Raw genomic sequence first — 55,556 nt, 5'->3', positions numbered from 1 at the left:
CCGGAACGATATCGTTCAAGTAGGAGGCGGTAGCCGCACCATCTCGGTGGAGGACGTCGGAAAGCTCGATACCAGTCCTGTTGAGCCACAATCTCGATATTTGGGTCGGGCTTTGTTACCGAAGGTCGGCGTGGTCCAAATAAAAACGGGGCCAAAGGGCCCCGCAAAAGTCGTTCAGCGTTCCGCGACTTGATCTTCTTACTTGATCTTGGCTTCGCGGAATTCGACGTGCTTGCGCGCCACGGGATCGTACTTCTTCTTGACCAGCTTGTCGGTCATGGTGCGCGAATTCTTCTTGGCGACGTAGTAGAAGCCGGTGTCAGCCGAGGACACGAGCTTGACCTTGATGGTGACCGCTTTGGCCATGTTCTGAACCTCAGAAAATTGGGGAATCTGGAGCCGGCCAAACGGCCCGCGTTGGCCGGCAACCTAGCCAGAAACCGCCTGATGTCAAGGTTTTACACCCCGAAAACCACTCAAATCGGGCCTTTCATCCCTCGAAGAACCGGTTTTTCGGCCGCGGCAGGCCCAGATTCTCTCTCAAAGTGGCCCCTTCATACTCTTTCCTGAAAATCCCGCGCTTTTGCAGTTCCGGGACGACCTTGTCGACGAAATCGTCGAGACCGGCGGGCAGGAACGGGAACATGATGTTGAAGCCGTCGGAGCCGCGCCCGACCAGCCATTCCTCCATCTGGTCGGCGATGGTTTTGGCCGTGCCGACGAAGGCGAGCCCGCCATAGCCGCCGACGCGCTGGGCGAGCTGGCGCACGGTGAGTTTTTCGCGCTTGGCGAGATCGACCATGCGCTGGCGGCCGCTCTTGCTGGCGTTGGTTTCGGGGATCTCCGGCAGCTGTCCATCCGGATCGAAGCCGGAGGCGTCGGTGCCGAGGATGACCGAGAGCGAGGCGATGGCGCTGTCGTAATGCACGCGGCTGTCGAGCAGCGCGCGCTTTTCCTTGGCCTCGTCGACGCTGTCGCCGACCACGACGAAGGCGCCGGGCAGGATCTTCAGGTGTTCGGGATCGCGGCCGATCTTTTCCATGCGGCCCTTGATGTCGGCATAGAGCTTCTGCCCGTCGGCGAGGCTGCCGCCGCCGGTGAACACGGCTTCCGCCGTCTCGGCCGCGAGCTGCTTGCCGTCTTCGGAGGCGCCAGCCTGCACGATGACAGGCCAGCCCTGCACCGGGCGGGCGATGTTGAGGGGGCCGCGCACCTTCAGATATTTGCCGTTGTGGTCGAGCGTGTGCATCTTCGCGGGATCGAAGAACAGCCCGCTTTCGACATCGCGCACGAAGGCGTCGTCGGCGAAGGAATCCCACAAGCCCGTGACGACGTCGTAGAACTCTCTCGCGCGCTTGTAGCGCTCGGCATGCTCCATGTGGTCGTCGAGGCCGAAATTTAGTGCGGCATCCGGGTTCGAGGTGGTGACGATGTTCCAGCCGGCACGGCCGCCGCTGAGATGGTCGAGCGAAGCGAAGCGGCGGGCGACGTGATAGGGCTCGTCGAACGTGGTCGATCCCGTCGCGATCAGGCCTATGCGTTCGGTCACCGCCGACAGCGCCGAGAGCAGCGTGAACGGCTCGAACGAGGTCACGGTGTGACTGCGCTTGAGTGCGTTGATCGGCATGTTCAACACGGCGAGGTGATCGGCCATGAAGAAGGCGTCGAACTTGCCGGCCTCGAGCTTTTTGATCAGAGTCTTGATGTGCGAGAAGTTGAAATTGGCGTCGGGCCAGGCCCCGGGATAGCGCCAGGCGCCGGTGTGGATGCTGATCGGGCGCATGAATGCGCCAAGCTTGAGTTGCCGTTGTGCCATCGCCGCGCCCCGTGTCTGTTGTGGGTGTCGTTGGGGAAAGACATAGGGACGCTGGGGAACTCTGCCATTGGGGGAGGCGGGAAGATTCTTTTGTTTTTCGATCAACTCTCAGCACGTCATTCCGGGGCGCGCCTAGCGCGAGCCCGGAATCCATTCCTCGGCAGTCTCTGCGGCCCGATGGATTCCGGGCTCGCCGCTGCGGCGCCCCGGAACGACCGCGGAGGGGCCATCGAACCAATCCGGCACTCGCGCCGACCAAGCCAAGACCCCGTGAGGAGAGTTTTGATGGCAAGCGTGACAGTGGATGGCGGCATGGTTCGCATCAACAGGCCCATGCCCTGGGTCGGTCGGCTGCTGTCGCTGCCGCTGCTGGCGGCGAGCGGATATCTCTTGTGGAATGTCGGGCTCGGCCTGCGCCAGGATTTTTCCGGTTTTGGGCGGCTCGCCGATGATCTCGTGCCGGTCCTGGTGTTCACCGCGCTCGGGCTGCTGGTCGGCATCCCCGGCCTGATCCTGCTGACGTTCCGCACCTTCGTCGTGCTCAACGAAACGCTGCGCCAGATCGTCATCACCAGGCAGTTCGGCCCGCTGAACTTTCGCAGGCATCGCAATCTCGGCGACTACCACTTCATCAGCATCACCGAGGATTATGATCCGGAGCTGACGGCCTACGACGTCAATCTTTGCGGCAGCAAGGGCACCGAGCCGATCACGCTGATGAGCTTTACGAAGCGCGAGGAGGCGGACAAGCTCGCGAGCGAGATCGGACGTGTCTTGAAACTGCCAGCGCGCGACTATGTCGGCACCGAGCCGGACGCGGATTGAGATTCTTGTTTTGACGCGTTTTCTTACGCGAACCGGTCCCCACTTCGCTTGAAAACGCTACGTCAAAATATCCTTCTGCATCTTGCCACCGTAGAAATGGAAGAACGGCACCGGCGCGTCGTGACGCAGCGGGCCGCTGGCAAGGCGGGTGTCGAGCTCGTTGAGCACGTTGCGCGTCATCGGATGCAGATCGGCGAGCGGCTTCGAGCCGAGCTCGACCCAGACCAGTTCGACCAGCTCGGCATCGGCATGGATCACGCCCTCGACGCGGTGGGTGATCGCGGAAGCGTCCGCCGTGAAGAAGCGCGTGTCGAAGCGCTTGACGCGGCCGGGCGGGGTGATCGCGCGCGCGATCAGGAACAGGCTGGACGGATCGGGCAAGAGGCCCGCATCCGCGAACGGTTTCCAGGGGCCCTCGAGCTTTGCCTTGCCATCACTCTTGCGGCCGAGGCAGAGGCCGGTCTCCTCGCAGGCCTCGCGGATCGCGGCGATCGCCAGTGATTTTGCGCGTGAGGCCGGCGTCTTCGGGCTGCCCTTGGCGAGGTTGGCTTCAAGCTCAGGGGTGATGGGTGCGGCACACGGCACGCGATAATCGTCCTTGTCGACGCGGCCGCCGGGGAAGACGAATTTTCCGGGCATGAACACCACCTTGTCGTGGCGCTTGCCGACCAGCACCTTTGGAATGCTGCCGCTGCGATCGACCAGGATCAGCGTCGCGGCGTCCTTGGGCCGAAAATAAGGATGGTGGTCGGCCTCCTTGCCCTCGTGGATTTTTGCCTTCTCTTCCGCCCGCGAAATGTCCGTCATGTCCTCACCCGAACCGCTTTTTGCTTATTTGCTTAGACCGGGGGAATACCATCCGGCGGGTTCTCGTCAAACCCGTGCATGCGCAGAGCCCATTGCAAGCCGACCACGGCGCCCTTGACCGGCTGCAGCAGCGCCAGCGACGCGACGAAGGTGAACGGCAGATAGGCCGCGAAGCTGATCCAGACCGGCGTGGTGTAATTGGTCTCGATCCAGAGAACCGCGGGCACCACGATGTGGCCGACGATGACGATCACGAGATAGGCGGGCAGATCGTCGGCGCGATGCGGCGTGAAGTCGAGGCCGCAGACGGAGCAATTGTCCGCAGTCTTGAGGAAGGCGCGGAACAGCTTTCCCTGGCCGCAGCGCGGGCAGCGGCCGCGAAAGCCGCGCCTCATCGCCGTCCAGACGTCGCGCTTCTCGACGAGGCCGGTCTCGCGCGTCCAGATTTTTGGTGCGGTGCCCATGGTCACCATGCCTTGCCCTTGTTCCCCTTGCCTTTGCCCTTGTTCTTGCCCTTGCCTTTCTTCTTGCTGGACTTTGGCTTGTCCGGCTTGCGTTTTCTATCCGGGCTGCGGCCGGGATGCGCCTTGATCGAGGGACGGCGTTGCGGGCCGGGGCGCCTGCGATCGCGCGGCGCCGTCTCGCTGGAGGATGACAGCAACTCGAAGCGCAGCGCGCCTGCGATGGGAGCAGCCTCGATCAGGCGGACGTCGACGACGTCGCCGAGCTGGTACATAGTGCCGCTGCGCGTGCCGATCAGGGCGTGGCGACCCTCGTCATAGTTGAAATATTCCGTGCCGAGGGATCGGATCGGAATCAGGCCGTCGGCGCCGGTGTCAGTGAGCTTGACGAACAGCCCGGCGCGAGTGACGCCGGAGACGCGGCCCTGAAAACTCGCGCCGATGCGATCAGCGAGGTGATGTGCGATCAGGCGGTCGACGGTCTCGCGCTCCGCCTTCATCGCGCGCCGTTCGGTCACCGAGATGTGGGCCGCGACCTCGCCGAGTGTTTCAGGTGTTTCGCTGTCGGGCAGGGCACCTTCGCCAAGCCCGAGTGCGCGGACCAGCGCGCGGTGCACGACGAGGTCGGCATAGCGGCGGATCGGCGAGGTGAAATGCGCGTAGCGGCGCAGATTCAGGCCGAAATGTCCGTAATTCTCGGAAGAGTATTCGGCCTGCGCCTGAGCCCGCAGCACGACCTCGCTCACCAGCGGGTAATAGTCGTGGCCTTCGAGCTGGGCCAGCACGCGGTTGAAGGTGGTCGGGCGCAGCGCGCCTGACTTGGCGAAGGGGACGTCGAGCGTCTCGAGGAATTCGGCGAGCGCGTGGACTTTCTCCAGCGTCGGCTCGTCATGCACGCGGTAGATCAGCGGGAGCGATTTCTTCTCCAGCATCTCGGCGGCGGCCACGTTGGCGAGGATCATGAACTCCTCGATCAGCTTGTGTGCGTCGAGACGCTCAGGGACGACGACGCGGTCGACCGTGCCGTCGCTCTTCAGGAGGATTTTCCGCTCGGGCAGGTCGAGATTGAGCGGATCGCGCTCGTCGCGTGCGCGCTTGGCGCAGGCGTAAGCCGCATAAAGCGGCCTCAATATCGGATCGAGCAGGGGACCGGTCGTGTCATCGGGCCGGCCGTCGATCGCGGCCTGCGCCTGCGCGTAGCTGAGCTTGGCCGCCGAGCGCATCAGGATGCGATGGAAACTATGCGAGCGCTTGCGGCCGTCGGGGCCGAGCACCATGCGCACCGCGAGCGCACCGCGCGGCTCGCCCGGCACCAGCGAGCAGAGATTGTTGGAGATGCGCTCCGGCAGCATCGGCACGACGCGGTCGGGGAAGTAGACCGAGTTGCCGCGGTCGAGCGCGTCGCGGTCGAGCGCCGAGCCCGGCCGGACGTAGAAGCTGACATCGGCAATCGCGACGTTGACGATGAAGCCGCCCTTGTTGTTGGGATCATCATCAGGCTGCGCATGCACCGCGTCGTCGTGATCCTTGGCGTCCGGCGGATCGATGGTGACGAGCGGAACGTCGCGCCAGTCCTCGCGGCCCTTCAAATTGGCGGGCTCTGCAGCTTCCGCCTCGCGCTCGGCGGCGGAGGAGAATTGCAGCGGGATGTCGTGGGCGTAGATCGCGATCAGGCTGATCGCCTTCTCCGACTTCACCGAGCCGAGCTTCTCTTTCACGCGGCCGGAGGCGAGGCCATAGCTGCGCGTGCGGACGATGTCGACGCTGACGAGGTCGCCGTCCTTCGCGCCGTGCGTGTCGGCCGCGGCGATGTTCAGCTCGCGGTCGGCGGCCTTCTTGTCGACCGGGACGAGCCGTCCGCCGCCTTCGGGCAGCGCGCGGAACACGCCGAGGATGCGGCTCTTGGTCTTGTCGAAGACCTTGATGACGTGGCCGCGATAGGCAGGTCCCTCGGCCTCGTTGCTCGGCTCGACGCGCAGCAGCACGCGGTCGCGCACGCCGGCGACGGTGCCGGGCTTCGGCCGGCGCGGCATCAGGATGCGGATCTTCGGCGGCTCGCCGCTCTCGACCTCGTCCCATTCGGTGGGAGAGGCGATCAATTCGCCGTCGGAATCGCGCCCGGTGATGTCGGCGACCAGCGTCGGCGGCAGCGCGTCCGGTTCGGAGACCTTGTGGCGTTTCTTCTTGATGGTGCCGTCGTCGGCAAGCTCGCGCAACATGCGCTTCAGCTCGATGCGATCGGCGTTCTTCAGGCCGAACTCGCGCGCAATTTCGCGGGTGCCGACGTTGCCTTGATTTGCCTTGATGAAGGCGACGATGGCTTGCCGGTCGGGAAAGCCACGGTCTTTCTTTGGTTTCACTTAACCTCTAATTCTTGATCTCAAGTTTTTCCGGCACTTTTCTTGGCCGGAGCCTTGCTGGCGGCGGCCTTGGTCGGCGACGTCTTTGCGGTTGACGACACTGCGGCGCGCGCCTTGCTGGTGGATTCAGTTTTCGGTTTGGCCGCTTTCTTCGCGGCCGGCTTCTTCTTCGGCGCGGCATCGTCGCCGTCGGCCGCGGCCTTTTTGCCCTTGGCCGGCTTTGCCGCCTTCGTGGCCTTCGCCTTGCCGCCGCCCTTGGCGGCGCGCTCGTCGATCAGCGCGATCGCCTGCGGCAGCGTGATGGCGTCCTTCTCGATGTCGCTCGGGATCGTTGCGTTGACGCCGCCCGCCGTGACGTAAGCGCCGTAACGGCCGCTCTTCACGGCGATGGTGCCGAGCGTCGGATGGTCGCCGATCGCCTTGCCGGGGTCGGCGCCGAAGCGGCGGCTCGGGCCCTTGGCGACCTTCTCGGCGATCAGCGTGACCGCGCGGTTGAGACCGATGTCGAAGACCTCGTCGCCGGCTTCCAGGCTGGCATAGGTCTTCTCATGCTTCACGAACGGTCCGAAGCGGCCGAGGCCCGCCGTGATCGGCTGGCCGGTCTCCGGATGTTTGCCGATCTCGCGCGGCAGCGACAGCAGCTTCAGCGCCAGCTCTAAATCGACATCGGCGGGCGAGGTGCCCTTCGGAATGCCCGCGCGCTTCGGCTTCTCGCCTTCCTCGTAATCCTTCTGCTCGCCGAGCTGGATGTAGGGGCCGAAGCGGCCGGCCTTGACCCAGACATCGCGGCCCGTCTCGGGATCCTGTCCGAGCGAACGATCGGCGGTCTGCTCGCTGTCGGCGGCGAGCTGACGGGTATAGCGGCACTCCGGATAGTTCGAGCAGCCGACGAAGGCGCCGAACTTGCCGGCTTTCAGATTGAGCCGGCCGGTGCCGCAGCTCGGGCACTGCCTGATGTCGCCGCCATCGGCGCGCGGCGGATAGATGTGCTGACCGAGCATGTCGTCGAGCACGTCGAGCACCTGGGCGACGCGCAGCTCCTTGATGTCGTCCACGGCACCGATGAAGCCGGTCCAAAAGTCCTTCAGGACCTGTTGCCAGGAGATCTCGTTGTTGGAGATGCGGTCGAGCTGCTCCTCCAGATTGGCCGTGAAATCGTACTCGACGTAGCGGTTGAAGAAGCTCTCGAGGAAGGCGACCACGACGCGGCCCTTGTCCTCGCCGTGCAGGCGCTTCTTCTCCAGCTTGACGTAGCCGCGGTCCTTCAGCACCTGGAGGATCGAGGCATAGGTCGAGGGCCGGCCGATGCCGAGCTCTTCCATGCGCTTGACAAGCGAGGCCTCCGAGAAGCGCGGCGGCGGCTCGGTGAAATGCTGGGTGACGGAGAGCGACTGCCGCTTCAAGGCGTCGTTCGGGCTCATCGCCGGCAGGCGGCGGGAATCCTCGTCCTCCTCGTCGTCGCGGCCTTCCTGGTACAGCGCGAGGAAGCCGTCGAACTTGACGACCTGGCCGGTGGCGCGCAGCTCCAGCGTCCGGGCGCCGGCCTTCGCGGTGATATCGACCGTGGTGCGCTCCAGCTCGGCAGATTCCATCTGGCTCGCGATGGTGCGCTTCCAGATCAGCTCATAGAGCCGCGCCTGGTCGGAATCGAGCTTGCGGCTCATGGCGTCGGGGCGGCGGGACAGGTCGGTCGGGCGGATCGCTTCGTGCGCTTCCTGGGCGTTCTTGGCCTTGGCCTGGTACTGGCGCGGGGTATCAGGCACATAGGCGTTGCCGTAATCCTCGCCGATCACCTTGCGCGCCTGGGTGATCGCCTCGGGGGCGATCTGCACGCCGTCGGTCCGCATATAAGTAATGAGTCCGGTGGTCTCGCCGCCGATGTCGATGCCTTCGTACAGGCGCTGGGCGATGCGCATCGTGTGCGCCGGCGCGAAGCCGTATTTGCGGCTGGCTTCCTGCTGCAGCGTCGAGGTGGTGAAGGGCGCCTGCGGATTGCGCCGAGCCGGCTTGGCATCGACCGCGGTGACGGCGTAGGTCGCCATCTCCAGCGCCTTCTTGAAGTCTTCCGCTTCGGCGCCGCTGCCGACGTCGAGCCGCTGGATCTTCTTGCCGTCGGCGCCGACGAGACGGGCCTCGAAGGCATCGCCGCGCGGGGTCAGCAGGGTCGCGATCAGCGACCAATATTCGCGTGGCACGAACTTTTCGATCTCGAGCTCGCGGTCGCAGACGAGGCGCAGCGCCACCGACTGCACGCGGCCGGCCGAGCGGGCGCCCGGCAGCTTGCGCCACAGCACGGGGGAGAGGGTGAAGCCGACGAGATAATCGAGCGCACGGCGCGCCATATAGGCGTCGACCAGCGCACCGTCGATCTGGCGCGGGTTCTTCATCGCCTCCGAGACGGCCTGCTTGGTGATGGCGTTGAACACCACGCGCTCGATCTTCTGATCCTTCAGCGCGCGCTTCTCCTTCATCACCTCCAGCACATGCCAGGAGATGGCCTCGCCCTCGCGATCAGGGTCGGTCGCCAGAATCAGACGGTCGGCGCCCTTCAGCGACTTGGCGATATCGTTGAGCCTCGAGGCCGCCTTCGGGTCGACCTCCCAGATCATCTTGAAATTGGCGTCGGGATCGACGGAACCGTTCTTCGCCGGCAGGTCGCGGACATGGCCAAACGAGGCCAGAACCTCATAGGACGAGCCCAAATACTTGTTGATCGTCTTGGCTTTCGCCGGCGACTCCACAATGACGATATTCATGTAGTTCCAGTAACTTACGGGGAAATTTGGGGCCGAATTCGATGAGATTCGGGCCGGCCCTTTCGACCCGAACATGGGTGGTGAGGCGGTCCCTGTCAAATCGAAGGGTGTTGAAAGCCTCCCGAATGGGAAAAGTTTCATATCGAGAAAGTTGCGAAATACCACCTTGGAGTTGTGGCTGGTGTCAGCGTAGAGTTCCCCCGGGGCATGGATTCGGGTGGGGTCTGGTGACTAAGCCAGGAAAGAAACGAGCGCGCGCCGCGTCAGGCGCGCGGGGAGGCTCGCGCAACGAAGAACCGGGGGAGGGCGGCGCCGATGAGGCGGTCGCCTTCATCGCCGAGCAGGTCGGCGCCTTGCGCAAGCTCGCCGAGCGCCACAAGCTCGATGTGCTGCATTATTTATTGGGCATGACCAAGCTGGAAGCCGACGAGCATCTGCGCCTGCGGAGCAAGCGCAAGCTGTCGTGAGGGTGTTGCCGCTACGCGCACTGCCGTCCAATCTTTCATTTTGAGGCGTGAGGCTTGAGATGCAAACGCATCGCAAGCCGAGTCTCGAAGGATGAACGGCCGAGATGCAGCTGGGCCGTCGCCCTTCGAGGCTCGCCGAAGAGGCGAGCACCTCAGGATGACGGTGTAAGATTGGAGCGCGCTGCCAATCCGGCCAGTCGCCCGCCGAGATATTCGGCCGTGCTGACGTCGCTTTGCGGCAACGCGCCGCCGACCGGATGTGTCGCCAGGCCAAGCTGGCTGCCCAATCGATTGCGGCCGGCTGGATCCTCGCCACCTGGAATATCCAACCCGCACCAGAGCATGCCGTGCTGAGCGGCCAGAATGGAAAAGTAGGTCAACGTGTGCAGTTGATCGCCGGCTGCGCACGCGCCCGTGGTGAAGCCGCCTGCGATCTTGTTGGCCCATCGTTGCTCGCTCCATCGCTCACTTGAAGCATCCGCAAAGGCTTTGAATTGCGCGGCCGGTCCGCCCATGTAGGTCGGGCTGCCGAATGCGACCGCGCTGGCGCGGTCGATCGTTTCCAATAGTCCGTCATTCCGGAAGCGGCCCGACACGATGTCGTCGCCGGTGATCCGACAAAGTGCGATCTCCGCCATTCCAGCCGCTCCGCGCGCCACTGCATGCGCCAGCGTCTCGGTGGTGCCGGAGATCGAGAAATAGATGATGGCGAGCAGGGGCATGGTGATGCCGCGTTAATGGACTTCGCCATTCTCGACGGCGTCGATGTATTGCACAAGTCTCTCCACGCGTCATTGCGAGCACGGCGCAGCAATCCAGTTCTTTTCGCGGAAGCAGTCTGGATTGCTTCCGCCTTCGCCAGAGGCTTCGGCGGACAAGTCGTCGCAAGGGCTCCTCGCAATGACGCTGTGGCGGCGGTGGCGGGCGATCAGGCTGAGCGCCGTCTTGGCGCTGGCCTCGGCTTCAGCGTGGTGTCGGCCGGAGTCAGCAGGCGTCCGTCCTCGGCGTGCATTTCGAGCTTCTTGATCGGGCGGCCTTTCTCGCGATCGACCAGGATCGTTGCGATCTCCTCAGGATGGTCGTCGAACTCCTCGCTCCATTGGCGCAGCGCCACGAGGATCGGGAAGGTGCCGCGGCCTTTCGGCGTCAGCACGTATTCCTGATAGGCGCTGCCATCGGAGGCGGGGGCGGTTGCCAGGATGCCGTGATCCACGAGCGAGCGCAGCCGCGCCGCCAAAATGTTCTTGGCCATGCCGAGCTTGCTCTGAAACTCGCCGAAGCGGCGCCGCCCAAACAGCGCCTCGCGGATGATTAGCAGCGACCACCAGTCGCCGAGCGCATCCAGCGAGCGCGCGATCGGACAGGCATCGCCCTCGAAGCTGGTTCGTTTCACCATCGTCTTCGTCCTTGCGCTTTCGCCCGATCGCGGTGGCGATCACACGCTTGTGTGGTTGCATTATAAAACCATATGCCCTAGATCGCAACTCAGTTTCATCATGAAACCAGTGGAGGCGAGCATGAGACTTCAAGGCAAGACGGCACTCATTACGGGCGGTAACAGCGGCATCGGGTTTGCGACGGCAAAGCTGTTCGTGGCCGAGGGCGCGAAGGTGGTGATCACCGGGCGCAACAAGGAAACGCTGGCAACCGCCGCCAGGGAACTCGGCCCGAACGCGCTGGCGCTCGTCGCCGACGTGACCGACATCGCAGCGACGGAAGCCGCGATCAGGCAGGGCGCCGAAAAATTCGGCAAGTACGACATCGTGTTCGCCAATGCCGGTATTGCCGGCGCCGGCGGCACGCCGCTCGGAGCTGCGAAGCTGGAGGTGTTCGAGAAGGTCATCAGCATCAACCTCACCGGCGTGTTCTTCACGGTGCAGTCGGCGCTGCCTTATCTCAACGACAATGCCTCGATCATCCTCAACGGTTCGGTGATCTCGGTGCTCGGCATTCCCGGCTACTCCGCCTACGGCGCGGCGAAGGCCGGCGTGCGCGCGATGGCGCGGATCATGGCCTCGGAGCTGTCGCCGCGCGGCATCCGCGTCAACGTCGTCGCGCCCGGCGCGATCCGTACGCCGATCTGGGGCGCGGCGATCGCAACACCGGAAGCGGAGAAGGCGTTCGAGAAGCGCATCGGGCTGATGACGCCGCTCGGCCGCCTTGGTGAACCCGATCACATTTCGAAGACGGTGCTGTTCCTCGCCTCCGACGATGCCGCGCATATCCAGGGACAGGAGATCTTCGTCGACGGCGGGGCAGTGGCCTCGCCGAGCGGCGCGCCGATCTATCGCGGTTGATCGGATGAAGTGAAAGTTGAGTCGGTCGGCGCAGCGAAAGCGGTTGCGCCGGCCGGTTCCCTCGTCCTTCGGGACGTATTTTCGCAAGCTTGCGCGATGCGTTGAACCTTCGCGCGCGCTGCCAAGACCTTTCTACGGGCAGAGGGTCACAAGACTCATTTCAAGGGAGCCCGTGATGCCAAAGGCAGCTCGCATTTTTTCCCCGATTTCAGCACCGCGTATTTACACTGAAAAATCCGCTGTCCCGGCCAAGCGCTCCGACATCTCGGAGTTTGTCGGGGTCGCCATTTTCTCCGGCATCGGCCTGTTCGTCGCGCTTATCGCCGTGATCCTGGGAATCCAAGGCGCCTGGTTCTAGCTCGCGTGAACTGTCAGCCGCCGCCGGGGTCCGGCAGCGGCTGCTGTCGAGGTGAGCCTTACGCCGCCTGCAGGCTGGTCGCGGCCTGGAGCGCGCCCGCAATCGCCTTCTCGCGATGCTCGGGGCCGACCTGGATTCCGTCGGCCGGGATGAATTCGACGCTGGTGATCCCCATGAAGCCAAACACCCAGCGCAGATAGGTTTCGAGATGTTCGCCGGCCGCGTACGGCGTCTCCGCGCCGTAGAAGCCGCCGCGCGAGATCGCCACGATGACGCGCTTGCCGCCGGCAAGGCCTTGCGGGCCGTTCTCGCCATATTGGAACGTCTTCCCCGGCACCAGGATGCGATCGATCCAGGCCTTGAGCTGGCTCGGAATGGTGAAATTGTACATGGGCGCGCCGATCACGACGATGTCGGCATCGAGGAACTCGTTCAGTGCGGAGGCGCTGGCGGCAAGGTCCGGTCCGAGCTCCGCCGGTGCGGGCGCGCCTTGGGCTGCCGCCAGATGGGAGCCGGAGAGGTGGGCGAGCGGGGTCTCGGTCAGATCGCGATAGACCACCTGAAGCGAGGGCGTCGCCTGCTTGAGGCGGTCGACGATGGCGGCGGAAACCTGCCGGGACACCGAGTGGGGCCCGAGCACGCTGGAGTCGATATGGAGGAGTTTCATTTGGGGTCACCCTGGTATAAGTTTGTAACCAGCGCTACATGAGTGACTGTTGAAATCTCCGCAAGAACGCACTTTTTTGATCCGAGGGCACATTCTTGGAACCTGCACACACCGATTTGCCTGCCTCGCCGGGGCTGGCTCAAGGGCCCGGCTCAGGACCTGCTCAGAGGCCCGATCCCAACCACGCGGACTGCCGCGGGGTCGCCTCGATACTTGCCCGCGTCGGCGACAAATGGAGCGTGTTCGTCATCATGATGCTGAGCGACGGACCAAAACGCTTCAACGAGCTGAAGCGGATGATCAACGGCATCTCGCAGCGGATGCTGACCCTGACGTTGCGCGGTCTGGAACGCGACGGCCTCGTCACGCGCACGATCTTCCCGACCATTCCGCCACGCGTGGACTATGAGCTGACCGATCTTGGCCGCGGCCTGCAGCAGCCGGTCAAGGCGCTCGGCGAGTGGGCGATCGCGCACCAGGAGCAGATCGCCGCGGCGCGCACGCGCTTCGACGCGCGGAACACGAGCTAAGGGGGTATTGGGTTTAGCCCGCGGTCGGTGTGAGTCACCTCTCCCCAGCGGGGAGAGGTCGGATTGCGGAGCAATCCGGGTGAGGGGCCGCAGCATCCGGTGGGACCGTAAGCCCTCACCCGGATCGCATCTTTCGAATGCGATCCGACCTCTCCCTACGGGAGAGGTGATCTTGCCCAGCCGAACCAACTTGGATTCATCATTTACAGCAGCGACACCAGTCCGCCGCCATGGCGTTCGAGCTTGCCGGCGAGCTCCAGCTCCAGCAGCACGGTGCGCACGATCGCGGGCGAGGCGCCGGACATCCGCACGAGATCGTCGATCGAGATGGGAGTGGGGCCGAGCAGGCCGGTGATCTGGTCGCGGTCGTGGCCTTGCGGATCGTGCTCGAACGGCTCGCTGTCCGGCTCGCCTGCGGGATGCATCAGTGGCCGCTCCATGATCGGCTGAACCGCGTTGATGATGTCGGCAGCTTCCGTGACCAGCGTTGCGCCCTGCTTGATCAGATCGTTGGTACCGGCGGCGCGCGGATCGAGCGGCGAGCCCGGCACGGCGAACACCTCGCGGCCCTGTTCGGCCGCCGTGCGCGCGGTGATGAGCGAGCCCGAACGGTGTGCGGCTTCCACCACGACGACGCCGAGCGATGCCCCGGAGATGAGCCGGTTGCGGCGAGGGAAGTCGCGGGCGCGCGGCTCATGGCCGAGCGGCATCTCGGAGATCGCAGCGCCCTTGTGGTCGAGGATCGCGGCGAGCAGATCGCCATGCTCCGGCGGATAGATGCAATCATGTCCGCCGGCGAGCACCGCGATCGTGCCGGTCGCGACACTGGTGCGATGCGCGGCCTGGTCGACGCCGCGGGCGAGCCCTGAGATGACGATGAAGCCGGCCTCGCCCAGCTCGCGCGCGAGCTGGCCTGCGAATTTCAGGCCCGCACCGGACGCATTCCGCGAGCCAACGATCGCAATCATCGGCCGCATCAGGGTTTTGGCGTCGCCGCGCACAGCGAGCAGGGGCGGCGCATCGTCGATCATCGCCAGCCGTGCCGGATAACCGTCCTCGCCGGGCGCCAGCCAGGTGATGCCGAGTTTGCGGCTGGCGGCAAGCTCGGCCTTCGCCTCGTCCACGCTGCAGATGCGTCCCGATCGCTGCGCTCCACCGCGACGTGCCAGATCCGGCAGGCGCTCCAGCGCCGCGCGCGCCGTGCCAAAATGATCGACCAGCGAGCGGAAGGTGCGCGGCCCGACATTGTCGGAGCGGATCAGCCGCAGCCGGTCGATCCGCTCGGTCTCGGTCAGCTCCACGCCTCTGTTGATCGCGTCCACGGCGTCTCCTTGCAGGGACAGCATGGAACAACCTGAGGGCGTTGCGCAACAGGGACGTGCGCTTGCGCACTCTCGTCCCGATGCTAAAAGCGATGGCAATAAGAAGGGTATTGCCATGATCTCACTTGCCGACCTCCAGCGCCGCATCGCCAGCGGCGAACTTTCGCCTGAGGACGCCATCGCCCAGTCGCATGCGGCGATCGAGGCCAAGGACAAGGACGTTCGAGCCTTCGTCCGCCACGACAAGGCCGCAAGAGCGCAAGCCTCCGGGCCGCTGCGAGGCATCGCGGTCGGCGTCAAGGACATCATCGACACCGCCAACATGCCGACCGAGATGGGCTCGGAGATCTATCGCGGCTGGCAGCCGCGCGCCGATGCGCCTATCGTGATGATGCTGAAGCGGGCGGGCGCCACCATCATCGGCAAGACCACGACGACCGCATTCGCCTCGCGCGATCCGACGCAGACGCTCAATCCGCACAATCTCGGCCATACGCCGGGTGGTTCGTCCTCGGGCTCGGCGGCAGCCGTCGGTGCCGGCATGATCCCGCTGGCGCTGGGCACCCAGACCGGCGGCTCGGTGATCCGGCCCGCCGCCTATTGCGGCGCGGCTGCGATCAAACCGTCGTTCCGGATGCTGCCGACCATCGGCGTGAAGTGCTATTCGTGGGCGCTCGACACGGTCGGCCTGTTCGGCAGCCGCGCGGAAGATCTCGCGCGCGGACTTTTGGCGATCACCGGCCGCACTGAGTTCGACGGCATCGCGCCGGCCAAGGCGCCGCGTATCGGCGTGGTCAGGCAGGAGTTTGCGGAAGCGGTGGAGCCGGCGGCGGAGGAGGGCTTGCAGGCCGCGATCAAGGCGGCCGAGAAGGCGGGCGCCAGCGTGAAGGTGATCGATTTGCCCGGCTCGGTGCAGGAAGCCTGGCGCATCCACCCGATCATCCAGGATTTCGAGGCGCACCGCGCGCTCGCCTGGGAGTTTTCGGAGCATCACGACGAGATCGCGCCAATGCTGCGCGCCAGCCTCGATGAGACGGTCGGACTGACGCCTCGGGAATACGACGATGCACGCCGGATCGCCCGTCGTGGCCGCCGCGAGCTCAGTGAGCTGTTCGAAGGTTTTGACGTGCTCCTGACCTATTCGGCGCCCGGCACCGCGCCGGCCAAGGAGCTCGCCTCGACCGGTTCGCCCCGCTACAACCGACTGTGGACGCTGATGGGCAACCCTTGCGTCGCCGTGCCGGTGATGAAGGTCGGCGGCCTGCCGATCGGCGTGCAGGTGATCGCGCGCTTCGGGAACGATCCCGTCGCGCTTGCGGCGGCATGGTTCCTGGAGAACGCGCTGGCGAAATCAGGCTAGCACGGGCTCGTCAGCGCGCAGTGTGCGGCGGGCTTCGGGGCCGACCGCGCCTTGCCCCAGCCAGCGCTCGGCGGCTTCGCGGCCGCTCCGGTGCAGCAGGCGGATGAAGCCGCGGCCGAGATCGGTCGACGAGCGCTGCGCCAGCCCGTCGACGGAGTCCTCCGCTGCGATCCTGGAGAGCCGCAGCGACGGTGCTGCGTGCGAGCGCGCCCATTCGATCGCCGCGATTTCGGCATTGAGCGCGGCGTTGGCGGCGATCTGGTCGAGCCTTCGGTCGATCGCGGCGAGCGTGATCGGGACGTAGCTGTCGCGCGCGGGCGTCACCTGGACCAGCAGCACATCGGCGGCCGTGGATTCCTGCGCCAGCTTCACCAGCGGCGGATTGCCGCCAAAGCCGCCGTCCCAATAGGCCTCGCCCTCGATTTCGACGGCGCAGTGAACCAGTGGCGGACAGGTCGAGGCCAGCGCGACATCGGCCGTGATGGCGTCGTTGCGGAAGATCTGCTGCTGGCCGTCGCGAATGCGCGTCGCCGCGATCAGCAGCTTTGGCGCTCGTGCATCGCGCAAGGTCGCAAAATTGATGTCGCGCGACAGCGCCTGCCGCAGCGGATCGAGATCGAACGGATCGAACTGGCCGGAGCGCAGCGTCGGGCCGAACGCGACCGAGCTTCCCGCCGGCGAGAAGCCGCCGACCAGCATCAGCGAGCGGAACGAGGCTTCGTGCATCAGCCGGATCCAGAACCGGTTCAGCCGCGCGCGCGCCGCTTCCCGGCCGCCTTCGGCGAGGCCGCAAGCCAGCAACAGCGCGTTGATCGCGCCGGCGCTGGCGCCGCTGATGGTGTCGATCTCGATATCGGGCTGTTCCAGCAGCCGCTCCAGCACGCCCCAGGTGAAGGCTGCAAACGTGCCGCCGCCCTGAAGTGCCAGCGAAAGCTTTCGCGGTGGCCATTGTCTTGCGGGCGTCTGCGCCGGCGCGACGGGTGCAGCGGTAGTTAGAACCTCAACGCGGGGTGAAGGCGGGGCGACGACAACAGGGGGCGGTACGGGTGGTGAAACGGGAGCTGGCGTTGGTGTTGCAGAGTGTTGCTGCTGCGGCGCGGCTTGGTCCCCCGGGGGCGACGTCGGAGGCCCGGACCAGATGTCCGTTGCAAAGAGCAGGCGGCTTGCCGCGGTGCGTGCTGCACCTTGCGAACCGCCGTCAATATGCCCGCCGACAAACTTCTCGCTCATTCTGAGCAACCGCGTAGCGCCATTTCCGCCGTCAGGATGACAGGCGTGGAACCCGTTCGCTACATCCTGCCGTGAGTCGGAGGAAAGTTGCGAACAGGATTTGGCATATAATGCGGAGAGGGGGAGGCGGTATCCGTACTTTTTCCGGTTTTAGGAAACGCCTCAGGCCTTCTCGCCAATCCGGCTTTCTTTTCTCGCTTGCAATCGCTTGATGTTCTCGCGGTGCGCGTAGAACAGCAGCAGCGTCATCACCGCAAACAGCGCGGACAGCGCGAGGTGGCCGAACCACCACAGGAACAGCGGCGTGATGAAGGAGGCCACCAGCGCCGAGAGCGAGGAATAGCGGGTGGTGAAGGCGGTAGCTAACCAGAGCAGGCAGAACACCACCATGGCCGGCCAGAACAGGCCGAGCAGGACGCCGATATACACCGCGACGCCCTTGCCGCCCTTGAACTTGAGCCAGACCGGGAAGAGATGGCCGAGGAAGGCGCCGAGCCCTGCCACCATCGCGGCATTGGGACCTGCGATATAGCCCGATATCACCACCGCCGCGGTGCCCTTGAGCGCATCGAGCAGCAGCGTGCCGGCGGCAAGGCTCTTGCGGCCGGTGCGCAGCACGTTCGTGGCGCCGATGCTGCCGGAGCCGATCGAGCGGATATCCTGCGTGCCGGCGAGTTTTGTCAGGACCAGCCCGAATGGAATCGAGCCGAGCAGATAGCCAATGACGAACGCCACCGGCAGGAAGGCTTCAAGCCCCATGGCGGTGTCTCCATGGCTGACATAACCGGCGCCCATCAGACATGCTCGTAAACCGTCCGTCCGCCGACAATGGTGCGCACCACGCGGCCTGTAAAGCGGGCCTCGTCGAACGGGGTGTTCTTGCAGGGCGATTTGAGGTCGGCGGGATCGACCACCCAGGGCACATCGGGGTCGATCACGATCACGTCCGCCGGGCTGCCCGTGCGCAACGTTCCACCCGGCAGGCCCAGAAGTTCCGCGGGCCGGGTCGACATCGCCCGGATCAGCGTTTTCAACTCCAGTTCGCCATTGTGCACGAGCCTTAAGCCCGCGGGCAGCATGGTCTCGAGCCCGACGGCGCCGGGCGCGGCCTCCGCAAACGGCAGGCGCTTGACCTCGACGTCCTGCGGGTTGTGGTCGGACATGATGACGTCGAGAAGGCCGGAGGCGACGGCGGCGACCAGCGCGCGGCGGTCGTCCTCGGTGCGCAGCGGCGGCGACAGTTTCAGGAACGACCGGTAGGGGCCGATGTCGTTCTCGTTCAGCGCGAGATGGTTGATCGAGACCGAGGCGCTGACGGCAAGCCCGGCATCGCGGGCGCGCTTCAAGATGTCGAGCGAGTCGATGCAGGACAGCGATGCGGCGTGATAACGGCCGCCGGTCAGCGCGACGAGGCGCATGTCGCGCTCGAGCATGACAGCTTCGGCGGCGTTCGGGATGCCCATCAGGCCGAGGCGGGTGGCGAACTCGCCTTCGTTCATCACGCCTTCGCCGACCAGATCGGGATCCTCGGTGTAATGCACGATCAGCGCGTCGAAATCCCGCGCGTAGGTCAGCGCGCGGCGCATCACCTGGGCGTTGGTGACGCTTCTGTCGCTGTCGCCGAACGCGACGGCGCCGGCGGCCTTGAGCAGGCCGAACTCGGTCATCTCCTCGCCGCGCATGCCCTTGGTCAGCGCCGCCATCGGCTGGATGTTGACGATGGCGGTGTCGCGTGCCCTGCGCATCACGAAATCGACGGTCGCCGAATTGTCGACGACGGGCAGCGTGTCGGGCTGGCAGATGATGGTGGTGATGCCCCCGGTCGCGGCCGCCTGGCTCGCGCTCGCAAAGGTCTCGCGATGGCTGAAGCCGGGCTCGCCGACGAAGGCGCGCATGTCGACGAGGCCCGGGGCCACGATCTTGCCGGAGCAGTTGACGACGTCGGTGCCTTCGGGGACGCCGGCCGCGCCAATACCGCGGCGGGTCTCGCGGATGGCGCCGTCGGCAATCAGGACGTCGCCGACAGCGTCGAAATCCCTGGACGGATCGACGACACGGGCGTTGGCGAGCAGGATCGGGCGGCGGTCGGTCAGCATGGGCATCACGCGTTCGGCAGGTTACGGGCGAGCGCTTCCAGCACCGCCATGCGAACGGCGACGCCCATCTCGACCTGTTCGCGGATCAGGGATTGCGCGCCGTCGGCAACCGCGGTGTCGATCTCGACGCCGCGGTTCATGGGACCTGGATGCATCACCAGCGCGTCGGGCTTGGCGTAAGCGAGCTTCTTCTGGTCCAGCCCGAAATAGTTGAAGTACTCCGACGAGGACGGCACGAAGGAGCCGTTCATGCGCTCGCGCTGGAGCCGCAGCATCATCACGATGTCGGCGCCGTTGAGGCCCTCGCGCATGTCGCGTGCGACCTCGACGCCCATCCGCTCGATGCCGGGCGGCAGCAGCGTGGAGGGGCCGACGACGCGGACGCGGGCGCCCATGGTGTTGAGCAGGATGATGTTGGAGCGGGCCACGCGCGAATGCAGCACGTCGCCGCAGATCGCAACGACCAGCCCCTCGATACGGCCCTTGTTGCGGCGGATGGTGAGCGCGTCGAGCAGCGCTTGCGTCGGATGCTCATGCGCGCCGTCGCCGGCATTGATCACGGAACCGTCGACCTTGCGGGCGAGCAGTTCCACCGCACCGGAGGCGTGATGGCGCATCACCAGGATGTCCGGATGCATCGCGTTGAGCGTCATCGCGGTGTCGATCAGCGTCTCGCCCTTCTTGATGGACGAGGACGCCACCGACATGTTCATGACGTCGGCACCCAGCCGCTTTCCCGCGAGCTCGAACGAGGACTGCGTCCGCGTCGAAGCCTCGAAGAAGAGGTTTACTTGCGTCCGTCCACGCAGGACGGTGCGCTTCTTGTCAACCTGGCGGTTGAGCTCGACATATTCTTCAGACAGGTCGAGCAGGCCGGTGATGTCGGCCGCGGAAAGGCCCTCGATGCCCAGCAAATGCCGGTGGCCGAGGACGAAGGTCGATTTCGATGTCATTAAAAGCAGAGCTATAGGCGCGGATGGGGGGTGGGGCAAGGCCCAATCCGCGGGAGGGGAGTTATCCCCTGATAGTGCTGCTTTCTCCGTCATGCCCGGGCTTGTCCCGGGCATCCACGATCTTGCACGCTAGCCAAAAGAAGGGCGTGGATGGCCGGGACAAGCCCGGCCATGACGATGTGGAGGCATTTCGTGAAATCACCTCTAATTGCGGTCGTGGCGACAACCATAATCTCGTCCGCCCATGCCCAATCGCTCCCCGGCGGCTTCGTCTATCTGCGCGACATCGATCCCAGCATCATCCAGGACATCCGCTACGCCACCTCCAATAATTTCGTCGGCCGTCCGCTCGCTGGCTATGGTGCGGGCGAGTGCGTGGTGAAGCGGGAGGTGGGGCTGCGGCTGAAGGCGGTGCAGCAGGAGCTCGCCGCGCAAAATCTCTCGCTCAAGATGTTCGACTGCTATCGCCCGGCGCGGGCTTCGCTCGACATGGTCAAGTGGTCGCAGAACGGCCACGAGACCGCGGCCGAGCGGCGCTACAATCCAAAGATCCCGAAGACCGAGCTGTTCCGCCTCGGCTACATCGCGGGCCGGTCGCAGCATTCCACGGGTGCGGCACTCGACCTCACGCTGGTCGATCTCAAGGCCGACAATTCCGCCACGATCGATCCCGCAAAATCCTATGCCGATTGCACGGCGCCAGTCGAGGCGCGGCTGCCGGAAGGCAGCGTCGACATGGGCACCGGCTATGACTGCACCGATATGAAGGGACATACCGCTGCGCCATCGATCAATCCGGACCAGCGCGCCTGGCGCAAGCGGCTGGTCGCTGCCATGGCGAAGCAAGGCTTTGTGAACTATTCGAAGGAGTGGTGGCATTTTTCCCTGCCGGGGGCGGGCGGGGCGGCCTATGATTTCCCGATTCCGCCGCGGCGCTGAAGGGCCGATGGCCTGCAGTACCTGACGAAAGCGTTTTGATGGATTCCCTCAACCCCGATCTCCCGCCGCTCGTCGAGACGTCCGCCGCGCCGCGCGTCTGGAAGTTCTGGGGCACGGCGCTGTGGGGCATTGTCATCTTCGCCGCGATGTTCGTTGGGCAGATCGGCGCCATCGTCTTTCTGGTCTGGCACCACGGCGCCCCCATGAGCCTCGCATCGATGCAGGATGTCGGCCGCGAGCCCGCGGCGCTGGCGCTGTCGGTGACCATGGGTCTGCCGGCAACGCTGGCGGCAGTGTGGCTTGCCATCCGCATCAAGAAGGCCGCGTTCGTTGATTATCTCGCGCTCTATTGGCCGTCGTGGAAGCAGCTCCTGTTCGGCGCGGTCGGCCTCATCCTGTTGGTGCTGGCCTGGGAGACGATGTCGCGGATGCTCGGTCGCGAGGCGACGCCGGGCTTCATGACCGATCTCTTGAAATCGGGCCGCGACAAGGGCGCGGCGCTGATGCTGCTGTTCGCCTTCAGCGTGGCGGCGCCGATGTCGGAAGAGGTTCTGGCGCGCGGCTTTCTGTTCCGCGGCTGGTCGGCGAGTTTTTTACGCGTGCCCGGCGCGATCCTGCTGTCGTCGTTGGTGTGGACGGTCGTGCATCTGCAGTACGACTTCTATTTTCTCGCCGAGGTTTTCACGATCGGCCTGTGGTTCGGCTACATGCGCCATCGCGCCAATTCGCTGTGGCTGACGATCCTATTGCACGCGCTGAACAACATGACGGCGGTGGTGCTGACGATGTGGCTGGGGGACTAGCCCGGCTGTTGCCTCAGACTCCGTCATTGCGAGGAGCCCTTGCGACGAAGCAATCCAGAATCCCTCCAGGGAAAGACTCTGGATTGCTTCGCTGCGCTCGCAATGACGGTGGCGAGAGAGGTGCGGTCCCAATCACGCTACGCCACCAGCGCGATCGCGATTGGCATCGTGATGGCCGCCAAAATGGTTTGCAGCGTGATGATCTGCGCCAAGAGGGGCGCATCGCCGCCCATCTGGCGGGCGAGGACATAGGCGCTAGGTGAGGTCGGCACCGCCGCGCAGATCGCGACGATCGCGAGGCTGTCGCCGGAGAGGCCGAACCAGGCGGCGAGCATCAGTGCAAGGACCGGCATCAGCACCAGCTTGAACGTCACGCCGAGCGTCGCGCTCATGCTGGGGCGGAGCAGACCCTTGAGCTGGAGACCGGCGCCGGTGACGAGCAGGCCGATGGCGAGGGAGGAGCGGCCAAGCGCGTCCGCCACCTCGTGCCAGATCTTTGGCAGCGGCAGATGAATCACGTTGATGACGAGGCCGATGACGCAGGCCCAGATCAGGGGATTTCGGATCACGGTCATGACAATCGCGCGCGCCGACTGTTTTTCGGGCGAAGCATAGTGCGCGAGCACGGCGACGCTGAAGACGTTGACCAGCGGGATGATCGCGACCATCGCGACCGACGCCAGCGCCAGCCCGACATCGCCGTACAGATTGGCGGACACCGAGAGCGCGACATAGGTCTGCCAGCGCGTCGCGCCCTGGAAGATCGAGGTGAAAGCCGGACCGTCGATGTCGAGCCGCGACAGGGCCGGGCGGAGTGCGAGGCAGAGCAGCGACATCGCGAGCGCCGACAACAGCAGCGCGCCGCCGACGCCGGCGACCGGGACTTTTGAGAGGTCGGCCTTCACCAGCGTCTGGATCAAGAGCATCGGGAACAGGACAAAATAGGTCAGCCGCTCCAGCCCGTGCCATTGCGTGTCCAGCCGCATCAGGCTGTGCCGGAGCACGACGCCGAGCACGATGAGGATGAAGACCGGCAGCAGCGCCGCGATGACGACGGCCATGGATCAGCCGGTTCCCGGGCTGGCGCGCAGATTGGCGAGGCGGTCGAGCGCACCCTGCAGGATGAAGATCGCGGCGTGCTCGTCGATCACCTCGGCGCGCTTGGCGCGGCTGACATCCATGCCGATCAGCTCGCGCTCGACGGCGGCGGTCGAGAGGCGCTCGTCCCAGAGGCCGATGGGGAGGCTGGTCAGGTTGGCGAGATTGCGCGCGAAGGCGCGGGTCGATTGCGCGCGCGGACCCTCGCTGCCGTCCATGTTGATGGGCAGGCCGAGCACGAAGCCGACCACCTTGCGCTCGGCCGCGATCGCGAGCAGCCGCGCCGCGTCCTGCTTGAACTGCTTGCGCTGGATGGTCTCGACGCCTGTCGCCAGCCGTCGGTCCGGATTGGACACGGCAACGCCGATGGTCTTGGTGCCGAGATCAAGGCCAATCAGCCCACCGCGTTCGGGCCAGTGGGTTGCAGCATCGACGAGGGGCAGGATAAGAGCGGGCATGGATTTAGCGCATATCACGCGTCGCGCTGCGGGGTGAACCCGGAACATGGATGCACTGACACTATTCGGCCTGTTTGCCGTCACCGCGATGCTGGTCTGCTATGCCTTGGAAGACCGCAGCCATTGGTTCGTGCTGCTGTTCGCCATCTCGTGCGCGCTCGGCTCGGCCTACGGCTTTCTACAAGGGGCTTGGCCGTTCGGCCTCGTCGAGGTGATCTGGGCTCTGGTTGCGCTGCGGCGCTGGCATCTCAGGCCGCAGACATAATTCGGGCGAGGGGGCCTGCCGGGCGACAGACTGATCCTCGCCCGGGTCTTCGGCTAGCGGATCGCGATCGGGTTGATCATGGCCTGCACGCGCCGGTCCAGCGCGGCTGGCCCAGCACGAACAGGAATTCATAGCCCTTGTCCTTCGCGAGCGCGGCGGTGTCCATGTTCTCGAGGATGTAGGTCCCGTTCATCGCAAGCAGGATCTGGTGCACCTCGAAAATGTTCTTCGATTCGAACGGCAGCACCTCGAGCGCCCCGGTGTCGGCGCCGATCGCGACGACGCCCCTGCCAGTGAGATATTTCGCGCCTTCGACGCCGAGGCCGGGTTCACCCGCCGAGTAGCGCTTGTCATCCTTGCCGATCAGGCTGAGCCAGCCGGTGTGGAAGATCACGACGTCGCCCTGGCGGATCTCGATGTTCTGCGCCTTGGCCGCTTCCTCGATCTCCTTGACGTTGAAGGCGGTGCCTTCCTTGACGATGTCGGTCTTGAAATAGGCGGCCATGTCGAACAGCACGCCGCGGGTGACGATCGGCGGCACCTTCTCGATGCCGAACTTCTTCAACCCGTTCGGATCGGCGAAGTCGGCGAGCTTGTTGCCGTTGTAATAGACGTGCTCGATGCCGAGATGGCCGAGCCCGTCGATCTGGCTGCCGATGCCAACCCAGGTGTCGAGGATGTCGTCGTTATAGGTCGCCTTGTTGGGGCCGAGGCCCGGGCTGCCGGCCTGTCCCGGCTGCACGATGGTGAGCTTGAATTGACGCGGCGGATAAGCGGGCGTCTGTGGCGTGACGGGAATGCCGAGGGCGTAGGTCTTGCCGGTCTTCACCAGCGAGGCCGCCTTCAGCACGAGCTCCGGCGTCATGTAGTTGGCGGCGCCGATCTCGTCGTTCGGCCCCCATTTCGATTTGGTCCAGTCCTGTGCGCTTGCAGTTCCTGATATCGCCGACAACACGGCGACGCAGCACAACACGAGCGTATTGCGCATCGATCATCCTCCCGATTTTGTTTTGGCTTCGTTGTGGTTTCGCGCTGGCCAGTCGCTCATCCTAACGTAGAAGAGTGACAGCCTTCAAAGCTTTTCGATGTGCTGCGCTGCGGCGGCTGAACGCAGCACAGATCGATTCAAGCGCGATGGATTTGTGACGAATTTCGCGGCGTGGAACGTGACGTCTGCCTCAAGCCGCGATGACCTGATCGTCCTTCTTCAGGCAAGCCGCGAAGCCCTCAAGCGCGCTGTATTGATGCCCGGCGCTGCGCTGGATGAAGAGCGTCTCGGCGCGCGCATGCGACGGGCTCAGCGTGTGGATCGCGACGCTGCCGTTCATCGCGCTGCGTTCGACCACGGCGCGCGGCAGCAGCGTTACGCCCATGTCGGCGGCGACGCAGCCGATCATGCCGTCGAGCGTGCCGAGCTCGAAACGCGCGGCAGACGGCCAGCCGTATTCGACGAACACCTGTTCGAGGCGCTGGCGATAGGTGCAGCCGGTGCGGAACACCAGCGCGGTCGGACCGGACTCGGGCGTGCCGGCGCGCAGCTCGGCAAGCGAAGCCCAGCGCCGCGCGCTGACCAGCACCAGCTCTTCGCGAAAGGCGCTTGTTATGGTGAGATCGGCATGCGCGATGGGACCTGCGACGAAGGCGCCATCGAGCGTGCCGTCGAGCACGCCGGCGACGAGATCGGCCGTGGTCGCGGTGCGCAGGGAAAGGCGCACGGCGGGGAAGCGGCGATGGAAATCGGCGAGCAGCGGCGGCAGCCGCACGGCCGCGGTCGTCTCCATCGAGCCGATCGCCAGCGGTCCCTTCGGCTCGCCATCGTCGCGCGCGGCGAGCACCGCTTCGCGCGACAGCGCCGCCATCCGCTGCGCGTAGGGGAGGAGGCGTTTGCCGGCGCCGGTCAGCGCCATGCCGCGCGAGTGGCGCTCGAACAGCGGCGTGCCGATTTCGGCTTCCAGCGCCTTCACGCGCTGGGTGACGTTCGACTGGACCGTGTTCAGCTCTTCGGCGGCGCGGGTGATGCCGCCCGTGCGGGCGACGGCGGCAAAAGTCTGGATATCGCTGAGTTCCATGGCGTCGTTTCGCTTTTGTGATGGCAGCGTTCGCTAGAATTCATTTTTCGTGAATGCTAGTCGCGCCTAGTCTGACTGTCCAGATCAGGGAGGGACCATGCCCATTGCGACGTCGCTGACGAGGCTGCTGGATATCAGGCATCCCATCCTGCTGGCGCCGATGGATATCATCGCCGGCAGCCGGCTGGTGACGGCGGTGAGCCGCGCCGGCGGTTTTGGCATTCTCGGCGGCGGCTACGGCGAGCGGGCGTGGCTCGAGCAGGAGACGGCGAAGCTCGCCGGCCTGCCTGCGCCGTTCGGCATCGGCTTCATCACCTGGAGTCTTGCGAAGCGACCGGAGCTGCTCGATGTCGCGCTCGCCGCAAAACCGTCGGCAATCATGCTGTCGTTCGGCGATCCCGCGCCGTTCGCGCCGAGGATCAGATCCGCCGGCGCGCGCCTGATCTGCCAGGTGCAGGACGAGGCGATGGCGCGGCAGGCGCTCGAGGCGGGCGCTGACGTTCTGATCGCGCAGGGCACGGAGGCGGGCGGCCATGGTGCCGCGCGCACGACCATCGATCTCGTGCCTGGCATCGTCGATCTCGCTGCGGGCCGTGTGCCTGTTGTCGCGGCCGGCGGCATCGCCGACGGGCGCGGGCTCGCCGCCATGATGATGCTGGGCGCGAGCGGGGTGCTGCTCGGCACGCGCTTCTATGCGAGCCAGGAGGCCGATGGCCTGGAGGAGGCCAAGCGGCGCATCTGCGCAGCGAACAGCGGCTCCACGTTGCGCGGCATCATCTTCGATCTCTCCCGCAACAATGTCTGGCCGGCGCCGTTCACGGGACGGTGTCTGGTCAATGATCACGCCAGGCGCTGGATCGGCCGCGAGGTCGAGCTGATGCAGAATGTCGCCGCAGTCGCGGCGGAGTATGCCGCTGCCAAGGCCGCCGGCAATTTCGATGTCGCCGCCGTGATCGCAGGCGAGGCGGTCGGCCTGATCCATGATATTCCGCCGGCGGCCGAAATCGTCGAGCGGATTGCGGCTGAAGCGGAGCAGCTTTTGGAAGGAAGACGGAATTCGGCGGGAGGTGTTCTTCCTTCTCCCCTTGTGGGAGAAGGTGGCGCGCAGCGCCGGATGAGGGGTTCTCTCCGCGGAGAATAAAATCAAATTAGAGAGGTCTGTGTCCGCGGATGCAACCCCTCACCCGTCTCGCCGCTATCGCGGCGAGACACCCTCTCCCACCAGGGGAGAGGGGAAGAGAGAGCGAGATAAACCATGTGGCCTGACCGTCGACTGATCGATCTGTTTAAGACCGAATTCCCGATCGTGCTGGCGCCGATGGCCGGCGTGATGGATGCCGAACTGGTGATCGCCGTGGCGGAAGGCGGGGGGCTCGGCTCGCTGCCGAGCGCGATGCTGTCGCCGGAAAAGGCGCGCGAGCAGGTTCACATCATCCGCCAGCGCGTGAAGGCGCCGGTGAACATGAACTTCTTCTGCCACACGCCGATCGATCTCACGACTGAGGCCGAAGCGCGCTGGAAGCAGCGGCTCACGGGCTATTACACCGAGCATGGTCTCGATCCGGCGGCACCGATCAACGCCGCGAACCGCGCGCCGTTCGACGCCGCGTTCTGCGAGGTCGTCGAGGAGCTGAAGCCTGAAATCGTCAGCTTTCATTTCGGCCTGCCGGAGGAATCGCTGCTCAAGCGCGTCAAGGCGGCCGGCTGTCTCGTCATCTCGTCGGCCACCACCGTAAAGGAAGCGGTCTGGCTCGAGCAGCATGGCGTCGATGCCGTGATCGCGCAGGGCGCCGAAGCCGGCGGCCATCGCGGCATGTTCCTGACCGACAAGATCGCCGAGCAGCCCGGCACGTTTGCGCTGGTGCCGCAGGTCGCCGACGCCGTGAAGGTGCCCGTGATCGCGGCCGGCGGCATCGCCGACGGGCGCGGCATCGCCGCCGCCTTCGCGCTCGGGGCCTCCGGCGTGCAGATCGGCAGCGCCTATCTGCGCTGTCCGGAATCCAAGGTCAGCGCCGGCGGCCGCAAGGCGCTGGCCGAGGCGCGGGATGATTCCACCGTCATCACCAATGTCATGACCGGACGCCCGGCGCGCGGTGTCCAGAACCGCCTGATGCGCGAGGCCGGCCCGATCTCGCCGGATGCGCCGCCGTTTCCCCATGCCGCGACCGCGCTGGCACCGCTCAAGACGGCGGCCGAAAAGCAGGGCAGGGTGGATTTTACCAATCTCTGGGCCGGGCAGGCCGTTGCCCTGGGACGCGAGGTCCCCGCGGCCGAATTGACCCGGGATTTTGCCAGATCGGCGCTGGCGCGCATGAAAGCGCTGGCCGGCTAAGGGAAAGCGCCGGTTGCGGCGCAAAAGCGGCCTCTGCTATACGGCACATGGGTTTTTGCCGTGAGAGGCCTTATATAATGTCCGTCGACGCCGCTACCGTCCGCCGCATCGCGCATCTGGCGCGCATTGCGGTTTCCGAGGACGAGGTTCCGCATCTTCAGGGCGAGCTCAATGCCATGCTTGCCTTCGTCGAGCAGCTCTCGGAGGTCAATGTCGAGGGCGTGGAGCCGATGACCTCGGTGACCCCGATGCAGATGAAGAAGCGGCAGGACGTGGTCGATGACGGCGAGATCGCCGACGATATCGTTGCCAATGCACCGGCGACTGAGGGGCACTTCTTCCTGGTGCCGAAGGTCGTCGAATAATTTTCAGGACGTGGTCCGATGTGTCTGCTTTGCGACGATGAGAAGGCCTATCAGGCCTACATGAATTACCTCGACAAGATGGAGCGGCAGGGCAAGGCTGCCGATCCCAATGTCGCCGTCAATGAAGTGCTCGACGAGCTCCAGGCCGCCGCGAATGCGGCCGCCAAAAAAGACGACCCGGCCAACGACAAGACCCTGTCTCCGTTCTTCTGCAGCCCGATCAATAAATGACCGATTTGACATCGCTGACGCTCGCCGAGGCCCGCAAGGGTCTCGCCGACAAGACTTTCACGTCGCTCGAGCTGACCGACGCGCATCTTTCCGCGATCGAGAAGGCACGCGTGCTCAATGCCTTCGTGATGGAGACACCGGATCGCGCGCGCGAGATGGCGAAGGCCGTGGACGAGAAGATCGCCAGGGGTGAGGGCGGCCCGCTCGCCGGCATTCCGCTCGGCATCAAGGATCTGTTCGCGACCAAGGGCGTGCGCACTACGGCGTGCTCGAAGATTCTGGGCAATTTCGTGCCGACCTATGAGTCCACCGTCACCTCGCAGCTGTGGCGCGATGGCGCGGTGATGCTCGGCAAGCTCAACAATGACGAGTTCGCGATGGGCTCGGCCAACGAGACCTCCTGCTTCGGTCCTGTCGGCAATCCCTGGCGGCGTGAAGGTTCCAACACCACGCTGGTGCCGGGCGGCTCGTCCGGTGGCTCGGCCTCGGCGGTGGCGGCGCTGCTGTGCATGGGCGCGACCGCGACCGACACCGGCGGTTCGATCCGCCAGCCGGCGGCGTTCACCGCCACCGTCGGCATCAAGCCGACCTATGGCCGCTGCTCGCGCTGGGGCATCGTCGCCTTTGCGTCCTCGCTCGATCAGGCCGGTCCGATCGCGCGCACAACGCGCGATGCGGCGATGCTGCTGCGCTCGATGGCCGGGCACGATCCCAAGGATACCACCTCGGTCGACATTCCCGTGCCGGATTACGAGGCCGCGATCGGCCAGTCGGTGAAAGGCAAGCGGATCGGTATCCCCAAGGAATATCGTCTCGACGGCATGCCGGCCGAGATCGAGAAGCTCTGGAGCGAAGGTGCAGAGTGGCTGAAGGCGGCCGGTGCCGAGCTGGTCGAGGTGTCGCTGCCGCACACCAAATACGCGCTGCCGGCCTATTACATCGTGGCTCCGGCGGAGGCGTCCTCGAACCTCGCGCGTTACGACGGCGTCCGCTACGGCCTGCGCGAGTCGGCTAAGAACATCATCGAGCTCTACGAGAACACCCGCGCCGAAGGTTTTGGCGCCGAGGTGCGTCGCCGTGTCATGATCGGCACCTATGTGCTCTCGGCCGGCTATTACGACGCCTATTACCTGCGCGCGCAGAAGGTCCGCACGCTGATCAAGAAGGATTTTGAGGATTGCTTCGCCAGGGGCGTCGACGCGATCCTCACCCCCGCGACGCCGTCGGCGGCCTTCGGCATCGGCGAGAAGGGCGGCGCGGATCCAGTCGAGATGTATCTCAACGACATCTTCACGGTGACCGTGAACATGGCGGGCCTGCCCGGCATCGCCGTGCCCGCCGGCAAGGACGCGCAAGGCCTGCCGCTCGGGCTTCAGCTGATCGGCCGTCCCTTCGACGAGGAGACGCTGTTCTCGCTCGGTGAGGTGATCGAGCAGGCCGCCGGCCGCTTCACACCCGCGAGGTGGTGGTGAATGTCGCGGATTTCATCGCAAGCCTCGACCGCGCGGCGCCCGCGCCTGGGCTGAGCGCGCCGCTCAGAGGTCTCTGGTGGGCTGCCAAGGGCGACTGGGACCAGGCGCACAGGATCGTGCAGGACGAGGGCAGCCGCGATGCGGCCTGGGTGCATGCCTACCTGCACCGCGTCGAAGGCGATCTCGGCAATGCCGGCTATTGGTACCGCCAGGCCGGCCAGCCGACAGCAAAGGATTCATTGGAAGCGGAGTGGGAGCGGATCGCTGCCACGCTGCTCGGGAGCACGACATGAGCACGGCCACGCACAAGCTTCTCAAAGGCTCAACCGGCGATTGGGAGATGGTCATCGGCATGGAGGTTCATGCCCAGGTGACCTCGAACTCAAAGCTGTTCTCGGGTGCCTCGACCACGTTCGGCGGCGATCCGAACACCCATGTGTCGCTCGTCGACGCCGCGATGCCGGGCATGCTGCCCGTCATCAACGAAGAGTGCGTCAGGCAGGCTGTCCGGACCGGGCTCGGTCTCAACGCCAAGATCAATCTGCGTTCGGTGTTCGACCGGAAAAACTATTTCTATCCGGACTCGCCGCAGGGCTACCAGATCAGCCAGTACAAGTCGCCGATCGTGGGCGAGGGCGAGGTCGTGCTCGAACTGGACGGCGGCAAGACCGCCACTATCGGCATCGAACGGCTGCATCTGGAGCAGGATGCCGGCAAGTTGCTGCACGACCAGTCGCCGTCCATGTCCTTTGTCGACCTCAACCGCTGCGGCGTGGCGCTGATGGAGATCGTCTCCAAGCCCGACATCCGCGATGCCGAGCAGGCCAAGGCCTATGTGACCAAGCTGCGCTCGATCCTGCGCTATCTCGGCACCTGCGACGGCGATATGGAGAAAGGTTCCTTGCGCGCTGACGTCAACGTCTCGGTGCGCAAGCCGGGCGGGCCGCTCGGCACCCGCTGCGAGATCAAGAACATGAACTCGATCACCTTCATCGGCCAGGCGATCGAGTTCGAGGCGCGCCGCCAGATCGAGATCCTCGAGGATGGCGGCCAGATCGAGCAGGAAACGCGGCTCTACGACCCCAACAAGGGCGAGACGCGCTCGATGCGCTCCAAGGAAGAGGCGCACGACTATCGCTACTTCCCCGATCCGGATTTGCTGCCGCTGGAATTCTCGCAGGGCTTCGTCGATGCGCTGAAGGCGGAGCTGCCCGAGCTGCCGGACCAGAAGAAGACGCGCTTCGTCGCCGATCTCGGCCTGTCGGCCTATGATGCGAGCGTGCTCGTCGCCGAGCGCGAGAGCGCGGTGTTCTACGAGACCGTGCTCGACAAACTCGCCAACCGCGCCCGCGACGGCAAGATGGCGGCGAACTGGGTGATCAACGAGCTGTTCGGCCGTCTCAACAAGGAAGGCCGGGATATTACGGACTCGCCCGTGAGCGCTGAGCAGCTCGCCGCCATCATCGACCTGATCGGCGAGGGCACGATCTCCGGCAAGATCGCCAAGGATCTGTTCGAGATCGTCTGGCAGGAGGGCGGCGACCCGCGCGCGTTGGTCGAGAGCCGCGGCATGAAGCAGGTGACGGATCTTTCGGCGATCGAAAAGGTTGTCGACGACATCATCGCGGCCAATCCCGACAAGGCCGCGCAGGTGAAGGATAAGCCGCAGTCGCTCGGCTGGTTCGTCGGCCAGGTGATGAAGGCGTCCGGCGGCAAGGCCAACCCGCAGAGCGTCAACGACCTGCTCAAGTCGAAGCTCGGCCTCTAGCCTCACACATTCGAACGAGGTGACGGACACGCATCGTCACCTCGCGCGACGTCGAGACGAGACGCGCGCACGCATCGCCGACGGCGAACGTCATCCCGTCGAGGACGCGATGCGGATGCGAATCGCAGGTCGCGCGATTCGCTCAAAACGGCGACTTGCACGCGCTCCGACGAACGCTTCCGCCGTTAAGCACGAAAATAATTTCGTTGCCAAAAATCGCGACTCAGAGTCCGCGACTCGGCTTCGCGACGCCGACGCGCGCTTTGCAGCGCGCGTCATCGCACCGACCATGCGCGGTGCGCGTGCGCAGAATAATACTTGCTTCATAGTGTTTTCCTGCAATCGCTGCGCTCGCGGACGTCGTTGTCGCGCGACGCATTTGCAATTGCGGACGCGTGTCGCTGCGTGCCGGCAAATCAGCTGCGGCTGGCGCACGCGCACTGCGCCGTCAACACTTCCTTAAGTGAGAAGATGTTTTTTTCGTCGTGTTGGTGTATTCGGAATGAGTGTGCACTCGATCCCCGAATGCATGCAGCGATTAAAGCCATCTCACACATCGGAGGGCAACATGGCCAAGAAAGCGAAGAAGGCGAAGAAGGCGAAGAGCGCAGTGAAGAAGACTGCGAAGAAGACCCGCAAGGTCGCGAAGAAGAAGAAGTAACTTCGCTTCTTTGAAGTTGCCGGCTCCTCGTAGCCGGCACGTCATCAGCGCCTCCTAGAGGTTCTGGTCGACGATAGAGGGTGTCGGCGAGACATCAGGTCAACGGTCGGATCGTTCTCTTTCGCGGTCCGGCAGAAGAAACGAGTTTTCTTCGTTCGGTGCGGTTCTCCTCCGGGGCTCCGCAATTCCACGAGCGGCCTTCGGGCCAATTTGGAATCTGGTCCTGACGTGTTCGCCGACGCCCTCGTTCCCTGAGGCCGGGGTATTGCCGGCAATCCCATTTCCCACATTGCTGATCTGACCGCGATATCGCCGCGCCGACGTGGCCGCACTGCCGTGAAGCAGGCGAAGGCGCGATACGTCTGTTCGACGTTCGCGCGCCGCTTTCCGGGGCGCGGTGTCATCGCCCGGTGCCGACCGGGCGATCCGGTGCGCCGAGACGGCCCTGGTTGCGCCAATGGACCGCGACGTTCTGGATTCCCAATCATGTCATCGGGCTCGCCGAAGGCGAGAACCGGCCGCAGGGAATGACAGGGCAGGTGTGGCCACAGCCGCGCGCTGCTTGTCGGCAAATTATCACCACAGCACCTGCGCCAGCGCGCGAGATGGTTATCGTTCTCCCAAAATCCCAAGGTAAACCGAATCTGACGAATCGCAGAAGTACCTGCAAAACGGTGACTTCTTGCATTCGTCGCGCGAGCCGCCGGGGTGCGCGTTTACGTCTGCTTCATCGCGATACTTAAACTGCCATTCAAATTTGCCCGCCATCATCGCCTTCAACAAGCCGGCAAACGGCGTCGGGCATGATGCCCCGGGGAAGAGTTGAACAGCGCACGATCCCGGAAGGGATCCTGCACATCAGAGTTGGACGGGAGCCGCGCTCGGGGGACGAGGCGGCATAAGAAGAAAAGGGGATGCGTTATGTTTCAGGGTACTTTCGATCTCGATACGGCGACGCCGGTCGATGCGAGCGCGCTGTCGGACGTGCTGTTCGAGCGTGGCCTCTATTGGGCCAGCGGCCGTTCCGGCCTCGTCGATCTCGTCGCCGCGCATAAATGGTTCAACCTCGCCGCCCTGAAGGGCCGCAAGGACGCCGTGGCGCTGCGCCAGGAAGTCGCCGGCCAGATGTCGGATGCCGAGATCTCGGCTGCGCAGCGCGACGCGCGGGCCTGGGTTTCCGCTCATTGAACGCTTGCTTGACGGGTTTTCGTTACGGGAACCGGTATCCGCTTCGCTCGAAAACGCTGTGAGCTGAGATCGCACGCGGCCCCGTGGTTTCACGGGGGAACTCCGTTGCGCTGAATCAAGTTTCTGCATCGTGCCGCCCACTAGACCCGCGCGGCATGAGCGACTTCGACACGAATGGACGATGGCTGCCGATTCAGATCGCGCCCGACGATTGCGATCTGGAACTCGGACAGCGGCACAAGACGGGCATTCAACCCTGGACGTTTCCATGCCGGCGCAAGCGCGGCGTCTGGTTCAACGTCTGGGCTGACGAGCCGGTGCTGATCGCGCCCTCGCATTGGCGAGTCTGGCGCTGCAGCCGTTAGAGGCGGGTACGCCTATATAAGGTGAGCGCGAATCGTGTTGAGGGCGGTGGTGCTGATCCCGGCGCCTGGCTAGCGCGCTGGCTCCATGATCGCTTTCAGCCGAAAGATCGCCCGTGTCTTGGATTCTGCTGGTGGGTGGCGGAGAGGGAGGGATTCGAACCCTCGATACAGCTTGAGACCGTATGACGCTTTAGCAAAGCGTTGCCTTCAGCCACTCGGCCACCTCTCCGGTGCGAGCCTTATGCCTCTATTTGCTTGGGCCGGTCAATTTGTAACCGTGTGTTTGTACTCGAATATTCCCAGCGATTTTCGTGGCAGGGGGGCCTATGGAAGGCTCGAATCTCGTCGGCTCCGCGGTCGAGCTGCCGGTCCCGGCCCTGATCTTCCCCGCACATCATAAAGAGTGCTCTGCCGCTCAGCCTCGCGCCGCGTCGTGACCGAACTCGTGCCCCTTAAAGAATGGTGCGGGGGAAGTCGTGCCTTCTCCTTGAGTCTCCTTCTGATTCCCACGATTCGAGCGCGTCAAAGCTGCCTTAGCGCGAGGTCTGATCCGTTGTGCCTCAGATGGGGAGTTTTGAGGGCAGCCGGAACCGCTAAAAAAATGCAAGAAAAAACAATGTGTTGCGATGACGCTTTGATCACATCTGCGTGTTATTTGTGCAACACTTGCCGGGAAACGCGCTTCGTTGGCCCGTTTCGGAGCGTTCTCTTGTTGTGTGTGCAAGGACGTTCAGTAATTGTGACTGAGCGACGGAGGGGGGCATCCCAAGGTCGTCCCGTTTTAGGTGGTTCGCTTAAGTCCCTCGCGTTCAGCGGGTGTGTCCGAAGGCGCGAAGCGACTAAGCGGTGAGTTAAGGGACAAGGGAACCAACCTTAGGGTGTTTCACCCAGCGGATCCGGAACCTTCCCTATAGAGCAAACTTGGAGGTTTAACATGAAGTTGGTTAAGAGCCTTTTGCTCGGTTCAGCGGCGGGTCTGATCGCCGTGGGCGGAGCGCAGGCAGCCGATCTCCCCGTGAAGGCCAAGGCGGTCGAATACGTGAAGATCTGCTCCCTGTACGGTGCCGGATTCTACTATATCCCGGGCACTGACACCTGCATCAAGCTGGGTGGTTATCTGCGCGCTGAAGTCGCGCTGGGCACCAACTCGGACTACAGCAGCGGTCTCAACGTTTCGAGCCAGGGCGCCAACGGTTCGCGCAACCGTCTGACGAACTACTACACGATGCGCGCTCGTGAAGATCTCAACATCGACACGCGCACAGCGACCGAGTACGGCGTCGTCCGTACCTATTTCGACGCCGTGTTCTCCTGGACCACCGGCAACTACGTCGGCACCAACAGCGCCACCGGTACCACCGCCTACAGCGGTACGCTGGCTGCTGGCACCAACCCGCTGACCGGCGCGGCCACCCTCTACGGTTCAGGGTCCGGCGCTGTGAACTCCACCGACGGCAACACCTCGGGCGGTTCGCTCGGCGTGTACTATGCCTTCATCCAGTTCGCTGGTTTCACGATGGGTAAGGCCGTGTCGCAGTTCGACGCGCCCTGGCAGAACTATCCCGGTAACAACTTCGACAGCCTCGTCGGCGGCGGCGGTACGGTCACTGGTGTCAACCAGTTCACCTACACCGCTGACTTCGGTCAGGGCGTGACGGCGGCGTTCTCGGCTGAAGACGCGACCCAGTACTATCAGGCTGGCAACCTCAACATGACCGGCGCGACCGCGTACGGCATGCTCTCGGGCGCCTACGGCTCCGCCGGCATCGGCGGCAGCCGTTCGCCGAACCTCGTTGGTATGGTGCGTGTCGACCAGGCTTGGGGCCTCTTCCAGGCGTCGGTGGCTGCGCACGACAACCACGTTGCCTACTACGGCGCCACCGAGCCGACCGGCCACCCCGACGACAAGTGGGGTTGGGCTGTGCAGCTCGCTCTGTCGATCAAGAACATCCCGACCGGCGCGGGTGACACGATCAACATCCAGGGCGTCTACACCGACGGCGCATCTCGCTACAACTTCCAGAACCTGGCGAGCGGCACCTATTCGATGTGGGGCGGCTCGAACATCGCCTACGGTAGCGTCGGCTTCGCCACCGCTCCGGACACCGTGTACGTGACCGGTTCCTCGCAGGAGACCGTGAAGACCTGGGGCTTCCGTGGTGCTTACACCCACAACTGGGATCCCTTCTGGAACACGGCGATCTACGGTGCTTACGCCTCGGCTCAGTTCGGCTCGCTGGCCAAGACGACCCTCTGCGGTCCGACGGGTGTTGGCGGCGTGTTCGGCGGTGTGGCTGGCGTGACCGCCTGTAACCCGGACTTCAACATCGCCCAGGCGGGTATCATCACCCGCTGGACCCCCGTCAAGAACCTGACGTTCTCGGCCGACCTCACTTGGACCCACCTCGACCAGAAGTACGCGGGCACTGTGACCCCGGCTGCTCTGATCGCGGTTCCGGCCAAGCCGGTTGCGACCTACGAGCTGAAGGACCAGGACTCGGTCACGCTGCTCCTCCGCGCTCAGCGCAACTGGTAAGTTCGGTCTAACGACTTGGCAGAAGCCCCGGCGGGAAACCGCCGGGGCTTTTCTTTTGCCGGTGCCGGTCATGCTGCCTGTTTTGACCTCGTGGAATAGCGACCAAGGCCGAGATGTTGCTTTCCGGTCTTTCAATCGTTCGTAACGATCTGGTCGGGGCGTCTGGTGCGGCGTCTTTGCCCAAGGGTGCACGGGTTGCTGTCGTTGACCGGTACCGCCCTGCCTAGATAGCGCGCCTGAAGGCCGCGCTCGAGCTTCAGGCCCTTCACCGACTCACGGCCGATCGGCGACGCGCGTCACCGACGCTCTGGGCAGCAGATCGGGAGCGCGGAGAGGTTGCTCTACTCCACGCTGCCGGCACCACGGCGCAAATCGGCTTCGATCTGGAGCCGCGTGCCGCCACCGAAGCGGGCGCGGTAGACCTGCAGGTTCTCCATGATCCGCTGCACGTAATTGCGCGTCTCGGAGAAGGGAATGAGCTCGACCCAGTCGACCGCGTCGACCTTCGGATCGCGCGGATCGCCGTAGCGGTCGACCCACTTCTTCACGCTGCCGCGGCCGGCATTGTAGGCGGCGAAGGTCATGATGTAGGAGCCGCGATAATCCTCGAGCAGCCCGCCGAGCTCGGCCGAGCCGAGCGTGGCATTGTACACCGAATCGTTCTTCAGCCGGGAGAGATCGTAGGTCGCGCCGTGCCGCTTGCAGACGTAGCGCGCGGCGTCCGGCGTCACCTGCATCAGCCCATAGGCCTGCGCCGGCGAGACCACGGCGGGATTGAACGCGCTTTCCTGCCGCGCGATCGCATAGACGATGCTGCGCTCGACCTCGGGGCCGATCGGCGTGAACTGCGGAATGCCGTTGACGGGATAGGCGTAGAAGTCGAACGGCAGGCCGCGGTTGAGCGCGGCCTTGCCGAGCAGCAGCATGCCGCGCGCGTCACTGTAGCGCTGGGTCAGCTCGCCGAGGCCTGCGAGGGCTTCGGGATCGCCGTTCTCGCCCATGTCGGCGAGCAGGGGCACCGCCAACTCGCGTTCGTCGAGCTCGTAGAGCAACTGCGCGGCGCGGACGATCTCGAGCCGCTCGGCACCGCGGCCGCGCGGCTGGCTGTTGAGCTCGATCTGCGGCAGGCCGAGCTTTGCGCGCGCGAGCTGGCCGTAATAGCTGGTCGACTGTTCGGCTGCGCGGGCGTAGGCGTTACGCGCCTCCTGTTGGCGCCCAGCGGCTTCCGCGGCGCGGCCCTGCCAATAGCCGGCGCGCGCCAGCGTGGTCGGGTTGACGCTGCCAACGCCGATGCGGGCAAAATGCTGGGCTGCGGTGGTGGGATCGTTGAGGAAGCGCAGCGCGATCCAGCCGGCGGTGAATTCCTGCTCGGTCTTGTAGATGTCGCGCGAGGGCAAGGCCGCGTCGCGCGCGATCAGATAGGCGCTGCGGAATTCCTCGGTGTCGATCATCTTGCGCGCGAGCAGGCGCCGCTCGATCCACCATTCGTCGAGATTATAAAGCCGGTTCGGGTCCTTCGGCGCCGACAGCATCAACTGTGCGGCTTCGGCGAACTTCTCCTCGCGGCGCAGCAGCTGGATCTTGCTGAAGATGAAGCCGGGATCGTTGTGCAGCTCGCGCGGCACCTCCTCGAGCAGCGCGCGCGTGTTCGGCGCCTTCTTGAAGGACGCGATGCGGGCCCTGGCGAGCGCGACATAGCCGGCACCGAGACGTTTTGCGGCGCGCAGTGCCGCCTCGTTCTCGCTGCCGTAGAGCAGCGTGTCCATCCGCGCCTTCTGGTCGCCTGGCGTGAGCAGCGCGCCGAACTGGTCGAGCGCGTTGTTCTCGGTGTCCTCCGACATCGGATCGCTGCGCCAGGCCTCGCGTACGAGCCGCTCCGCATTGGCGCGGTCGCCGCGTGCCAGCATCGCCTTGGCGAGCGTGAAGCGGCCCTTGGCGGACACCGGAGATTCGTTCTCGAACCACGACCACGCGACGCTGTCGTCGCGCCGGTCGTCCCACATCGCAGCCTCGAGGCGCCGGCGCAGGAAGGTCTGCGACGGCCAGCTCGGGTTTGCGGAGAGGAAGGCGCGATAGCGCTCGACGGTTGCGCCATTGTCCTCGCTGCGCAGGATGATCCATTCGGCGAGCTTTCGCGCGACGGGATCGGTGATCGAGGCGGCGTAATTGCTGGCGTCTGCCGCCTTGCGCTTGCGCACGAGCTCGATGACGGTCTCCAGCGTGTCCTTGTCGGCCTGCGACGTCGACGAGGTCGCGGCGATCGCAGCGGGTGTGACCGGCTTGCGCGGCGCGGCGTGCTGGCGCGTCGCCGGCGCCAGCACGGGCGCCGGAAGCGGCTTGGCGGGGGCAGGGGCAGTTGGCCGGATAGTGGCCGTCACGGCCGGCGCGGGGGCGGCTTTGGGGGCCGAGCCGCTGGCGGCCGGTTGTGATTTTGGCGCGGGGGCTGCGGCAGTGGACTTGGGCTTGGCAGGTTCCTTGCCGGCATTGGCCGGCTTCTTGGCATCCTTGGCTGCCGCGGGAGCTGTTCCCTTGCTCGCGCCCTTCGCCGTTTCCTTGCCGGTTCCCTTGGACGTCTCCTTGGATGTGTCCTTGGTCGAACCTTTGGCCGGTCCCTTCGTTGCGTCCTTCGCAGGGCCCTTGGCGGCTGGCTTTGCGGTGTCCTTGGCGCCGTCCGCGGGCGTCTCGCTGGACTTGGCCAAAGCGGCGCAGCCGACCGACAGCGCGGCCATCAGGCTCACGACCAGACCTGCGGATCGCCAGGCGGCACGAGGAAAGGAGGTCACGGCGTTTCGTCGCCCCGAATCAGTGAAGTGGCTCAAGATCTAGCTGAATCTGATTGAATATGCGGACAAAATACCAACAGCCGCTTACTTCCGGCGGGTTTGCACCACCACCGCGGCAAAATCGCGGCCTAAACGGTGCGTCACCGGGCTGCGGCCCTTTTACCGCCGGGTGAGACCCGGTATGAAAGGGGCTTGCTCAGAAATCGCCGCGTACGGAGGAAGTCCATGGCAGCCAAGACGAAATTCCGGGGGTCGTTCACCGCCTTGGTCACGCCGTTCAAAAACGGCTCGCTGGACGAGGCGGCGTTCCGCTCCCTGGTGAACTGGCAGATCTCCGAGGGCACCAACGGCCTAGTCCCGGTCGGCACCACCGGCGAGAGCCCGACGCTCAGCCATGACGAGCACAAGAAGGTCGTCGAATGGTGCATCGAGGAGGTCAAGGGCCGCGTTCCCGTGATCGCTGGCGCCGGCTCCAACTCGACCAAGGAAGCGGTCGAACTCGCCCAGCACGCCGAGAAGGCGGGCGCCGACGCCGTGCTCGTGGTCACGCCCTACTACAACAAGCCGACCCAGGAAGGCATGTACCAGCACTTCAAGGCGATCAACGATGCGATCGGGATTCCGATCATCATCTACAACATCCCGCCGCGCTCGGTGATCGACATGTCGGTCGACACCATGAAGCGGCTGTGGGAGCTGAAGAACATCGCCGGCGTCAAGGACGCCACCGCCAGCATGGTGCGCGTGTCGCAGCAGCGAGCCGCGATGGGCGAGGACTTCAACCAGCTCTCGGGCGAAGACGCCACCATCATCGGCTACATGGCCCACGGCGGTCATGGCTGCATCTCGGTGACCTCGAACGTCGCGCCGCGCCTGTGCGCGGAGTTCCATGCCGCCTGGGCGAAGGGCGACACCAAGGCGGCGCTCGCGATCCACGACAAGCTGATGCCGCTGCACAACAATCTCTTCATCGAAAGCAACCCGGCGCCGATCAAGTACGCGATGTCGCTGATCGGCAAGCTCGACGAGACGCTGCGGCTTCCAATGGTTCCGGTGTCCGAGCCGACCCGCGTTGCCGTGCGCGAGGCCATGGTGCACGCTGGCCTGATCAACTGAATTAGCCAGCCGGGAGCCGTTCATGAGCGTCGACGCGAAGGGCAGGAAGATGCTCACGGAGTTCCGTGAGTTCGCCATGAAGGGCAACGTCGTCGATCTCGCCGTCGGCGTCATCATCGGCGCGGCCTTCGGCGCGATCGTCACTTCGCTGGTCGGTGACATCATCATGCCGATCATCGGCGCCGCGACTGGTGGTCTCGACTTCTCGAACTACTTCATCCCCTTGTCGAAGACGGTGACCGCCACCAACTTAGCGGATGCGAAAAAGCAAGGCGCCGTGCTCGCGTACGGCAGCTTTCTGACGCTGACCATCAACTTCATCATCGTCGCCTTCGTGCTGTTCCTGGTGATCCGTGCCATGAACACGCTGAAGCGCAAGGAAGAGACCAAGCCGGCGGAGGCGCCGAAGCCGTCGGCGGAGGTCGTGCTGCTGACCGAGATCCGCGATCTCCTCAAGAAGTGACGCGCGCGCTTCATCCAATCTGTTAGCGTCGCCGCTTAATTCGATCAGGTTTTGCTTCCATGGCCGACAAGAACGAACGTCCGATCAAGGTCATGGCGGAAAATCGCAAGGCCCGCTTCAACTATGCGATCGAGGATACGATCGAGGCGGGCATCGCGCTGACCGGAACCGAGGTCAAGTCGATCCGCAACGGCAAGAGCACGATCGCGGAATCCTACGCCGATTCCAAGGACGGCGAGATCTGGCTGATCAACGCCACCATTCCCGAGTACCTCCAGGGCAACCGCTTCAATCACGAGCCCAAGCGGCCGCGCAAGCTGCTGCTGCACCGCCGGCAGATCAACAAGCTGATGGGCGCGGTCGATCGCGAGGGCATGACGCTGATCCCGCTCAAGCTCTATTTCAACGAGCGAGGTCGCGCCAAATTGCAGCTCGCGGTTGCGAAGGGCAAGAAACTGCACGATAAGCGCGAGTCCGAGAAGAAGCGCGACTGGAGCCGCGAGAAGGGCCGCCTGATGCGGGCGAGGGGATAGCGGCGAAGGGGGATAGCTGGATGTCTCAGAAGAACCTGCTCGAGGTGGATTGGAGCCAGATTCCCGCGCCGGCCGATGACGGCGGCGCCGCGCATCTCGAGGGTCTGACGTTGCCGCCGGTCAGCCTGCTCGCGACCGACGACACGTCCGTGACGCTGTCGGCGCTCCCGGGGCGAACCGTGGTGTTCGCGTATCCCCGCACCGGCGAGCCCGGCAAGATCTCGCTGGTGGACGATTGGGACATGATCCCGGGCGCGCGCGGCTGTACGCCGCAGACCTGTGCGTTTCGCGACCTGTTCGCCGAGCTGAAGGCCGCCGGCGCCGCCCAGGTGTTCGGCCTCTCGACCCAGAGCAACGCCTACCAGACCGAAATGGCCTCGCGCCTGCATCTGCCGTTTCCGGTGCTGTCGGACGAGAAGCTGGCGCTGACGCGCGCGCTCAATCTCCCGACCATGGAAGTTGCCGGCCTGACGCTGATCAAGCGTCTCGCGCTCGTCATCGACAATGCCAGGATCAGCCACGTGTTCTACCCGGTGTTTCCGCCCGACCGGAACGCCGGCGATGTGCTGGACTGGCTGAAGGCCACTCCTGTCAAAGCTTAGTCGAGATCAGCTTTTATCTTCGCGAACACGCTGCGGAACATGTCCGCCGTCAGCACGCCGGTGTTCGTGTTGTAGCGCGAGCAATGGTAGCTGTCGTACAGCTTGAACGCGCCGGCCTGATGCACCGCGCCGTGGCCGAAGGGGGCTTGCGAGGCTTTCAGATTCAGCGGCTTGAGCACGCTGTCGTGCGCAATTCGCCCGAGCGCGACGATCGCGCGCAGGTTCGGCATGGTCGCGAGGTTCGCTGACAGAAACCGGCGGCAGGTGTTGATCTCGACCGGCAGCGGCTTGTTCTGCGGCGGAACGCAATGCACGGCATTGGCGATCCGGCAGTCAACCAGGTTCAGCCCATCGTCGGGCCGCGCCTTGTAGGCCCCCCTGGCAAAGCCGTACTCAAGCAACGTGGCGTAGAGCAGGTCGCCGGCATAGTCGCCGGTGAAGGGCCGGCCGGTGCGGTTGGCGCCCTGCATACCGGGCGCGAGGCCGACGATCAGCAGACGGGCCTTGATATCGCCGAACGGGGGAACGGGAGCGTTGTGCCATAGCGGCTCGCGCGCGCGGTTCGCCTCGCGAAAGGCGACCAGGCGCGGGCAGAGCGGACAGTCACGGTCGGGGACGAGGGCGAGAGGTTGACGGCTGGAGTGGGCCGTCTCACTCCTCGAAGTCGTCATCGCCCCTCGGCGCCATCGTGGTCGCGCGCTGGAGGAACTGCGGAGCGTGGTGGCGTCCCTCGCCACGCTCGCCGCGGTCGCGCGGGGCGGGGCGTTCGGACGGGTCGCGGCCGAGCTTGGATTGCAGCTCGACGAGGTCGGTGAAGACGTCGGCCTGGCGGCGCAGCTCGTCGGCGATCATCGGCGGCTGGCTGGCGATGGTGGAGACCACCGTGACCCGCACACCGCGGCGCTGCACGGCCTCGACCAGGGAGCGGAAGTCGCCGTCGCCCGAGAACAGCACCATCTGGTCGATGTGCTCGGCGAGCTCCATGGCGTCCACCGCGAGCTCGATGTCCATGTTGCCCTTGACCTTGCGGCGGCCGGAGGCGTCGATGAACTCCTTGGTCGCCTTGGTGACGACGGTGTAGCCGTTGTAGTCGAGCCAGTCGATCAGCGGGCGGATCGAGGAGTATTCCTGATCCTCGATGATGGCTGTGTAGTAGAACGCCCGGAGCAGGGTGCCGCGGCTCTGAAACTCCTTCAGCAGGCGCTTGTAATCGATGTCGAAGCCGAGAGTTTTCGCCGTCGCGTAAAGATTGGCCCCGTCGATGAAGAGCGCGATCTTGTTGGTAGGAGAAGGTGACATTCAGTTTGCTCGCGTAGTGGTCGTGATTGATCGTTTATTGTTGGCACGGCCACAATCAGCCGCGCAGTTCTAGATTGCCGCCAAGGCCCGTCGAAACCGCAATTCCGGAGAAGTCGGGGCAAACACGGTTAAGTTATGACGGACTCTCATACACCCGGCGCCGCCCTCGATGGCAGCCCGGGAAAACACCCATCCCAGCCCCAATGTGGGGGTAGCAGAGCCATTTGGCGAGGCCAAATCACAAATTGGCCTTGCGAAATCGGCTTGGCCCCTATAACTAGCCCCAATCATCCACATAATTCGTCCCACCCACAACGGAGCGACAGTCCATGGCTCGCGTCACCGTAGAAGATTGTATCGACAAGGTCGACAACCGGTTTGACCTAGTCCTGCTGGCCGCCCACCGTGCCCGCATGATTTCGTCGGGTTCACAACTAACGGTTGATCGCGATAACGACAAGAACCCTGTTGTATCTTTGCGTGAAATTGCCGACACGACCATCTCTCCGGAGGACCTCCGCGAGGAGCTGGTGCACTCGCTCCAGAAGTTCGTCGAAGTCGACGAGCCCGAACCCGACACCGTGCCGCTGATCGGTTCCGCCGGCGCGAGCGTCGATGCCGACGATACCGAAGTTGCCGTTGAGCGCATGACCGAAGAGGAGCTCCTGAAGGGCCTCGAGGGCCTCGCGCCGCCGGAAGAGCAGCCCGAGGAAGACGAGTAAATCGTCCATCGCAGTCGTCGAATTCTTGTGATCTTATCAGAGGCCCGAACCGTTGTTCGGGCCTTTGCTTTTGTTGGCGTTTTCGTGGTTACCATAGCGTTGTCGCGTCGCGCCGCGCTCCTGTCATCGAATTGATCGGACACGCGCGCGTTCGGCGCTAGGATGTATACAACGGGCCGTCGGGTGGTCCGTTTGAAGGCAGGACGGCATGGTGTATCGACGCCGGAGATCAACGCAGATGCAGGCCGCAACCGAATCGGTTGCCGTGGCCCCGACTGCGCCAGTGGCCCGTCCGGCGAAGCCGCGTGCGCGCATGATGCGTCAATATGACCTCGTCGAGCGCGTCCGCTCCTACAATCCCAACACCAACGAAGACCTGCTGAACCGCGCCTATGTCTACGCCATGAAGGCGCACGGCTCGCAGACGCGAGCCTCGGGCGATCCGTACTTCTCGCACCCGCTCGAGGTGGCGGCGATTCTCACCGACCTCAAGCTCGACGATGCCACCATCGTGGCCGCGCTGCTGCACGACACGATCGAGGACACCGAGGCGACGCGGGCCGAGATCGACCAGATCTTCGGCCCCGAGATCGGCGCGCTGGTCGAGGGACTCACCAAGCTGAAGCGGCTGGAACTGGTATCGCGCGAGGCCAAGCAGGCCGAGAACCTGCGCAAATTGTTGCTGGCCATTGCCGACGATGTCCGCGTGCTTCTGGTCAAGCTTGCCGACCGCCTGCACAACATGCGCACGCTGGACTTCGTGCCCACGGAATCGCGCCGCCGCATCGCCGAGGAGACGCTCGACATCTACGCGCCGCTGGCCGGGCGCATGGGCATGCAGGAAATGCGCGAGGAGCTGGAGGATCTGTCCTTCCGCACCCTCGACCCGGAAGCCTATTCGGTGGTGATGCAGCGGCTCGACGCGCTCGCCGAGCGCAACCGCAATCTGATCGGCGAGATCGAGGACCAGCTCTCGAACAACCTGCGCCACCGCGGCCTGGGAGCGCGGGTCTATGGCCGCCGCAAGAAGCCGTTTTCGATCTGGACCAAGATGGAACGCAAATCGGTCGGCTTCGAGCAGCTGTCCGACATCTTCGGCTTCCGCCTCGTCGTCAGCGACATCGAGGCCTGCTATCGCGCGCTCGGCATCGTCCACACCACCTGGCCGGTCGTGCCGGGGCGTTTCAAGGACTACATCTCGACGCCGAAGCAGAACGATTATCGCTCGATCCACACCACGGTGATCGGCCCCGGCAACCAGCGCGTCGAACTGCAGATCCGCACCGAGGCGATGGACCAGATCGCGGAGCGCGGCATCGCCGCGCACGTGTTCTACAAGGAAGGCGTGGGCTCGCCGACCGAATTCCTCAAGCGCGAATCCACCGCGTTCGCCTGGCTGCGCCACACCATCGGCATCCTCTCGGAGAGCGCCAACCCCGAGGAATTCCTCGAGCACACCAAGCTCGAACTGTTCCACGACCAGGTGTTCTGCTTCACCCCGAAGGGCAAGCTGATCGCGCTGCCGCGCCATGCCAACGTGATCGACTTCGCCTATGCGGTGCATACCGACGTCGGCAACAGCGCGGTGGGGTGCAAGATCAACGGCAAGTTCTCGCCGCTGTCCTCGGAGCTGCAGAACGGCGACGAGGTCGAGGTGCTGACCTCGGAAGCGCAGTCGGCGCCGCCGTCGGCCTGGGAAACGCTGGCGGTCACCGGCAAGGCGCGCGCCGCGATCCGCCGCGCCACGCGCACCGCCGTGCGCGATCAATATGTCGGCCTCGGCCGGCGCATCGTCGAGCGCCTGTTCGAGCGCGCCAAGATCGAATACGCCGACGACAAGCTCAAGGGCGCACTGCCGCGCCTCGCGCGCACCTCGATCGAGGACGTCATGGCGGCAGTCGGGCGCGGCGAGATCAAGGCCTCCCACGTCGCGCGCGCGATGTACCCCGACTACAAGGAAGAGCGTATCGCGCGCTATGGCGTCAAGAAGGGGCTTGCCGCCAAGCTCAGGGAAAAGCCGTCGGAGCCGCCGCGCAGCCCGGTGGCGATCCCGATCCGCGGCATCAATTCCGACCTGCCGATCAAGTTTGCGCCGAACGGCGGTGCGGTGCCGGGCGACCGCATCGTCGGCATCGTCACGCCGGGCGAGGGCATCACCATCTACCCGATCCAGGCGCCGGCGCTGAAGGATTTCGAGGAGGAGCCGGAGCGCTGGCTCGATGTCCGCTGGGACATCGAGGATAGCGTGCCGCAGCGCTTCCCCGCCCGCATCAAGGTCGAGAACGTCAATGAACCCGGCGCTCTCGCGCAGATCGCGACCGTGATCGCCGAGCATGACGGCAATATCGACAATATCAGCATGCAGCGTCGCTCCCCTGATTTCACGGAGACGACGATCGATCTCGAAGTCTACGATCTGAAGCATTTGAGCGCGATCCTGGCGCAGCTCCGCGCAAAGGCGGTCGTCGCCAAAGTCGAACGTGTTAATGGATGAGTTCTGTCGTTGCCGGGCTTGACCCGGCAACCCATCTCTTCAAAGAGGATGGATGCGCGGGTCGAGCCCGCGCATGACGAGTTGAGACATGTCACTTCGTGAGTCCTGCAATGCCCGCTTCTCCGCTCCGCCTCGGCGTCAATATCGACCATGTCGCGACTGTGCGTAACGCGCGCGGTGGCCGCCACCCCGATCCGGTGCGCGCCGCGCTGCTGGCGATCGAGGCCGGCGCCGACGGCATCACCGCGCATTTACGCGAAGACCGCCGCCACATCCGCGACGAGGACATGGCGCGGCTGAAGGCGGAGATTTCCAAGCCGCTCAATTTCGAGATGGCCGCGACCGACGACATGATGCGGATCTCGCTGGACACCAAGCCGCATGCGGTGTGCCTGGTGCCGGAACGCCGGCAGGAGGTGACGACCGAAGGCGGGCTCGATGTGGTCGGCCAGCATAATGCGCTGGCGCCGTACATCGCACGACTGAGCGATGCCGGCATCCGCGTCTCGCTGTTCATCGCCGCCGACCCCGCGCAGATCGAGATGGCGGCGCGGCTGCGCGCGCCTGTGATCGAGATCCACACCGGCGCCTGGTGCGATGCCGTCACCGACGGCCACACCGACAAGGCCGAGGCCGAGTGGACGCGGATCATCGCGGGCGTGAAGCTTGCGAAGTCGGCCGGGCTCGAGGTCCATGCCGGCCACGGGCTCGACTATGCGACGGCCGAGAAGATCGCCGCGCTGCCGGAGATCATGGAGCTCAACATCGGCTACTACATGATCGGCGAGGCGCTGTTCGTCGGCCTCGCCGAGACCGTCCGCAGCATGCGCGCGGCGATGGACCGCGGCCGGAGCCGGGCATGATCATCGGCATCGGCTCCGACCTGATCGACATCACCCGCGTGGCCAAGGTGATGGAGCGCCATGGCGAGCGCTTCCTCGATCGCATCTTCACCCCGGCCGAGCGGGCCAAGGCCGAGCGCCGCGCCAAGAACGAGAAGATGGTGGTGGCGACCTACGCCAAGCGCTTTGCCGCCAAGGAAGCCTGCTCCAAGGCGCTCGGCACCGGCATCCGGCGCGGCGTCTGGTGGCGCGACATGGGGGTGGTCAACCTGCCCGGCGGGCGGCCGACCATGCAGTTGACCGGCGGGGCGCTGGCCCGGCTCCAGGCCCTGACCCCTGATGGCTTTGAGGCGCGGATCGACCTGTCGATCACCGACGACTGGCCGCTCGCCCAGGCCTTCGTCGTCATTTCGGCCGTGCCACTGGCCAAACCTTGAGCCAAGCCGCCTTGCTTTATATTCGTGTGAAAAATCAATGTCTTATGCAGTTTTGATGCGATCCTTGATTGCGTGGCCTCCGACAACCGTCTAAAAGTCCGCGGACGCAAATCAGGCTGGGCGAATTCGGCTTTACGCCGGAATTGGCCCTCATTATCAGAATCAGGACAATCTCCTTGGGCCGCGAATGATGGACTGTTCGCGGGAGGAGGGCGCTCTGTGACCGCCGGCCGGAATTGAGAGAGCAATGAGCGTGACTTCGGGAACGAAAACTGAGAGCGGCGTCGGCGAGACGATCCGGGTCGTGATCCATGCTCTCCTGATTGCGCTCGTGATCCGCACCTTCCTGTTCCAGCCCTTCAACATCCCCTCCGGCTCGATGAAGGCGACGCTGCTGGTCGGCGACTATCTGTTCGTCTCGAAATATTCCTACGGCTATAGCCACTACTCGATCCCGTTCTCGCCGCCGCTGTTCTCGGGTCGGATCTGGGGCTCGGACCCGAACCGCGGCGACATCGTCGTGTTCCGCCTGCCCAAGGACGATTCCACCGATTACATCAAGCGGGTGATCGGGCTGCCCGGCGACCGCATCCAGATGAAGGACGGGCTGCTCTACATCAACGACACCGCGGTCGGGCGGCAGCGCATGAGCGAATATGTCGGCGAAGACCCTTGCGGCGCCGAGAACGGCGCGATCGCGCGGGTGAAGCGCTGGAAGGAGACGCTGCCGAACGGCGTGTCCTACGAGACGCTGGATTGCGCCGACCACGGCTACATGGACGACACCAACGTCTACACCGTGCCGGCGGGCCATTTCTTCATGATGGGCGACAACCGCGACAACTCCACCGACAGCCGTTTCCTCGGCCAGGTCGGCTATGTGCCTCAGGAGAATCTGATCGGCCGCGCCCAGATGATCTTCTTCTCCATCGGCGAAGGCGAGCATGCCTGGATGTTCTGGCGCTGGCCGTGGTCGGTGCGCTGGAATCGCTTCTTCAAAATCGTCCGATGAAAGACGAAGCCAAGGACATCGCGAGCCAACCGATCGAGGCGCAAGCCGTCCCTGAGGGCGAAGCTGCAACCAAGACACTTGAGATCAAGGCGCCTGCGAAGAAGAAGCGGGCGCGGAGCAGCAAGGCCAAGGACAAGGCGAAGGCGGCGGACGCCAACGCTGCGCTCGAGGCGCGCATCGGCCACAGCTTCGCCGATCCGAACCTCTTGATGCAGGCGATCACGCATGTCTCGGCGCTGAAGTCCGGGCGCAAGCGCGGCGACAGCTACCAGCGGCTGGAATTCCTCGGCGACCACGTGCTCGGGCTCGTCGTTTCCGACATGCTCTATCATGCCTATCCGAACGCCGATGAGGGCGAGCTGTCCAAGCGCCTCGCCGAGCTCGTGCGCAAGGAGAGCTGCGCCGATGTCGCCAAATCGCTCGGCCTGCTCGACGACATCAAGCTTGGGTCGGTCGGCTCCAGCGCCGATGCCCGCCTGCGCAAATCCATCCTAGGTGACATCTGCGAGGCCGTGATCGGCGCGATCTTCCTCGATGGCGGCCACGCGGCCGCGGACGAATTCGTCAAGCGCAACTGGACCGAGCGCATGCACAAGCCGCGGCGGCCCCTGCGCGATCCCAAGACGGTGTTGCAGGAATGGGCGCAGGGCAAGGGATTGCCGACGCCGGTCTACCGCGAGGTCGAGCGCACGGGCCCGCATCACGATCCGCAGTTCCGCGTCGCTGTGGACCTGCCGGGACTGGCGCCGGCCGAAGGCATCGGCGGCAGCAAGCGCGCGGCGGAAAAGGTGGCGGCCTCGGTGATGATCGAACGTGAAGGCGTTGGCGGCGGCAATGACGGCTGAAACAAGCGGCGAGGCGCCCACCGCGACGCGCTGCGGCTTCGTGGCGCTGATCGGCGCCCCCAATGTCGGCAAGTCCACGCTGGTCAACGCGCTGGTCGGGGCCAAGGTCACGATCGTCTCGCGCAAGGTGCAGACCACGCGCGCGCTGATCCGCGGCATCGTGATCGAGAACAATGCGCAGATCATCCTGGTCGACACGCCCGGCATCTTCCTGCCGAAGCGCCGGCTCGACCGCGCCATGATCTCGACCGCCTGGAGCGGGGCGCATGACGCCGACCTCGTCTGCGTGCTGCTCGACGCCAAGACCGGGATCGACGAGGAGGCCGAGGCGATCCTCGCCAAGGCGGCCAGCGTCAATCACGACAAGATCCTGGTCATCAACAAGGTCGACCTCGTCCAGCGCGAGAAGCTGCTGGCGTTGGCGCAGGCCGCCAATGAGCGCATGAAGTTCACGCGAACCTTCATGATCGCGGCGATCTCGGGCGACGGCGTCGACGACATCCGCACAACGCTCGCCGAGATGGTGCCGCCGGGGCCGTATCTCTATCCCGAAGACCAGATGTCGGACGCGCCGATGCGGCAACTCGCGGCCGAGATCACCCGCGAAAAGATCTATCAGAAGCTGCACCAGGAATTGCCCTACCAGTCCACCGTCGAGACCGACAAGTGGGAGGAGCGCAAGGACAAATCGGTGCGCATCGAGCAGACGATCTTCGTCGAGCGCGAGAGCCAGCGCAAGATCGTGCTCGGCAAGGGCGGCGCCACCATCAAGTCGATCGGCGCGGACTCGCGCAAGGAGCTGATGCAGATCCTGGATGTGCCGGTGCATCTGTTCCTGTTCGTCAAGGTGCGCGAGAACTGGGGCGACGATCCCGATCGCTATCGCGAGATGGGCCTGGAATTTCCCAAAGAATAATCAAGAAAAGATCGGTATCCGATGAGCGTACCCAGCAATGTCCGGCGCTTCGAAGCGCTGCTTTATGCATCGCTGATGCTGGACGCCCTCTCGGTCGCGGTCCAGGACCGCACACCCAGCGCCGAGATGACCGAGCAGATGATCATGACGGCGACCTTGCTCGCCGGCGGCATGATCCTGCTGTTGGTCTATTTCGTCTGGCTCGCCGCGCATTGGCGCAAGAACTGGCCGCGCTGGGTGCTGGCGGCGGCTTTGGTCCTCTCGGTGATCTCGCTCGGCCAGATCATCGGCGAAAAGGGCCTGGAGCTCGACAGCGCCATCGAGATCGTCTCCTGCGTGCTGACGACGATGGGCCTGTATTTCTCCTTCACCGGCGACGCGCAGGGCTGGTTCAACGCGTGACGGTCTCGTGTCCCGGACAAGGTGCAGCGCTTCAGCGCTGCGCCGCAGAGCCGGGACCCAGGAGCGCGCGGAGAGATGGGCCCCGGCTCGGCAACTCGTCGCTTGCGCGCCGCGTTTTGTCCGGGGCACGAGTGCGTGCGGGAGGCAATGGAATCCGCTAGACTTCTCCCATGGAATGGACCGACGAAGGCATCGTGCTGGGCGTGCGGCGGCATGGCGAGAGCAGCGCCATCGTCGAGCTGCTGACGCGCGCGCATGGCCGGCATCTTGGTCTTGTCCGCGGCGGCGCCGGCTCGCGGATGCGCCCCTTGCTGCAACCCGGCAACAGCGTCGCCGTTGTCTGGCGGGCACGGCTCGACGAGCATCTCGGCACCTATGCGGTCGAGGGCCTGAAGCTGCGCGCGGCGACGCTGCTGGGATCGTCCCACGGCGTCTACGGCGTGACCCATCTGGCCGCGATCGCGCGGCTGCTGCCGGAGCGCGACCCGCACGAGGAGATATTTTCGCTGCTCGAGCATTCGCTCGACGATTTCGACGACATCGGCAGCGCCGCCGTGCACCTCATTCATTTCGAGCTGGCCATGCTCGCCGAGCTCGGTTTCGGGCTCGCGCTGGAGAATTGCGCCGTCACCGGTGAGACCACGGACCTGATCTACGTCTCGCCGAAATCCGGCGGCGCGGTGTCGCGCGGCGCCGGCGAGCCGTGGCGCGACCGGCTGCTCCGCCTGCCGCCGTTCCTGCGCCATGGCGAAGCCGCGACCGAGCTCACCGACCAGGACCTCCAGGACGGCTTTCGGCTGACCGGCCTGTTCCTGCTGCGCCACGTGCTGGAGCCGCGCGGGCAAGGCCATTCCGACGCGCGCGCCGGCTTCATCAATGCCCTGATCCGGCAGCAGGCCAAGGCGGCGCTCCCGGCGCCATGATCGGATCGCGCTGCTGCCTTGCTTTCGGAGATGAGGTTCTCGGGAACGAAATGGAGCTGTCGGCGTTGGCGGGGCAGGTTCCACAATGGGGGAACAGCCCACATGTTGATCAGGGGTTTTGCGCTGACCACGGCGCTATTGTCGTTTGCGCCTGACGCCCTGGCCGGCGAGCCGCAACTTGGCGTGTTCCGCCAAGCCTCGTGTACCGTGGTCCGGTACTATGTGGCGAAATATTCTGCTGCGGCCGCAGAGACATGGGCGCGAGCCCATGGCGCAACCGATGCCGAAATCGAGGCCGCTCGCCGCTGCGTCGCCAATACGCCAGCGACGCCCCCGGCCAAGGTGCAGCCGACCGTCACGGCGGGCTGGGCCGGCCAGTAGAAGCCCACAGGGAACCAATCCATCCTTGCCCGATTCGCTTCCACGGTTTAACCGGGCGGCATGGGAAAACGAATCGTTCCGCCGGAAGAACCGGCCGAAATTCACGAGGTGCCGCTGCGGGACGCGCTGGAAGAGCGCTATCTCGCCTATGCGCTCTCCACCATCATGCACCGTGCGCTGCCCGATGCGCGCGACGGCCTGAAGCCGGTGCACCGGCGCATCCTCTACGGCATGCGCCTGCTCAGGCTCGATCCCGGCACCGCCTTCAAGAAGTCCGCCAAGATTGTCGGCGACGTGATGGGTTCGTTCCATCCGCATGGCGACCAGGCCATCTACGACGCCATGGTGCGCCTTGCGCAGGATTTCTCCTCGCGCTATCCGCTGGTCGACGGCCAGGGCAATTTCGGCAATATCGACGGCGATAATCCCGCCGCCTACCGCTATACCGAAGCGCGCATGACCGATGTCGCGCGGCTTCTGCTCGAAGGCATCGACGAGGACGGCGTCGAATTCCGCGCCAATTACGACGGCCAGTCGAAAGAGCCGGTCGTGCTGCCCGGCGGCTTTCCGAACCTGCTCGCCAACGGCGCGCAAGGCATCGCGGTCGGCATGGCGACCTCGATCCCGCCGCACAATGCCGCCGAGCTCTGCGACGCCGCGCTGCATCTGATCGAGAAGCCCGACGCCAAGTCGAAGGCGCTGATGAAATGGGTCAAGGGGCCCGATTTCCCGACCGGCGGCATCTGCGTCGATTCCAAGCAGGCCATTGCCGAAGCCTACACGACCGGCCGCGGCTCGTTCCGCGTTCGCGCCAGGTGGCAACAGGAAGAGGGCAACCGCGGCACCTGGGCCGTCGTCGTCACCGAGATTCCGTTCCTGGTGCAGAAGTCGCGACTGATCGAGAAGGTCGCCGAGCTGCTCGACCAGAAGAAGCTGCCGCTGGTCGGCGACATCAGGGACGAGTCGGCCGAAGACGTCCGCATCGTCATCGAGCCGAAGTCGAAGAACGTCGATCCCGCGCTGATGATGGAATCCCTGTTCCGGCTGACCGAGCTCGAGAACAAGATTCCGCTGAACCTCAACGTGCTGATCAAGGGCCGCGTACCCAAGGTCGTGGGGCTGGCCGAAGCCTTGCGCGAATGGCTCGACCATCTGCGCGACGTGCTGATCCGCCGCAGCAATCACCGCAAGGGCGAGATCGAACACCGGCTGGAAATCCTCGGCGGCCTGCTGATCGCCTACCTCAACATCGACGAGGTGATCCGGATCATTCGGACCGAGGACGAGCCCAAGCCGGCCTTGATGAAGGCGTTCAAGCTGACGGAGTTGCAGGCCGACTCCATCCTCAACATGCGGCTTCGCAATCTGCGCAAGCTCGAGGAAATGGAGATCCGGACCGAGGACAAGGATCTGCGCAAGGAGCTGAAGGGCATCCAGGCCCTTTTGGCCTCCGAACCCGAGCAGTGGAAGAAGGTCGGCGAGCAGGTCGGCAAGGTCCGCGACATGTTCGGGCCGAAGACACCGCTCGGCAAGCGCCGCACCACTTTTGCGGATGCGCCCGAGCACGATCTCGCCGCGATGGAGGAAGCCCTCGTCGAGCGCGAGCCGGTGACGGTCGTCGTCTCCGACAAGGGCTGGATCCGCACCATGAAGGGCCACGTCGAGGATCTCTCCGGGCTCGCCTTCAAGCAGGACGACAAGCTCGGCTTCGCGTTCTTCGCCGAGACCACCTCGAAGCTGCTGCTGTTCGCCACCAACGGCAAGTTCTACTCGCTCGACGTTGCCAAGCTGCCGGGTGGCCGCGGCCACGGCGAGCCGATCCGCCTGTTCATCGACCTCGAGCAGGAGGCAGCCCCCGTCGCGCTGTTCGTGCACAAGGGCGGCCGCAAATTCCTGGTGGCCAGCAGCGAAGGCCAGGGCTTCGTGGTCAACGAGGACGATTGCGTTGGCACCACCAAGAAGGGCAAGCAGATCCTCAATGTCGACATGCCGAACGAGGCGCGGGCGATCACCGAAGTGGTCGGCGACACCGTCGCGGTCATCGGCGACAACCGCAAGATGCTGATCTTCCCGCTCGACCAGGTGCCGGAGATGGCCCGTGGCCGCGGCGTGCGCCTGCAGAAGTACAAGGACGGCGGCCTGTCCGATGTCACCGTGTTCGAGGCCAAGGCCGGCCTGACCTGGAAGGACTCCGCGGGCCGCGAATTCTCCGCGACCATGAAGGAGCTCAGCGAGTGGCAGGGCACCCGTGCGGATGCCGGCCGCCTGCCGCCGAAGGGTTTCCCGAAGTCGAACAGGTTCGGCAAGGCGATCGGGTAGGTGGGCTCGTGTCCCGGACGCGCTGCAACGCGTAAGTGTTGCTGCACAGAGCCGGGACCCATGCCGGACCACAGGTGTCATGCCCCGGCTTGCCGCCTTCGCTAAAGCTTCGGCGCGCCGAGCGCGCCCGTGGGCTGCGGCGTAGCTTGGTGCAGCCGGGACCGGGGCATCCAGTGCGCCGCGCCTTATCGATTCAATCACGCACGTCTCTGAATACTGGATCGCCCGGTCCAAGCCGGGCGATGGCAGCGAGCGTGCAGTCGCGAACGCTTGGCAGATAGTCGTCAGCGCATAAGTGCGCCCGTTGATCGGGCACGAACATTGCTTTTTCTTCGCCTGCAAATGAACTCTCAAGAAGAAGCAAAAGGTACAATGTTCAAATTAAAGGCTTTCCTTTCGGCGCTGCTGGGCCTCGCGATTATCGGAGCCCCCGCGCATGCGGCTGGCAATCTCGTCGCGGTGCTCGAGGCTGAGATCGTCACGCTCGATCCGCATTTTTCCACGGCCTATATTTCGCGCACGTTTGGCTACATGGTGTTCGACACGCTGTTCGCGAAGGATTCCAAGGGCGAGATCAAGCCGCAGATGGTGCAGGACTGGAAGGTTTCTGCC

General features: G+C 64.8%; 56 protein-coding genes, 1 tRNA gene and 1 pseudogene (2 of these 58 only partly in view). 36 read left to right on the top strand and 22 right to left on the bottom strand.

All coding sequences use genetic code 11. From position 1 onward, the window contains the following. On the top strand, positions 1-23 hold the 3' end of the coding sequence (locus HYH08_RS06355) for a hypothetical protein (RefSeq protein ID WP_220008862.1). The gene continues 961 nt to the left of window position 1, outside the view; only the last 23 of its 984 coding nucleotides appear in the window; its start codon lies off the left edge, out of view; its stop codon occupies positions 21-23. A gap of 175 nt (positions 24-198) precedes the next feature. Here HYH08_RS06355 and rpmG read toward each other — a convergent pair whose 3' ends face one another. Further along, positions 199-366 (bottom strand): 50S ribosomal protein L33, encoded by a 168-nt coding sequence (rpmG, locus tag HYH08_RS06350; RefSeq protein ID WP_007603295.1) that lies wholly within the window; start codon positions 364-366, stop codon positions 199-201. Between the two features lie 124 nt (positions 367-490). Next, a complete protein-coding gene (locus tag HYH08_RS06345; protein WP_220008861.1) occupies positions 491-1,816 on the bottom strand; it encodes an LLM class flavin-dependent oxidoreductase in 1,326 nt (441 codons plus the stop codon). Positions 1,817-2,101: 285 nt separating this feature from the next. Here HYH08_RS06345 and HYH08_RS06340 point away from each other — a divergent pair, with 285 nt between their 5' ends. Continuing rightward, complete coding sequence (locus HYH08_RS06340; RefSeq protein ID WP_228747549.1) at positions 2,102-2,641, top strand: hypothetical protein; 540 nt, start codon at positions 2,102-2,104, stop codon at positions 2,639-2,641. Between the two features lie 57 nt (positions 2,642-2,698). On the opposite strand, the gene HYH08_RS06335 is transcribed toward HYH08_RS06340, so the two are convergent. Genes HYH08_RS06335 through topA form a run of 4 tightly spaced genes read right to left on the bottom strand, consistent with a single transcriptional unit; the run spans position 2,699 to position 9,025 of the window. Beyond that, the gene (locus tag HYH08_RS06335; RefSeq protein ID WP_220008859.1) at positions 2,699-3,448 is read right to left on the bottom strand and encodes an NUDIX hydrolase; all 750 of its coding nucleotides are present in this window, start codon (positions 3,446-3,448) and stop codon (positions 2,699-2,701) included. Between the two features lie 32 nt (positions 3,449-3,480). After that, positions 3,481-3,921, bottom strand: coding sequence for a DUF983 domain-containing protein (locus HYH08_RS06330; protein WP_220008858.1), 441 nt, complete (start codon positions 3,919-3,921; stop codon positions 3,481-3,483). Next, on the bottom strand, positions 3,915-6,269 hold the full coding sequence (gene rnr, locus HYH08_RS06325; protein ID WP_220008857.1) for a ribonuclease R: 2,355 nt from the start codon (positions 6,267-6,269) through the stop codon (positions 3,915-3,917). The genes HYH08_RS06330 and rnr overlap by 7 nt, the downstream gene beginning before the upstream one ends. Positions 6,270-6,289: 20 nt before the next feature. Then, a complete protein-coding gene (topA, locus tag HYH08_RS06320) occupies positions 6,290-9,025 on the bottom strand; it encodes a type I DNA topoisomerase (RefSeq protein ID WP_220008856.1) in 2,736 nt (911 codons plus the stop codon). 227 nt (positions 9,026-9,252) lie between these two features. Here topA and HYH08_RS06315 point away from each other — a divergent pair, with 227 nt between their 5' ends. Beyond that, on the top strand, positions 9,253-9,492 hold the full coding sequence (locus HYH08_RS06315; RefSeq protein ID WP_220008855.1) for a hypothetical protein: 240 nt from the start codon (positions 9,253-9,255) through the stop codon (positions 9,490-9,492). Between the two features lie 152 nt (positions 9,493-9,644). On the opposite strand, the gene HYH08_RS06310 is transcribed toward HYH08_RS06315, so the two are convergent. After that, positions 9,645-10,214 (bottom strand): flavodoxin family protein, encoded by a 570-nt coding sequence (locus tag HYH08_RS06310; protein WP_220008854.1) that lies wholly within the window; start codon positions 10,212-10,214, stop codon positions 9,645-9,647. 206 nt (positions 10,215-10,420) lie between these two features. Then, positions 10,421-10,888 (bottom strand): winged helix-turn-helix transcriptional regulator, encoded by a 468-nt coding sequence (locus HYH08_RS06305; RefSeq protein WP_220008853.1) that lies wholly within the window; start codon positions 10,886-10,888, stop codon positions 10,421-10,423. Between the two features lie 121 nt (positions 10,889-11,009). On the opposite strand from HYH08_RS06305, the gene HYH08_RS06300 reads away from it, so the two are divergent. Both HYH08_RS06300 and HYH08_RS06295 read left to right on the top strand, forming a co-directional pair. Next, positions 11,010-11,789, top strand: coding sequence for an SDR family oxidoreductase (locus tag HYH08_RS06300; RefSeq protein WP_220008852.1), 780 nt, complete (start codon positions 11,010-11,012; stop codon positions 11,787-11,789). Between the two features lie 175 nt (positions 11,790-11,964). Further along, positions 11,965-12,147, top strand: a complete 183-nt coding sequence (locus HYH08_RS06295) for a hypothetical protein (protein ID WP_220008851.1) — start codon at positions 11,965-11,967, stop codon at positions 12,145-12,147. A gap of 58 nt (positions 12,148-12,205) precedes the next feature. Here the strand turns inward: HYH08_RS06295 and HYH08_RS06290 are convergent, their stop codons facing one another. Further along, on the bottom strand, positions 12,206-12,814 hold the full coding sequence (locus tag HYH08_RS06290) for an FMN-dependent NADH-azoreductase (RefSeq protein ID WP_220008850.1): 609 nt from the start codon (positions 12,812-12,814) through the stop codon (positions 12,206-12,208). Between the two features lie 95 nt (positions 12,815-12,909). On the opposite strand from HYH08_RS06290, the gene HYH08_RS06285 reads away from it, so the two are divergent. Then, positions 12,910-13,344, top strand: coding sequence for a winged helix-turn-helix transcriptional regulator (locus HYH08_RS06285; RefSeq protein ID WP_502787392.1), 435 nt, complete (start codon positions 12,910-12,912; stop codon positions 13,342-13,344). 203 nt (positions 13,345-13,547) lie between these two features. On the opposite strand, the gene dprA is transcribed toward HYH08_RS06285, so the two are convergent. Continuing rightward, on the bottom strand, positions 13,548-14,690 hold the full coding sequence (gene dprA / locus HYH08_RS06280; RefSeq protein WP_220008849.1) for a DNA-processing protein DprA: 1,143 nt from the start codon (positions 14,688-14,690) through the stop codon (positions 13,548-13,550). Positions 14,691-14,781: 91 nt separating this feature from the next. Between dprA and HYH08_RS06275 the strand changes: the two genes are divergently transcribed. After that, positions 14,782-16,026 (top strand): amidase, encoded by a 1,245-nt coding sequence (locus HYH08_RS06275; RefSeq protein WP_220008848.1) that lies wholly within the window; start codon positions 14,782-14,784, stop codon positions 16,024-16,026. Here the strand turns inward: HYH08_RS06275 and HYH08_RS06270 are convergent. The 4 genes from HYH08_RS06270 to HYH08_RS06255 form a co-directional block, all read right to left on the bottom strand. Further along, positions 16,018-17,256 carry a patatin-like phospholipase family protein gene (locus tag HYH08_RS06270; protein ID WP_220008847.1) on the bottom strand — a complete coding sequence of 413 codons (1,239 nt, stop codon included), beginning with the start codon at positions 17,254-17,256 and terminating at the stop codon, positions 16,018-16,020. The two genes, HYH08_RS06275 and HYH08_RS06270, sit on opposite strands and share 9 nt — an antisense overlap. A gap of 162 nt (positions 17,257-17,418) precedes the next feature. Beyond that, positions 17,419-18,015 (bottom strand): glycerol-3-phosphate 1-O-acyltransferase PlsY, encoded by a 597-nt coding sequence (gene plsY, locus HYH08_RS06265; protein WP_220008952.1) that lies wholly within the window; start codon positions 18,013-18,015, stop codon positions 17,419-17,421. A 35-nt stretch (positions 18,016-18,050) separates the two neighbouring features. Then, positions 18,051-19,352: a dihydroorotase gene (locus HYH08_RS06260; RefSeq protein ID WP_220008951.1), complete on the bottom strand. Its 1,302-nt coding sequence runs from the start codon at positions 19,350-19,352 to the stop codon at positions 18,051-18,053. A 5-nt stretch (positions 19,353-19,357) separates the two neighbouring features. Then, a complete protein-coding gene (locus tag HYH08_RS06255) occupies positions 19,358-20,305 on the bottom strand; it encodes an aspartate carbamoyltransferase catalytic subunit (protein ID WP_097663180.1) in 948 nt (315 codons plus the stop codon). A 177-nt stretch (positions 20,306-20,482) separates the two neighbouring features. On the opposite strand from HYH08_RS06255, the gene HYH08_RS06250 reads away from it, so the two are divergent. Then, positions 20,483-21,244 carry a M15 family metallopeptidase gene (locus HYH08_RS06250; protein ID WP_220008950.1) on the top strand — a complete coding sequence of 254 codons (762 nt, stop codon included), beginning with the start codon at positions 20,483-20,485 and terminating at the stop codon, positions 21,242-21,244. A 38-nt stretch (positions 21,245-21,282) separates the two neighbouring features. Further along, positions 21,283-22,047 (top strand): CPBP family intramembrane glutamic endopeptidase, encoded by a 765-nt coding sequence (locus HYH08_RS06245; RefSeq protein WP_220008846.1) that lies wholly within the window; start codon positions 21,283-21,285, stop codon positions 22,045-22,047. Between the two features lie 137 nt (positions 22,048-22,184). Here the strand turns inward: HYH08_RS06245 and HYH08_RS06240 are convergent, their stop codons facing one another. Together HYH08_RS06240 and ruvX are read right to left on the bottom strand one after the other, a co-directional pair. Beyond that, entirely contained in the window at positions 22,185-23,108 is a 924-nt protein-coding gene (locus HYH08_RS06240) for an AEC family transporter (protein ID WP_220008845.1), read from the bottom strand. Positions 23,109-23,111: 3 nt separating this feature from the next. Beyond that, positions 23,112-23,603, bottom strand: a complete 492-nt coding sequence (ruvX, locus tag HYH08_RS06235) for a Holliday junction resolvase RuvX (protein WP_220008844.1) — start codon at positions 23,601-23,603, stop codon at positions 23,112-23,114. A 46-nt stretch (positions 23,604-23,649) separates the two neighbouring features. On the opposite strand from ruvX, the gene HYH08_RS06230 reads away from it, so the two are divergent. Then, on the top strand, positions 23,650-23,868 hold the full coding sequence (locus HYH08_RS06230) for a hypothetical protein (RefSeq protein WP_220008843.1): 219 nt from the start codon (positions 23,650-23,652) through the stop codon (positions 23,866-23,868). 53 nt (positions 23,869-23,921) lie between these two features. Here HYH08_RS06230 and HYH08_RS06225 read toward each other — a convergent pair. Further along, positions 23,922-24,856 (bottom strand): annotated as a pseudogene (locus tag HYH08_RS06225) (cyclase family protein). A 190-nt stretch (positions 24,857-25,046) separates the two neighbouring features. Next, on the bottom strand, positions 25,047-25,937 hold the full coding sequence (locus HYH08_RS06220; RefSeq protein WP_220008842.1) for a LysR family transcriptional regulator: 891 nt from the start codon (positions 25,935-25,937) through the stop codon (positions 25,047-25,049). Positions 25,938-26,034: 97 nt separating this feature from the next. On the opposite strand from HYH08_RS06220, the gene HYH08_RS06215 reads away from it, so the two are divergent. The 9 genes from HYH08_RS06215 to HYH08_RS06175 all read left to right on the top strand — a co-directional run bounded on the left by HYH08_RS06215 (position 26,035) and on the right by HYH08_RS06175 (position 34,319). After that, positions 26,035-27,078, top strand: a complete 1,044-nt coding sequence (locus tag HYH08_RS06215; RefSeq protein ID WP_220008841.1) for an NAD(P)H-dependent flavin oxidoreductase — start codon at positions 26,035-26,037, stop codon at positions 27,076-27,078. A 114-nt stretch (positions 27,079-27,192) separates the two neighbouring features. After that, positions 27,193-28,269, top strand: coding sequence for an NAD(P)H-dependent flavin oxidoreductase (locus HYH08_RS06210; RefSeq protein ID WP_220008840.1), 1,077 nt, complete (start codon positions 27,193-27,195; stop codon positions 28,267-28,269). Positions 28,270-28,346: 77 nt separating this feature from the next. Further along, positions 28,347-28,634 (top strand): Asp-tRNA(Asn)/Glu-tRNA(Gln) amidotransferase subunit GatC, encoded by a 288-nt coding sequence (gatC, locus tag HYH08_RS06205; protein WP_128265297.1) that lies wholly within the window; start codon positions 28,347-28,349, stop codon positions 28,632-28,634. A gap of 18 nt (positions 28,635-28,652) precedes the next feature. Continuing rightward, positions 28,653-28,865 carry a hypothetical protein gene (locus tag HYH08_RS06200; RefSeq protein ID WP_057756502.1) on the top strand — a complete coding sequence of 71 codons (213 nt, stop codon included), beginning with the start codon at positions 28,653-28,655 and terminating at the stop codon, positions 28,863-28,865. After that, positions 28,862-30,337: an Asp-tRNA(Asn)/Glu-tRNA(Gln) amidotransferase subunit GatA gene (gatA, locus tag HYH08_RS06195; RefSeq protein ID WP_220008839.1), complete on the top strand. Its 1,476-nt coding sequence runs from the start codon at positions 28,862-28,864 to the stop codon at positions 30,335-30,337. Before HYH08_RS06200 ends, gatA begins: the two co-directional genes overlap by 4 nt. After that, positions 30,328-30,630: a hypothetical protein gene (locus HYH08_RS06190; RefSeq protein ID WP_220008838.1), complete on the top strand. Its 303-nt coding sequence runs from the start codon at positions 30,328-30,330 to the stop codon at positions 30,628-30,630. The genes gatA and HYH08_RS06190 overlap by 10 nt, the downstream gene beginning before the upstream one ends. Next, positions 30,627-32,105, top strand: coding sequence for an Asp-tRNA(Asn)/Glu-tRNA(Gln) amidotransferase subunit GatB (gatB, locus tag HYH08_RS06185; RefSeq protein WP_220008837.1), 1,479 nt, complete (start codon positions 30,627-30,629; stop codon positions 32,103-32,105). Before HYH08_RS06190 ends, gatB begins: the two co-directional genes overlap by 4 nt. Positions 32,106-33,687: 1,582 nt before the next feature. Then, entirely contained in the window at positions 33,688-33,954 is a 267-nt protein-coding gene (locus HYH08_RS06180) for a hypothetical protein (RefSeq protein ID WP_220008836.1), read from the top strand. Between the two features lie 155 nt (positions 33,955-34,109). Continuing rightward, positions 34,110-34,319: a hypothetical protein gene (locus HYH08_RS06175; protein WP_220008835.1), complete on the top strand. Its 210-nt coding sequence runs from the start codon at positions 34,110-34,112 to the stop codon at positions 34,317-34,319. A 136-nt stretch (positions 34,320-34,455) separates the two neighbouring features. On the opposite strand, the gene HYH08_RS06170 is transcribed toward HYH08_RS06175, so the two are convergent. After that, a tRNA-Ser gene (locus HYH08_RS06170) sits at positions 34,456-34,548 on the bottom strand. A gap of 705 nt (positions 34,549-35,253) precedes the next feature. Between HYH08_RS06170 and HYH08_RS06165 the strand changes: the two genes are divergently transcribed. Beyond that, entirely contained in the window at positions 35,254-36,855 is a 1,602-nt protein-coding gene (locus HYH08_RS06165) for a porin (RefSeq protein ID WP_220008834.1), read from the top strand. Between the two features lie 341 nt (positions 36,856-37,196). On the opposite strand, the gene HYH08_RS06160 is transcribed toward HYH08_RS06165, so the two are convergent. After that, positions 37,197-39,584: a lytic transglycosylase domain-containing protein gene (locus tag HYH08_RS06160; protein ID WP_220008949.1), complete on the bottom strand. Its 2,388-nt coding sequence runs from the start codon at positions 39,582-39,584 to the stop codon at positions 37,197-37,199. A gap of 279 nt (positions 39,585-39,863) precedes the next feature. Here HYH08_RS06160 and dapA point away from each other — a divergent pair, with 279 nt between their 5' ends. From dapA to HYH08_RS06140, 4 genes are read left to right on the top strand one after another with little or no spacing between them, the layout of a single operon-like run. After that, the gene (gene dapA, locus HYH08_RS06155) at positions 39,864-40,754 is read left to right on the top strand and encodes a 4-hydroxy-tetrahydrodipicolinate synthase (protein WP_220008833.1); all 891 of its coding nucleotides are present in this window, start codon (positions 39,864-39,866) and stop codon (positions 40,752-40,754) included. 49 nt (positions 40,755-40,803) lie between these two features. Continuing rightward, positions 40,804-41,217 (top strand): large conductance mechanosensitive channel protein MscL, encoded by a 414-nt coding sequence (mscL, locus tag HYH08_RS06150; RefSeq protein WP_220008948.1) that lies wholly within the window; start codon positions 40,804-40,806, stop codon positions 41,215-41,217. Positions 41,218-41,276: 59 nt separating this feature from the next. Then, positions 41,277-41,750 carry an SsrA-binding protein SmpB gene (smpB, locus tag HYH08_RS06145; protein ID WP_035709956.1) on the top strand — a complete coding sequence of 158 codons (474 nt, stop codon included), beginning with the start codon at positions 41,277-41,279 and terminating at the stop codon, positions 41,748-41,750. Between the two features lie 20 nt (positions 41,751-41,770). Continuing rightward, positions 41,771-42,352 carry a peroxiredoxin gene (locus HYH08_RS06140; RefSeq protein ID WP_220008832.1) on the top strand — a complete coding sequence of 194 codons (582 nt, stop codon included), beginning with the start codon at positions 41,771-41,773 and terminating at the stop codon, positions 42,350-42,352. Here the strand turns inward: HYH08_RS06140 and HYH08_RS06135 are convergent. Then, positions 42,349-43,023, bottom strand: a complete 675-nt coding sequence (locus HYH08_RS06135) for a uracil-DNA glycosylase (RefSeq protein WP_220008831.1) — start codon at positions 43,021-43,023, stop codon at positions 42,349-42,351. The genes HYH08_RS06140 and HYH08_RS06135 overlap by 4 nt on opposite strands. Next, positions 43,004-43,651, bottom strand: coding sequence for a LabA-like NYN domain-containing protein (locus tag HYH08_RS06130; protein ID WP_018644573.1), 648 nt, complete (start codon positions 43,649-43,651; stop codon positions 43,004-43,006). The genes HYH08_RS06135 and HYH08_RS06130 overlap by 20 nt, the downstream gene beginning before the upstream one ends. A 329-nt stretch (positions 43,652-43,980) precedes the next feature. On the opposite strand from HYH08_RS06130, the gene rpoZ reads away from it, so the two are divergent. From rpoZ to HYH08_RS06070, 12 genes are all read left to right on the top strand, one after another. After that, complete coding sequence (rpoZ, locus tag HYH08_RS06125; protein ID WP_008133017.1) at positions 43,981-44,373, top strand: DNA-directed RNA polymerase subunit omega; 393 nt, start codon at positions 43,981-43,983, stop codon at positions 44,371-44,373. Between the two features lie 208 nt (positions 44,374-44,581). Continuing rightward, positions 44,582-46,867, top strand: coding sequence for a RelA/SpoT family protein (locus tag HYH08_RS06120; RefSeq protein WP_220008830.1), 2,286 nt, complete (start codon positions 44,582-44,584; stop codon positions 46,865-46,867). Positions 46,868-46,977: 110 nt separating this feature from the next. Beyond that, the gene (locus HYH08_RS06115) at positions 46,978-47,730 is read left to right on the top strand and encodes a pyridoxine 5'-phosphate synthase (RefSeq protein ID WP_220008829.1); all 753 of its coding nucleotides are present in this window, start codon (positions 46,978-46,980) and stop codon (positions 47,728-47,730) included. Next, on the top strand, positions 47,727-48,146 hold the full coding sequence (acpS, locus tag HYH08_RS06110; protein WP_220008828.1) for a holo-ACP synthase: 420 nt from the start codon (positions 47,727-47,729) through the stop codon (positions 48,144-48,146). Before HYH08_RS06115 ends, acpS begins: the two co-directional genes overlap by 4 nt. A 247-nt stretch (positions 48,147-48,393) precedes the next feature. Then, entirely contained in the window at positions 48,394-49,158 is a 765-nt protein-coding gene (gene lepB / locus HYH08_RS06105) for a signal peptidase I (protein WP_220008827.1), read from the top strand. Next, the gene (gene rnc / locus HYH08_RS06100; RefSeq protein ID WP_220008826.1) at positions 49,155-50,003 is read left to right on the top strand and encodes a ribonuclease III; all 849 of its coding nucleotides are present in this window, start codon (positions 49,155-49,157) and stop codon (positions 50,001-50,003) included. Before lepB ends, rnc begins: the two co-directional genes overlap by 4 nt. Then, entirely contained in the window at positions 49,993-50,919 is a 927-nt protein-coding gene (gene era, locus HYH08_RS06095) for a GTPase Era (RefSeq protein WP_220008825.1), read from the top strand. The genes rnc and era overlap by 11 nt, the downstream gene beginning before the upstream one ends. A 21-nt stretch (positions 50,920-50,940) precedes the next feature. After that, complete coding sequence (locus HYH08_RS06090; protein WP_220008824.1) at positions 50,941-51,321, top strand: hypothetical protein; 381 nt, start codon at positions 50,941-50,943, stop codon at positions 51,319-51,321. 170 nt (positions 51,322-51,491) lie between these two features. Continuing rightward, entirely contained in the window at positions 51,492-52,244 is a 753-nt protein-coding gene (gene recO / locus HYH08_RS06085; protein ID WP_220008823.1) for a DNA repair protein RecO, read from the top strand. 102 nt (positions 52,245-52,346) lie between these two features. Next, the gene (locus tag HYH08_RS06080; protein WP_220008822.1) at positions 52,347-52,625 is read left to right on the top strand and encodes a hypothetical protein; all 279 of its coding nucleotides are present in this window, start codon (positions 52,347-52,349) and stop codon (positions 52,623-52,625) included. Positions 52,626-52,685: 60 nt separating this feature from the next. Further along, complete coding sequence (parC, locus tag HYH08_RS06075; RefSeq protein ID WP_220008821.1) at positions 52,686-54,944, top strand: DNA topoisomerase IV subunit A; 2,259 nt, start codon at positions 52,686-52,688, stop codon at positions 54,942-54,944. A 372-nt stretch (positions 54,945-55,316) separates the two neighbouring features. After that, positions 55,317-55,556, top strand: the 5' portion of a protein-coding gene (locus tag HYH08_RS06070; RefSeq protein ID WP_220008820.1) for an ABC transporter substrate-binding protein. The gene runs 1,311 nt beyond the window's last position; the window shows 240 of its 1,551 coding nt (coding positions 1-240); its start codon is at positions 55,317-55,319; its stop codon lies beyond the right edge, outside the window.

The sequence above is a fragment of the Bradyrhizobium sp. BR 10289 genome (assembly GCF_019455385.1).
Taxonomy (GTDB): domain Bacteria; phylum Pseudomonadota; class Alphaproteobacteria; order Rhizobiales; family Xanthobacteraceae; genus Bradyrhizobium.
The sequence above is the reverse complement of the archived record's forward strand: the minus strand, read 5'-3'. Positions and strand labels throughout refer to the sequence as shown.

Bases quoted from the DNA above. Each gene is read 5' to 3' on its own strand.
- rpmG (WP_007603295.1), bottom strand. From the start codon at position 366: ATGGCCAAAGCGGTCACCATCAAGGTCAAGCTCGTGTCCTCGGCTGAC.
- HYH08_RS06345 (WP_220008861.1), bottom strand. From the start codon at position 1,816: ATGGCACAACGGCAACTCAAGCTTGGCGCATTCATGCGCCCGATCAGC.
- HYH08_RS06340 (WP_228747549.1), top strand. From the start codon at position 2,102: ATGGCAAGCGTGACAGTGGATGGCGGCATGGTTCGCATCAACAGGCCC.
- HYH08_RS06335 (WP_220008859.1), bottom strand. From the start codon at position 3,448: ATGACGGACATTTCGCGGGCGGAAGAGAAGGCAAAAATCCACGAGGGC.
- HYH08_RS06330 (WP_220008858.1), bottom strand. From the start codon at position 3,921: ATGGTGACCATGGGCACCGCACCAAAAATCTGGACGCGCGAGACCGGC.
- topA (WP_220008856.1), bottom strand. From the start codon at position 9,025: ATGAATATCGTCATTGTGGAGTCGCCGGCGAAAGCCAAGACGATCAAC.
- HYH08_RS06310 (WP_220008854.1), bottom strand. From the start codon at position 10,214: ATGCCCCTGCTCGCCATCATCTATTTCTCGATCTCCGGCACCACCGAG.
- HYH08_RS06305 (WP_220008853.1), bottom strand. From the start codon at position 10,888: ATGGTGAAACGAACCAGCTTCGAGGGCGATGCCTGTCCGATCGCGCGC.
- HYH08_RS06300 (WP_220008852.1), top strand. From the start codon at position 11,010: ATGAGACTTCAAGGCAAGACGGCACTCATTACGGGCGGTAACAGCGGC.
- HYH08_RS06295 (WP_220008851.1), top strand. From the start codon at position 11,965: ATGCCAAAGGCAGCTCGCATTTTTTCCCCGATTTCAGCACCGCGTATT.
- HYH08_RS06290 (WP_220008850.1), bottom strand. From the start codon at position 12,814: ATGAAACTCCTCCATATCGACTCCAGCGTGCTCGGGCCCCACTCGGTG.
- dprA (WP_220008849.1), bottom strand. From the start codon at position 14,690: ATGCTGTCCCTGCAAGGAGACGCCGTGGACGCGATCAACAGAGGCGTG.
- HYH08_RS06275 (WP_220008848.1), top strand. From the start codon at position 14,782: ATGATCTCACTTGCCGACCTCCAGCGCCGCATCGCCAGCGGCGAACTT.
- HYH08_RS06270 (WP_220008847.1), bottom strand. From the start codon at position 17,256: ATGAGCGAGAAGTTTGTCGGCGGGCATATTGACGGCGGTTCGCAAGGT.
- plsY (WP_220008952.1), bottom strand. From the start codon at position 18,015: ATGGGGCTTGAAGCCTTCCTGCCGGTGGCGTTCGTCATTGGCTATCTG.
- HYH08_RS06260 (WP_220008951.1), bottom strand. From the start codon at position 19,352: ATGCTGACCGACCGCCGCCCGATCCTGCTCGCCAACGCCCGTGTCGTC.
- HYH08_RS06255 (WP_097663180.1), bottom strand. From the start codon at position 20,305: ATGACATCGAAATCGACCTTCGTCCTCGGCCACCGGCATTTGCTGGGC.
- HYH08_RS06250 (WP_220008950.1), top strand. From the start codon at position 20,483: ATGTGGAGGCATTTCGTGAAATCACCTCTAATTGCGGTCGTGGCGACA.
- HYH08_RS06245 (WP_220008846.1), top strand. From the start codon at position 21,283: ATGGATTCCCTCAACCCCGATCTCCCGCCGCTCGTCGAGACGTCCGCC.
- HYH08_RS06240 (WP_220008845.1), bottom strand. From the start codon at position 23,108: ATGGCCGTCGTCATCGCGGCGCTGCTGCCGGTCTTCATCCTCATCGTG.
- ruvX (WP_220008844.1), bottom strand. From the start codon at position 23,603: ATGCCCGCTCTTATCCTGCCCCTCGTCGATGCTGCAACCCACTGGCCC.
- HYH08_RS06230 (WP_220008843.1), top strand. From the start codon at position 23,650: ATGGATGCACTGACACTATTCGGCCTGTTTGCCGTCACCGCGATGCTG.
- HYH08_RS06220 (WP_220008842.1), bottom strand. From the start codon at position 25,937: ATGGAACTCAGCGATATCCAGACTTTTGCCGCCGTCGCCCGCACGGGC.
- HYH08_RS06215 (WP_220008841.1), top strand. From the start codon at position 26,035: ATGCCCATTGCGACGTCGCTGACGAGGCTGCTGGATATCAGGCATCCC.
- HYH08_RS06210 (WP_220008840.1), top strand. From the start codon at position 27,193: ATGTGGCCTGACCGTCGACTGATCGATCTGTTTAAGACCGAATTCCCG.
- gatC (WP_128265297.1), top strand. From the start codon at position 28,347: ATGTCCGTCGACGCCGCTACCGTCCGCCGCATCGCGCATCTGGCGCGC.
- HYH08_RS06200 (WP_057756502.1), top strand. From the start codon at position 28,653: ATGTGTCTGCTTTGCGACGATGAGAAGGCCTATCAGGCCTACATGAAT.
- gatA (WP_220008839.1), top strand. From the start codon at position 28,862: ATGACCGATTTGACATCGCTGACGCTCGCCGAGGCCCGCAAGGGTCTC.
- gatB (WP_220008837.1), top strand. From the start codon at position 30,627: ATGAGCACGGCCACGCACAAGCTTCTCAAAGGCTCAACCGGCGATTGG.
- HYH08_RS06180 (WP_220008836.1), top strand. From the start codon at position 33,688: ATGTTTCAGGGTACTTTCGATCTCGATACGGCGACGCCGGTCGATGCG.
- HYH08_RS06175 (WP_220008835.1), top strand. From the start codon at position 34,110: ATGAGCGACTTCGACACGAATGGACGATGGCTGCCGATTCAGATCGCG.
- HYH08_RS06165 (WP_220008834.1), top strand. From the start codon at position 35,254: ATGAAGTTGGTTAAGAGCCTTTTGCTCGGTTCAGCGGCGGGTCTGATC.
- HYH08_RS06160 (WP_220008949.1), bottom strand. From the start codon at position 39,584: ATGGCCGCGCTGTCGGTCGGCTGCGCCGCTTTGGCCAAGTCCAGCGAG.
- dapA (WP_220008833.1), top strand. From the start codon at position 39,864: ATGGCAGCCAAGACGAAATTCCGGGGGTCGTTCACCGCCTTGGTCACG.
- mscL (WP_220008948.1), top strand. From the start codon at position 40,804: ATGCTCACGGAGTTCCGTGAGTTCGCCATGAAGGGCAACGTCGTCGAT.
- smpB (WP_035709956.1), top strand. From the start codon at position 41,277: ATGGCCGACAAGAACGAACGTCCGATCAAGGTCATGGCGGAAAATCGC.
- HYH08_RS06140 (WP_220008832.1), top strand. From the start codon at position 41,771: ATGTCTCAGAAGAACCTGCTCGAGGTGGATTGGAGCCAGATTCCCGCG.
- HYH08_RS06135 (WP_220008831.1), bottom strand. From the start codon at position 43,023: ATGACGACTTCGAGGAGTGAGACGGCCCACTCCAGCCGTCAACCTCTC.
- HYH08_RS06130 (WP_018644573.1), bottom strand. From the start codon at position 43,651: ATGTCACCTTCTCCTACCAACAAGATCGCGCTCTTCATCGACGGGGCC.
- rpoZ (WP_008133017.1), top strand. From the start codon at position 43,981: ATGGCTCGCGTCACCGTAGAAGATTGTATCGACAAGGTCGACAACCGG.
- HYH08_RS06120 (WP_220008830.1), top strand. From the start codon at position 44,582: ATGGTGTATCGACGCCGGAGATCAACGCAGATGCAGGCCGCAACCGAA.
- HYH08_RS06115 (WP_220008829.1), top strand. From the start codon at position 46,978: ATGCCCGCTTCTCCGCTCCGCCTCGGCGTCAATATCGACCATGTCGCG.
- acpS (WP_220008828.1), top strand. From the start codon at position 47,727: ATGATCATCGGCATCGGCTCCGACCTGATCGACATCACCCGCGTGGCC.
- lepB (WP_220008827.1), top strand. From the start codon at position 48,394: ATGAGCGTGACTTCGGGAACGAAAACTGAGAGCGGCGTCGGCGAGACG.
- rnc (WP_220008826.1), top strand. From the start codon at position 49,155: ATGAAAGACGAAGCCAAGGACATCGCGAGCCAACCGATCGAGGCGCAA.
- era (WP_220008825.1), top strand. From the start codon at position 49,993: ATGACGGCTGAAACAAGCGGCGAGGCGCCCACCGCGACGCGCTGCGGC.
- HYH08_RS06090 (WP_220008824.1), top strand. From the start codon at position 50,941: ATGAGCGTACCCAGCAATGTCCGGCGCTTCGAAGCGCTGCTTTATGCA.
- recO (WP_220008823.1), top strand. From the start codon at position 51,492: ATGGAATGGACCGACGAAGGCATCGTGCTGGGCGTGCGGCGGCATGGC.
- HYH08_RS06080 (WP_220008822.1), top strand. From the start codon at position 52,347: ATGTTGATCAGGGGTTTTGCGCTGACCACGGCGCTATTGTCGTTTGCG.
- parC (WP_220008821.1), top strand. From the start codon at position 52,686: ATGGGAAAACGAATCGTTCCGCCGGAAGAACCGGCCGAAATTCACGAG.